Source organism: Flavobacterium sp. UGB4466, from assembly GCF_903469665.1.
Lineage (GTDB): Bacteria > Bacteroidota > Bacteroidia > Flavobacteriales > Flavobacteriaceae > Flavobacterium > Flavobacterium lipolyticum.
Genome location: NZ_CAGKLC010000022.1, coordinates 1 through 48,613, shown reverse-complemented (window position 1 = coordinate 48,613; position 48,613 = coordinate 1). Strand labels below are relative to the sequence as shown.

Genomic DNA, 48,613 nt, shown 5'->3' with positions numbered 1-48,613 from the left:
AAACATAGATTACAGCTTACCGTGTCGACACAAGTATAAAAAATAACACGAATTGCACGAATTATCACTAATTTGTTGGTGTAATTAATTTCACAAACAAGGTTAACGTATTAAAATTTGTGCAAATTCGTGTAATTTGTGTTTAGATATGGTCTACAATTCCTCCTTTTTTTGGTGTCATTTATTTTAACACATAGTAACATAGGTGTTGCATCCCTAAAAAAGGCGTTTCACTTTAAATAAAACGTCCCGATGTATCGGGATGAAAGAAATTTATTTCTTTTTTGCATCCTCTTTTAGCAATAGAAATCTATGTTTCTATGTGTTTAAAATTTGAGCATTCCAATCATCAAAACATAGATTACAGCTTACCGTGTCGACACAAGTATAAAAAATAACACGAATTGCACGAATTATCACTAATTTGTTTGTGGAATTAATTTCACAAACAAGGTTAACAGATTAAAATTTGTGCAAATTCGTGTAATTTGTGTTGAGACAGTAGGCTATAATTAACCTCCTTTTGTATGATTATTTTACTAATTTTTTGAAATTGAATTTCAGCTTGTTCAATAAACCATCTTCTATAATATCTACCCCAATTCCAAAATTACTGTCGGCTACCTCGTTATGGGCCTCCCTGAAATCTTCAAAATCTTTTTCAGGAATTTCTAAGTTAATCAGTGGTTTATAGTCGATGTAAATAGTTCCTCCGTTTTTGTTGATCTTTTTACGGCTCACATAATCAAAGTAAGCATTGTTGATCGTACTTTCCTGTATCGTAAACTTCTCGCTAACATCAATTTTTTGATCCGTTACAAGAGTGATTTCATATCGCTCATTGTCAAAATTGTGCCAGAAAGAGATGTCTTTATGCATAAAATCCCTTGCTCTGTTTTTCACAATATTGGAGTCAAAATACATCAGGAAACGATTGTTTTTCCCGTCTGAGAAATAAGGGTTTTCAATAGTAGTCTGATATTCAATTTTAAATTCATTCAGTTTTTTATCATCACTGACAATTTCGATTACGGCATCTTTAAAAATCTTTCGAAGATCAGTTCCGTTTCTGTCATTCGTATAATTTAAGGTATAAAAAAAGAAATTGTTCCAGCTGTCAATGATCTCTCTTTTATTAGTGTTTTTGAAATACCTGCGCATGCTGTTGGCACGATTTCCTTTGTATACGGTCGTTAGTTTCAGTTTACCAACATTGTTCTCGGCAACAAGCTCTGATTTTTCATCAAGTGCATAATAAGGGAAACGATGAGGAGGTTTATGTTGTAATTCCAAATTAGGTTTCACTTCCAGATAATGCAGGAAGAAAATAAAACCACGATTTTCAATCAGTCCAAATTCATCACGCAATGTGGCATCAACAAAGTAGCTTTCACCCTTGTAATTGATCTTTACAATTACGTGATTAAAAGTCAGTAACGACGGTAAGTAATGCTTGATATAAAAATCAGTACCGAAATTGACCAGAATAATCGAAGAATCAATACCAATATAATCTAAAATAACTTTTAGTAAAACCGATTTAGCCTTGCAGTCGCCTTGTTTGTTAGTAAACGTTACAGCAGGCTCCTGTGGCTTGTGGCCATTCATTTCATCGGCATTGTAAATATAATTGATATGGTTTTGAACATATTCTATAGCAAATTGCAACTGATCGTCTTTAGAACCTATTTTGTCCAGTTTTTCAACCAGTTCCGGAGCAAATTCTGCTAAAGAAGATTTTTCGAAAATAGTCTCATAAATAGGAGAGATGTAATTGGATAATTCTTTCCAGTCGGCAGCCGTGGCAAAATCTATAAACGAAGAAACCTCACGGTTTGAATCTACAAAATTGATGTAATTCTCTTCTTCTCTTACATATTTTTCCCCCTTTTGCAAATAAGCTGTCTGTGGTTCCAGTACATTTCCGTCTTCATCTCTAAAGAACGATTTTTTGTAAGCAACTGCCTTTTCGCGATCGTTGATAAAAGTGAATTTGTACTTTCCATACGCCCAGTAACTGTCAGGACCTACCCAAACATATCTGGAGAATTCTTTGCGTAGAAAATCACGCTCGGTAAATATTTTAATTCTGGAATCTTCCATAATCAAAATATCATACAACCGAAGATCCTTTATCGTAATATTAATCTTTTTGTTACTGCTTAAAACACCGCCACCACTTTGATTTTCGCTGTCCAGTATTTTAACTTTAGTATCGGGAATTTTGTCTACTAAAACACCGTCTCTTAAAACACTGATTCGGTGTATCACATAAGTTTCACTTTCTTCCAACACAACATCCACAGCAGAAGCTTTCTCCAAATTGGCAGGCTCATTTAAAGTATAGGCCACACAAGCATATTCGCTGCTTTCGTTATCATTGGTATAATAAATTTTATCTAAAAAATAACAATAGTCACGTCCCTCGTCTGCTTGTTTTTGAGAGAATTCAGATTCTTTGATATAATCTATAAGCTGGTTGTCATTAAGGTCACTTGCCCACGGTTCAGGCTTTTGAATTTTGTAAATTTCTGACTGGATATCTTGTTCCATAATAAGGCTTTTAAATGAAGTAGGTAAAATCTTCGGTTTATAACAAAAATATAGCTTTTTGTCTATATCTAAAGGGACCGAATGTATTATTAGGATAAGTTCAGTTTTCTTACAATAAATAAATTTATTATTTGATTTTGAAGAAATATCACCTTAAATAATTTAAAAAAGGTCTGAAAGAATTAAGGAAATTAGGAAAATGAATTCCAAAAGTAATAAGAGAAATTAAGGGATAAACCACCTCGTTTTTATTGCGAAGAATAAAATAAAGGAAACTTTTGTATTGAACTTAAATAGTCAAATAATTGAAGGAGAATTATTTTAAAACAGTGTTGATAAAATCCATGGCGCCAATTCCTTTGTAAGAAGCATATAACGCCTTGTCATAAGCTTCGCTTTTTGCTTTTTTATCTTTGGATTCCGTTTCAACAATCATTTCGTTAAAAATTCTTTCCTGCTCTTCACTATATTTTAAAGAAGCTTCAAGAAGATAAGTCTTAGAAACAAACCCGAAAGAAGTCCAGATTTTATTTCTTATTTTTTTATTGATGTCTTTTAACGGATTGGTAATCATATCTCCTGCATTAAAGTTCTGCGTTCCTGTTGGATTAAAAACGGTAAATAGTATGCTGATTTACAGTGTGTTTTTGTTGTGAAAATAACAAAACGTTTTTTAAATGTGTTATTATGACGCAATGTAATTATTTTTTTAATTCGATTTTCATTTTAAGTAAAAATTGTGATAGTTAACCTGGGAGTTTTTTTAAAGAATTCTTATCAAAACAGAAGCTCATTTTTGCAAAAATGTTCCGGATTTATAAAAATGCATTAAATTGCAGGTATATTAAAGAACAGCATGCTGATTTAAGAAACGTTAAATGCCAAAAAAGATAATAGAAAATAGCGAAAATTACCAGCCCGGACTTTCAATTGACTGTGTCATTTTTGGATTTCATGACAATCAGCTAAAAGTTTTACTCATTAAAACTCCATTTGATGAAAAATGGTCCTTGCCCGGAGGATTTATACCCATTGAAGAAGATATTGACACCGCAGCCGTGACCGTTTTAAAGGAACGTACCGGAATGCAGGGGATTTTTTTAAGACAGTTTGCTACTTTTGGCCGCGTCAAACGAAACGATCTGGATTTTGGGAATGCCGTACTGGATCACTATGATATTTCCAGAGAAGATGGAAAATGGTTTACTCAGCGTTTTATAACCATTGGGTATTATGCCTTAATCGATTTTTTAAAAGCAGTTCCGCAAAAAGAAAACAGTCAGGAGATTATAGAATGGATCGATCATAAAGAAGTTCCCGAACTTATCCTGGATCATAGAGAAATTCTGGATAAAGCCCTGAATACTCTTAGAATCGAGTTGAATTTAATGCCGGTGGGTTACAATCTGTTGCCCGAAAAATTTACAATTCCACAGCTGCAAAAGCTGTATGAAACGATTTTGGATCGAAAATTAGACAGACGAAACTTTCTGCGTAAAATTACCAATATCGGAATTCTGAATAAACTGGACGAAAAGAAAAGCAATGTGGCGCACAAAGCCCCAAACTTATATACTTTTGATACAGATAAATACAAAGAGGTTCTTAAAAACGGACTGAATCAGGGGTGGTAAGAGGCAAGACTTTACCAATTTTGAGCAATAGTATTTTAAAAAAAGAGTGAAATATGGTCACAATTGAAACATTCAGAACCCTTGCGCTGTCATTTCCGGACGCCACAGAAGAGCCTCATTTTGAGAAAACTTCTTTTCGAATCAACAAAAAAATATTTGCCACTTTTGAAGAAAAGAACAATACAGCCGTTTTAAAATTGAACGAAATCGATCAGTCCGTTTTTTGCGCTTCAAGTGAATTGATTTTTTATCCGGTTCCCAATAAGTGGGGTAAACAAGGCTGGACCGTTGTAGAGCTTTCAAAAGCAAGACCGGAAATGTTTGAAGACGCTTTGATTCTTTCTTATCAAAATGTAGCTTTTAAGAAAAAGTGAGAAGTGAGAATGTACTGTTAAGTTACAATAGTTCTGAACGTCAGATTTACTCTGGGTTTTGAAGTCGTTTTTGTGGGAGGTAAACGATGCAGCCAATTCGTTTGGGTAGCATCTTTCATAACCAGTAAACTTCCGTGTTCTAAAATTAAAGAAACAGTTTCTTTGGTTTCCTTGTGTTTAAAGGCAAATTTTCGTTCAGCGCCAAAGCTTACCGAGGCAATGGCACCGTTCTTTTTTAAATCTTTTTCAGCATCACTGTGCCAGGCCATTCCTTCCTCACCGGAATGATATAAATTGAGCAAACAGGAATTAAAGGTCTCTCCCGTTTTTTCTTCCATCACCGCTTTTAGTACTAGTAATTCCGGAGTCCATGCAAGCGCTTTTTTGGTGGTATTGGAATACGTGTATTCAAAACCTGAATCACCATACCAGGCCACTTTTCGTTTGGTTAAAATCAATTTACCAAAGATAACAGCCTCATCATTTTTCCATTCAATAGTATTTAAAAGAACCTCCAGATAATGATTGGAGTCTTCTCTCGAAAACAATTTTCCATAATAATTAACCGTTCCGTCTTTAGGAAGCAGATTCGTTGTTTCGTCTGTATGCGGATTAAATAAGTCCATTTTTCCAGTTTTGATATTCGGTTTTCATGCAATGTCCACAAGGTCGAAAATTGTTTTCTACGGCTTCGTCCTCGGTTGAAAAGAAAACCCTGTTTTCGCGTTTCATTCTTTTTCCGGATTTGCATTTTAGCGTTCCATAGATTTTTAGTTTTTGGTTGCCACCAAAGCAAATTTCGCCTTTTTTAATTTTATTTCGAAGATCTGAATCTTGAATTTTGTTATGTTTAAGCATATTGTTTTGTGTTTTGTTTTTTAGCCACGAATTCACGAATTATTCTTTTACATGCTTTATCTGATATTATTTGAATGAATTCGAATAAATAAACGCACAGATTTAAAAAACATAATTCGTGAATTACTTCGTCCGGTCGCTATCGCTCGGGCCGTGGCAGAAAAAAATACTCACGATAGCGCATCATGAAAAATAATTCCCAACGTATGTCGTTCGCCAGAATGAATCTCGCTTACACCATGTTTCATGTTTACGCGATAGTATCCTTTGGAACCTTTCACAGGTCTGAAATTGGTGGTAAAAACTAAAACGTCTCCTTTTTTAGGTTTCAGTACAATAGCTTTGGATTGTGCTCTTGGTGTTTGCTGTGTCAGTACAAATTCCCCGCCTGTAAAATCTTCATCGGGTTCGTTCAGGAAAAGAACAATCTGAATTGGAAAATAAACATCTCCGTACAAATCCTGATGCAGTGTATTGAAACCGCTTTTACCATATTTTAAGATTAAAACAGTTGCCTTTAATTGATGATTGGCATGGCATTGTTCCAGTAATTCCTGATGCGTATCCGGAAAAACGGTCTGAATAGTAAGTGCTTTCATCCAGGCGTTTGCGATAGGAGCGAGTTTAGGGTAAATGGAAGTACGAATGTTCTGAATCAGATCGGGTAAGGGATAAGTGAAGTATTTGTACTCCCCCAGACCAAAGCGATAGCGTTCCATGACGACCGTTTTTCGGTATAATTCGGACTTTGAATAATCGGCTTTTAGAGCTTCACATTGTTCGTTATCTAACAGATTTGAAATAATGGCGAATCCGTTTTCGTGCATAGATTCGGTGATGCTGTCCCAATGAAGGGAAGCAATTTTTGTGGATATGTTTTGCATCATGATTTTAAGTTGAGGTTGTTTTTTGCCACGGCCCGAGCGATAGCGACCGGACGAAGTAATTCACGAATTAAACTTATTCTACAGTATAGATTTTTTTTAAATGTAAAAGAATGATTCGTGAATTTGTGGCGGAAAAATAATAAGGTATTTATGGATTTATCTGTGCGCCTTCCCATCCAATAATGGCCGTTTTACGGGTATTTCCCCACATATATCCCCCGAAGGTTCCTGTGGATTGGATTACACGGTGGCAAGGAATTAAAAAAGCGACAGGGTTGCTTCCGATAGCGGTACCAACGGCACGGGAAGCATTGGGCTTCTCAATTTGCTGTGCGATTGAACCATAAGTAGAAAGTTGTCCCATTGGGATTTTTAAAAGAGTTTCCCAAACTTTCAATTGAAAATGGGTGCCTTTTAAGTGCAGTTTAATTTCGGATAATTTGCTCCAGTCATTTTGAAAAATAAACAATGCATTTTGTTGTATCAGATCCAGCTTTCTGCAGAATGTGGCGTTGGGGAATTTCTGTTTTAAATTCTCAAAACCCATTCCTTCGTTTTCGGCAAAAGCCATAAAACAAACTCCTTTAAGTGTTGAGGCTACAATGATATTTCCAAACGGACTTTCGGCGAAACTGAAGTTAATTTCTAAGTTCTTTCCTCCATTTTTATATTCGGCTGGTGTCATACCTTCGATGTTTACAAACAAGTCATGCAAACGGCTGGTTCCCGAAAGACCGGTGTCAAAAGCAGCATCAAATAAAGTAGCCTGGTGGTCTTCCTGAAGTATTTTCTTGGCATGTTCAACACTTATGTATTGCAAAAACTTCTTCGGACTTGTGCCTGCCCATTCGGTAAACAAACGTTGAAAGTGAAAAGGACTTAAATGCACTTTTTCGGCAACTTCATCAAGATTGGGCTGCGCTTTAAAATTGGCTTTGATATAATCAATCGCTTCAGCAATTCGATTATAATTAATGTTTTCCTGTGTGTTCATCTTCGTTTCATTTTATAAGGCAAATATCGACACGTTTTTGCGGGTATAAAATCCGAAACTTGCGGAAGTAACTTTTGTTGACTTTGTTTCAAGTTTCAAGTTTCACATTCTGCTCAAACCTGAAACCTGAAACCTGAAACCTGAAACTTGAAACCTGAAACCTGAAACTTGAAACCTGAAACAATTACCGTTACAATTCTTTTTCCATTTTGTAATTAATCAGCTCAACACCGGATCGAATGTTTACCTGCTCGGCTTTTACAACAAAACCGCTTTTTTCAAAAAAAGGTCTGGCTGTAATACTAATGTCGGAGGTAATGGTTTCTGGATGTTGCTTTTGGGCTTCAAGTAGCAATTCATTTAAAAGCTTATGGGCAATTCCCTGTTTTTGATAGTCTTTGTGGATATAAAAGAAATCAATATAATTGCCGTTCTTCAAAGTTCCAAAACCAACTATTTTAGTTTCAATGATGGCCAGCAAAACAAATTGTGTTTGAATAACGTCTAGCCAACGCTCGGTATTTTGTACACCCGAAATCCATACTTCAATTTGCTTTGGATCGTAATCGTTTTTACAGACCGATTGTATGGTTTCGGTATACAATTGCTGCATTTCCATTAAGTCTGAAATTGTTGCTTTTCTGAAATTCATTAAATTTTTGATTTATAGTGTAAGGAGTGTTTTTATAATGTCATTTGATAGTATCAATGATTGATTTAAAATACCTTAATGCGCGGTAGTTTTAGAAAAAACATTAATGACAATAACACCTGCCATAATCAATGTTAATCCAATTATCGCTGGTAAATCAGGGATTTGTTTGAAGAAAACAGCACCGATAATGGTGATCAGTACAATCCCAACTCCCGACCAGATGGCATAAGCAATTCCGACCGGAATGGTTCTGATGGCAAAACTTAAAAAATAAAATGCACCACAGTAACCAATTATGGTTACAATACTTGGAATCAGTTTTGTAAATTCTTCAGACTTTTTTAGGGCCGAAGTAGCTATGATTTCAAAGAGAATAGCAATGCCTAAAAAGAAAAAGTTTTTCATATCTCGTTTTTTTGTAAAGTTAACCTTTGTATTGACGTGAAAAGATGAATTTACGGAATAGTATAGAAAAACTAATTGTATTTTTAAATTACGGCAATTCAATATCAACTAGTTTAAAAGGGATCTTTTTTATGGATTTATCGCTTTCGATATTAATGACTAATTTCCAGTTAGGGTTTGGTTTTTCTTCAAAATAATAAGTAAACAAACTGTTACTGCTCATACTTCCATTTCGTTCTATTTTTTTTCCAGCTGTATCTTCGAAATATAAATCGACAAATTTAGATTTATCTCCATTTACATAGAAGTACACTTGATTATCATCAGTGTCGCCAGAGCTAAAAAGACCATCGAAGGCACCTAAAAGTCCCTGAGCCATTAGCCTTGCAGCTTCAGGAAGTTTTTTTAGTTCTTCTTCTTTTTTGTTCTTATTTTCCTGAACATATTTTGTATAAGATTCTTTTGTTAAGTAAATAATCTCTATTCCGGATTTGCCAGGTAAAAGATTGACATTCGTTTTGTTTTGATAATTGGCAATTTTTATTTCACTTCCATTGGCCTGATTTGGGTTATATAGACTCACTTCGCCGCTCAGTTCCTTGATAGTTTTAGCTTTTCTGGCAGGGATTTTAATTTCTAGTTTAATTTTAGCTGTTTGATCTATTTTACTATAATCATTACTTTTTTCATCTTCATTTAATAAATCTATACCTTGATCGTCTATTGCTTTAGTGATCTTACTAATTTTTACAAACTTGTATTTTCGTACTTCATCCCCGGATATTTTTAGTTCAATTTCACATTCGTTGCTAAATGAATTATCTGATGTAGATCTTTTTTCATTGATCTCACTAACGGATATTTTTTGAGAGAAAGAAACTGTTGTAATAAGTAGGAGCAAACTAGTAGTAAGTAATTGTATTTTCATTTTAAAATCTTATTTTTTTAGGTTTGGTTATTCGTTTTATTCTGCGGCAAATGTATTGATATATTTCAGAATTAACCTGCAAAATAAAAAGGTATTTCAGCTATTTTAGATTTGAAAATTTTAAGTTATTTCAGCTCCTCTTTCGCAACAGAAACACTTATCAGTTTGTAACCCTTTTCGGTTCGGAGAAATTCAAAATGATCCTGTTTAAAATCGGCTGTATCGCTTGAATTAATAATAATGTTCTTAACGGGATAGATCCATTCTTTAGGCTCATTACAATTATTAAAGTACTCACCATATTCGCTCGTTTCAAAAATAAAGGGATTCAACCCATCAGACGAAATAAAATAATCCGTTCCGGAAGCTTTAAGCTGTTGAAGTTTTGATTTTAAAAGAGCATAATTTTCTTCAATAAATTTTGTCTTTGATTCGCTTTTCCATCCATTTGGTTCTTTCCAGTAGGTGATTTTATCAAAGGAGCTCTTCATTAAATTTTCTTTGGATAAATCAGAAAGTAAATTGTTTTTTAACCACCACTTAAATTCCTTATCGCAATTAATAAAAGAATAATACGCACCGCCAACGCCGGCAAAATTCTCTCTTGTTTCTTCTTTATTAGGGACTTTTGATTTTTGTAAAGAATAAAAGTTAAGATCAGTATTGTCTTTGAAATCCTCAATTAAGATTTTGTTGTTATGGTCTATCAGGTATCTTTTTCCTCCACTCCAGAAAAAATGTTCACCGTCCTGTTTTTTTAGGGCACCTTTTAAGGCTACAATCATTCCATTTTGAACTTTTGATAAAGCACTATGATCAGCAGGAATTGCAATTTTGCCTTCACTATTAAATATTCCGGTTTTATCTGTTTTTCGGTCTGTAAATCTGATGTAACCTTCATTTTCACAATCAGGACCATTGTCAAAAATATAGAGACTGTCACGTCCCACTATTTTACCGGATTTGGTCAGATAATAGCTCTTCCAGCTTTCACCGGTTTCTTCGGTTACGGCAATAATTTTGTCAAATTTACGGGCAGTAGTGAATCCCATAAACTTTGGTGGTATTTTGATAGTTCCGTTTGCGTCTTTAAATCCAATATGGGTAGTGTCTTTATCCCAAAATGAAACCCAAAGGTCTTTTTTTTGTGCGAGTATAACACAATTAGTAAAAAAGTATAGGCAAAAAACAAGAAATCGTTTCATAAAGACAAATTTCCAGTAAAGATAAGAATAACATTTTCTAAAAATAGACCTTGGATAGTTGAGAGGAAAAGCAGTACTTTTCGAGAAAAAATAGATGAATAGAATTGTATTGATTTTGTTGAGCTTTAGTCTTTCAGTGTTTTCTCAAAAAAAACAACCCAGTAAAGAGGAGAAAGACATGATTTATGAAATGACTTATAACATAAATAAAGAAATTTTTAAGACTCCTGACTTTCCGTTTAAAAAAGTAAATCGAAAAATGGATGAAATTCAAAAAAAAGCAATTCAATCGATGGAGGTGATAAACTCTTCTATAGATACAATTATTTCAAGAGGAGTGTTGAAATTGGAGAAATCTGAATATGGATACGACCTGTTGTTTACTTCTCGTTTTCCTTCTTATTTTAAAGAAAATGATGAAACTACTATTGTAGACTTTCACCCCGTAACAAGTAAGCTGTTTAATTCGAAAAAAGAGTTGATTGAAATTCAGCATATTGGTGGGACTTCTTTTGGAATGGAGGTTTTGTACAAATACAAGAACGGAAAAGAGATTAATTTAAATTTTACTACGCTGCGGAAGCAGGATCAGATAAACAATGCTGTAAATTTTAAAAACAATAACGAACTTTCTGAGATTAATGGAAGTGTAGTTTACAATATTAAATTCATTACAGATTATTCCCAGGTAAAGCTTTCTAAAAAAGATATAGGAAGCACATTTAAACTGAATAATAACGAGTACAAGTTAGTGGATGTTATAAACAATGTGATTTTGATTGAGGCTGTCGATCCGAATAGTGATCAGGAAATTAATATGCGCTTGGTGAATTATGATGAGTTGGGCAATGTATTGATTACTTACGGTCAAAAGGAGATGGAAGATCTAAAGAAGAAAAATAAAAAAATCAATGATGAAAGAGCAGGTCTTAGTGATATAAGAGGTAATATAAGTAAACCTGTTTTTGAGGCTTTTAAAGCCACCCCTACGATGAGTTTTGAAGAATTTAAAAAAACATTTACGATCGATGAGGTAATAAATGAAAAAAGAAAGTACATCTTTATTCAGACTATTGCTCCAATTAAAAATGATTTCATTCTTTATGAACCTGTTTATGGTATAAACAGGTCTTTTGAGATGATTCCGAATCTGAAAGAGCCTGAGCCTAAAAAAATGAGGACAGAAGATTACAATGCCCCACAATTATCTGCAGATTGGAATGAAAAACTATTCGGAAACATTAAAGAATATACCGAGAACGTTTACTATGCAACAAAAAAGAATGGCAAGTATGTAAAAGGTAAAATGCAAAATTATACCACTTATAAAAAGAATTCTAATGGGGAGTTTGTCGAAGATAAATTATTTCCCAAAAAGTCTGATTATCCGGAGAACAAGTATAATAGCTTAAAACAAAAGATAGAATCGATAGGTTACGACGATGATGAAAAGATTACCGGAAGAACAATTTACAGCTACGGACCGGATAAAAAATTAGTAGAAGAGAAAAGTTATTTTTCGGAGAATGATACTTTAAGGAGTTTGGTGAAATATAAATACGATAAAAATCAAATTATAAAAACAAGTTTTTCTTATGATTATCAGGGAGGAGAAGCACAAATTACGGAGTCTGAGGATGTATTGGTGTACGATGAAAGAGGAAATCTTATAGAAGAACATTTGAAGAATAATAAAGAGGATTCTGTGTATTTGAATGAAATGGTAATTTATAGAAAATACAACTCCGATAATAGAAGAATTGAAGAATCAAGTTCCGATTCTTTTTTTGGGGATGGTAAAATTAAGTTGGATACAAAATTAGAGTATCTTAAAATCGATAATCAAAAAAACTGGACCGAAATGTTTTTTGAGGGCGGACTGGGTTCAGAAAAACCAGAAGCCAATTTTGTTGAGCGAATTTTTGTCTATGAATAAGAAGTAGTATTAAAAACAAAATCCGACAGGTTTTTAAAAACCTGTCGGATTTGAAAGCTATTTGAGATTATTGGTGTGTTATGGATTAAGTGATAATCCGACACTGAAAAACAATCGGACTTTGTCGATATTATTGATCCATGAAGTATCAAAGTGAATTGGACCTAAAATGGACTGATAGGAAATAGCAGCTCCTCCCGATAGCACAAGGCTGGTTTCGAAATTATGATCCCAATTTCCTTTTGGTTTAAAGGCATGGTCGATGAAATTACCAAAAGTGTCAAAACCTACAGAGGCAATATTAATGTGAGGGGTCAGATAGATTTTTCCGGTAATATTTATTTGCGAGGCGAGTTTAAGCCCCATATATTGTGTAACATTGAGTTCGTCTTCATGTAAACCCGGGAATGAAAAGCGATTACTGCCGGAACTTGGGATAATACCACCGAGAAAATATCTTGTTGCATAACCAAAATCGAAAAACGAAATTTGATTGTCTTTGAGTTGATCTTGAAAAATAAAACAAGCATCAAATCCTACGATTCCTGTAATTTTCTTTTTTATGGGCAACCTCTTTTCAACGCTTAAACCAAATTTTGTGTAATTATTTGTTGAGCCGGAAAGACGCATGACATCTGGGGAGGAAATTGAGGCGTTGATATCGCTAAGGAATGATCGCGTTATATTTGATTTTATAATGGTTCCGTTTGTAGCAAAGAAAACTTTATCCATATCATTATAGGAATAATGCATGTTGAATTCGATATTATTAGAGCTGTAGTTGTTTAGTGAAACTACGTTCGGATTGTATTCCCGTTCATATTTTGGTTTGAAGTAGGTGTAGTGATAGTTTAAACCAAAACCAAAATAGCTTTTCAGCGAATTTAAATTTCTGTTTACTTCATTGTTAAATTCAAATGTATTGTAAAGGATATTATCTGAGGCTTTGCCATTAAGATAAATTTCCTGTTTTAGAAAAGCTCCGTAAAGTTCCGTTCCCCACCACCATTCTCTGCGTCCTCCAAAATTTTTCTGAAAATTGATTCTGCCTTTTGGTTGTTCTGCTATATCGGCAGTAACCAAAAGACGGGAAGCATCGGCAAGAACGTTTCTGGCGGTGTAGTTAAAAATAACACCAACACCTCTATAAGTGTCGTAGTGTACGGAGGTGTTTAGCTGGTTTTTAGCACGCTCAGATCCAAATAATGTAACTCCGGGTTTATCACCATCTTTGATGAAATAGCTATATCCAATTTCATCAAAAAGATTCGTACCCATAGCTCTGTTGATGCCTGAAATTAAATCTTTGGAGGTATATTTTACATGGGGTTTAAGATTTGCTCTTCCCACTACCAGAGGGAGATTTTCCGGACTTATTTTTTTATAAATTATGGTGTCAAGAACAAATTCTTTGGGCATATAGGGCAATTTGTGCGTTCGTTGCTGGAATCCTTTTAACTTTTCTGCTAAAGCAATTAAAGCCGGAAGATTTTGATTTGCGGCTATTTTACCGTCTTTATAAATTTCGTTACTAGCTGCAAAGTCAGCTGTCGAGAAACGCAGGTTGGGCATGTGATCGATTAATATGGTACACAGATCGCGATTTGCCGGGTTTTTAACATTACTCGGAAACATACTCGTCTGCATTAATATCATCATAATATTGTTCAGTTTCCCCATTGGCTGCATTCCTCCACCAACATCACTGCCAATAATAATGTCGGCACCCATTTGTTTGGCCACATCTGTCGGGAAATTATTTAATACTCCTCCGTCTACTAATATGGTTTTTTCGTAAGGCACTGGTTTGAAAATAGCAGGCAAAGACATGCTGGCTCGCATGGCATAAGCTAAACTGCCTTTGCTTAAAATAACTTCCTTGCCTTCAACTAAGTCGGTAGCCATAGCTCTAAAAGGTATCGGGAGGCTATCAAAATCTCTGACATTATATACAGGAAAGGTCAATTCAGAAAGGGATTCTCTTAGGTTTTGATCATTTAAAAGTGAACCAACACTATTGAGTTTTCCATCTTTAATCCCTATTCCGACCAAGTATCTTTGGAATTCTCTTTTTTCTTCTGCACTTACAGATTGTAATGATTGACCTCCGCCAAGGAGTTTGTCCCAATAAATATTCTTGGTGATTTTTTCGATACTATCGCCGGAATATCCCATGGCATATAAACCGCCAATGATACTTCCCATACTATTTCCAACAATAAGATCAGGCACAATGTGTAGAGAATCCAGTTTTTGTAAAAGCGGAATATGTGCAATTCCCTTTGCTCCACCACCACTTAATACTAAAACGACTTTAGGTTTCTTTTCCTGCGAAAGACCAATCTGAGAGATTGTAAGTAAAAAAAATAAGATAAAGAAATAAGGTGTTTTTTTCAAAATTACGTTGTTTAAGTAGTTGAGAAACTAAGGCTTATTTTGTGGTTAAAATTAAGGGCTTATTTTTAAAAAGTAAAGTTTTAAGAAAATGTTTTGTTCAAATATAAAAAGATCTTTTGTCTTCTAAGGTTTTTAAAAACAAAACCCGACAGATTTTTAAATCTGTCGGGTTTTAATAGGCAATTGAAGGAATCTAAAATTAGAAATCTTCAATCTAAAATTATTTAGTATCTGTAGTATTCTGGTTTGAATGGACCTTGAACTTCAACACCAATATAAGCAGCCTGATCTTCGCGAAGAACTTCCAACTCAACTCCTAATTTAGCTAAGTGTAGGGCCGCTACTTTTTCATCTAAATGTTTTGGTAACATATAAACGTCATTGTTGTAAGCAGCACTGTTGTTCCATAATTCGATTTGAGCCAAAGTCTGGTTGGTGAATGAATTACTCATCACAAAACTTGGGTGACCTGTAGCACAACCTAGGTTTACTAAACGCCCTTCAGCCAAAATGATGATGTCTTTTCCGGCGATAGTATATTTGTCAACTTGTGGTTTGATTTCGATTTTAGAAGCACCGTGGTTTTTGTTCAACCAAGCCATATCGATTTCATTATCAAAGTGTCCGATGTTACAAACAACAGTTTTGTCTTTCATTTGCTCGAAGTGCTCTCCAAGAACGATATCTTTATTTCCTGTAGTAGTAATGATGATATCAGCATTAGCAATTACAGTGTTTAATTTTTTAACTTCATAACCGTCCATTGCAGCTTGTAAAGCACAAATTGGATCAATTTCGGTAACCGTTACAATAGATCCTGCACCTCTGAAAGAAGCAGCAGTTCCTTTTCCAACATCACCATATCCACAAACTACAACTCTTTTTCCAGCCAACATTAAGTCAGTTGCACGACGAACAGCATCAACAGCAGATTCTTTACAACCGTATTTGTTATCAAATTTAGATTTAGTAACAGAGTCGTTAATGTTAATTGCAGGCATTGGTAAAGTTCCGGCTTTTACTCTTTCGTAAAGTCTGTGAACACCAGTAGTCGTTTCTTCAGATAAACCTTTAATTCCAGGAACCAATTCAGGGAAACGGTCAATAACCATATTTGTTAAATCTCCACCATCATCAAGGATCATGTTCAATGGTTTTCTGTCTTCACCAAAGAATAAAGTTTGTTCAATACACCAGTCAAATGATTGCTCATCAAGACCTTTCCAGGCATAAACCTGAATTCCTGCAGCAGCAATAGCAGCAGCAGCCTGATCCTGAGTGGAGAAAATGTTACAAGAAGACCAGGTAACTTCAGCACCAAGAGCAATTAAAGTTTCGATCAAAACAGCAGTTTGAATCGTCATGTGTAAACATCCTGCAATACGAGCACCCTTTAAAGGTTGTTCGTCTTTATATTCAGCACGAAGCGCCATTAAACCTGGCATTTCAGCTTCAGCCAATTCAATTTCTTTTCTTCCCCAAGCCGCTAGAGAGATGTCTTTTACTTTGAAAGCCACAAAAGGCGTAGTTGTAGTACTCATTTATAGTATATTTGTAATTGTAAAATTTTTGCAAATTTACGGAATAGGTTTTTAATTTAGACTACTTTCTGTCAGAATTGTGAAATGTTTAATTTCTTAATCTTTAGAATATTAGTTGATTACTATGGCTGTTATATGGAGCGTAGTCGAAATAAGAAGCTAATCCTGCTGTCCACTATATCTTTTGCAGTCTCGTAAAAAAAACGAGACTGCAAAAGGATGCCGTTCCCATCAGGGCTAAAAGACGAGACATTAAATAAGAAACTTCGTTTTCAAATCAGGAAAACAACTCATAGCTAAAAACTCATAACTCATAATTAAAAAAGAATGCCTTTATTTGAAACCATACAATTCAACGAAACGACTAAAATCTTAGTTTGGCACATAACAGAATCATTTGAGGAGTTAGTGAGCAATGTAGTATTAAAAGAGAAAACACAGTTGAGGTTGAACGGGATGAAATCTGTAATGCATCAACGCGCCTTTTTGAGCGTCCGTATGCTGATCCAGGAAATGGGTTTTACAGATCAGGACTTGCACTACGACGAATTTGGGAAGCCCTATTTCAATTGCGAAAATCATATCTCCATCACGCATTCACATGATTTTGCAGCGATTATAATTAGTGATAAAACAGTAGGAATCGACATGGAGCTGCAACGCGACAAAATCCTTCGAATAGCAGACAAATTTGTAGAGACCGAAAACAGTTATCTAGACACTCAAAATACTCCCGATTATATCAGGGAATTGACAGTAATTTGGGGAGCCAAAGAAGCTATTTTTAAAATCAGAAACGAAAAAGGAATCAGTTTTAAAGATCATATTAGTGTAAATACGTTTTCGTTAGATAAAAATCAAACCGAAGCCAGTCTTCATTTTAATGATCTCGCAGTAGATTTTGACGTGTACTATAAAGAAATTAAATCGAATACTTCAGGGCAGAACTTTACTTTGGTTTATGCTTTTGATAAGTAGTTTTCAGTCTCAGTTTTCAGTTTTTTACAGTTTTGTCATTTCTCTAGAGTCTCGTAATCACAAAAAAAGCAATTTATTCAGCGCTAGCTTCTGCTATTTTTTTTCGATTTTCAAACATACTCAGAAACAAAAAAGTTCCCATTTTACGGGCGCGTCGTTTTAACGTTTCGACATTTTCGCCTTCAAAATGTTCTTCTAAAGTCTGAAACCAATGATTCAGCCAGATTCCAAACTCATTAGAGGTGATTCTTCCTTCAAAATGCGAATCGACTTCATTGTGCACGGCAAGCGGATTACCATTATATTTCCTTACGGCAAATAAGTTACTTTCCCAAAAATCGGTGAGCTTCTCTAAATGCGTATCCCAATCTTTGATCATAGAATTGAAATAAAAGGCGATTTCATTATCGGCTCTTATTTTAGCATAAAACTGATGGACTAAAAATTCGACATCTTCTCGATTCTCTATTTGTTTTTTCATAGAATAAAACTATTTAAAAGAATAAAAAACACACTTAAAAGTGCACTTGCAATAATAAGGTTAAAAACCGTTTTATGCTTCATTTGTGCCAATATAGAAGTGTTGGCAAAGACACAGGCCAAAACAATAATGGCCAATTGTATCATTTGTGGTATTGAGGTTCCGTTAGCCAGAACGTACATGGCCGCAGCACCACCTAAGCAGCTTTGACCAATTACCGCCATTGCAGCTGAACCCATATAGTTTTTATTGAAATTTTCGAATGTTGTTTGATATAGTGTCATGATATTGAGATTTTTATACTACAAAGGTACAGGCACTATAGGGATGCATTTTATGATTTAAATCATATAAACTGAACTATTTTATCGGTATACTTTTCTGTTTATGATTTTTAAAAAACCTTTTTTCTCCAGAGTTTTTATGGTTCTGATGACCGTTTCAACACGCAAACCGGTCAGATCTCCAATCTGTTGTCTTGTAAAATTGATGAGGTATCCATTTGCGTCTTTTTTAAAATTGAAATAGACAATTCCATGATCGATTAGTTTTAAAATGCGATGCTCCGGCTCCTGAGTAGACATCTCTGCCGCCATAACCGATTTATAGTACAGTCGCTGCGCCAGATTTTCGATTATTTTAAGACTGATGTCCGGATTTTCCCCTAGCAGTTTCATGAAACTATTTCTGTTAAGAAGAAGGATTTCCGAATCTTCAACAGTAATGGCATTTGCCGGATATTTTTGATTTAAAAATAAAGGAGGTTCTCCAAAAGGCTGTTCTTTGTAAAAAATACCCTGAATAAATTCACGTCCGTCATCGTTATAATTACTCATTTTTACTTCTCCGGAAACAATCTGATAATAGTGCGCGGGCAGATTGTTTTCTTCAAAAATAATTTCATTTTTAGCGAAAGACTTTCTCAAAGCACCATATTTCTGCAGCAGATCAATTGCAATCATAATTTTGTTTAACTATAACACAAATATAATTCATTCAAAATAGTTCTTCTACATCAAAAAACTTTTACTTTTACGCCCACTATGATACAAAAATTACTCAGTTTACGACAGGAAATTTTAGAGGCTAAAAGTAAAGGACAAAAATTACTGGCCATATTATTAGATCCGGATAAAATTGTTTGGGAAAATTTAGATCATTTATTGCTTAAAATAAATCAATCTCCCGCAACACATATTTTTGTAGGAGGAAGTATTGTGCAGGCAACAATTTTAGAAGATTTAATATCTAAATTAAAACAAGAAACCAATTTACCCGTTGTTATATTTCCGGGTGATCCTTCGCAGATTTCACCTCAGGCAGACGCGATTTTGTTCTTATCTTTATTATCAGGCCGAAACCCTGATTATTTAATAGAGTATCAGGTTCAGGCAGCTCCAATTTTAAAAAAGACAAATTTAGAAGTTATTTCGACAGGTTATATTCTGATTGAAAGTGGCAATGAAACTGCTGTAGCCCGTGTAAGCAAAACAAAACCACTGGAAAGGGATAATTTTGATCTGGTTTTGGCAACAGCGCAGGCAGGAGAAATGTTAGGAAGCCAATTGATTTATCTGGAGGCGGGAAGTGGTGCAAAAAAAGCAGTGCCCCTAGAAATGATACGGCTAATTGCTCAAAATGTTGAGATTCCTATAATTGTTGGTGGAGGAATTGTAGATTTGCATGGAATTCAAAAGGCATATAATGCCGGTGCTGATTTAGTAGTTATTGGAACTGCTTTTGAAAATGACAGCCATTTTTTTGAATCATAAATAAAAACCCAACCTAAACTAACCTGCTCAAGTATGATTGATTTTTTTCTGGACAGTTATAAAAACACTCCTTTATGGCATATTGCCGTGGAGTTTTTAGTTTTTATCTGTGGAATTTTGAGTGTGTGGTTTGCGAAAAAAGAAAATATCTGGGTTTATCCAACCGGTTTGATTGCTACCGTTATTTCGGTTTATCTGTTATATGTTGCGGGTTATATCGGAGATATGATCATCAACGGCTATTTTTCGATTATGAGTATATATGGATGGTATGTATGGAGCAAAGGAGGAACGGTTGAAGACAATTTGCCTATAACACGAACAAATGCCAATGAAAAAATAATTGGAATAGCATTGTTTTTTATAACTGTTTTTGTAGTTTTCGGCATCTATAAATACTTTGATTACGAAATTAGAAACGACAATTATGTCGATATGATTTCATCTGGAATATTTTTTGCAGGAATGTGGTACATGGCGAAGAAAAAGATAGAGAACTGGACGCTTTGGATCATTGGTGATATTATTGTGGTGCCCCTTTACGCTTATCGCGGTTTAGGGATGTTATCACTGCAGTATTTAATTTTTACAATTTTGGCTATTTCAGCTTATTTAGAATGGAGAAAAATCTTAGACAGCAAATAACAGCTATCATAAAAATTGCTTTATTTGGTCCTGAAAGCACAGGAAAAACTACCTTGGCAAAACAACTTGCAGAATATTATGAAACCGAATGGGTTCCTGAGTTCGCACGCGATTATTTGCAGGAAAAATGGGAAGAGAACCAGCACATTTGTGTAGCCGATGATATGATGCCTATTGCATACGGGCAAGTAGCTCTTGAAAATCAAAAGCAGGCTTTGTCAAGTAAGTATCTGTTTTGTGATACCAATTTAATGGTGACAAAGGTTTTCTCTGAAATGTATTATGGATTTTGTGATCCGCTTTTAAACGAAGCAGCATTAGAGCATGAATACGATTTATTTTTCCTGACTGATATTGATATCCCCTGGGAAAAAGATGACATTAGAGATACTCCTGAAGGTCGTGAAACCGTATTTTCAGTTTTCAAACAGACTCTTATTGATACTAAAAAACCTTTTATTACTCTTTCCGGAGATAAAGAAAGCCGTTTGACTAAAGCGATAGCGATCATAGAGCAATTAGCTGTCGCAAAACAGCACGGTATTTCATCTGAAGATTTTGTTCAGATATACGAACATGGAATTTCTTTTGAAAAGATTTTACAGCAACTGCAAAATTTTAAGAACGGAATAAACAAGTCTAATTTGATTAGTCCGGCCACAATTGACAGTGGTGTATTAAGTTTATCAGAAGCAGAATTTGAAGAAAAAGCAGCTTTTTTTGATCTTAAAAAATCAGAAATTAAGCTGAAAAAGTTTGTTCCGGCTTCGGGTGCAGCCAGCAGAATGTTTAAATTTTTAAGCGCTTTTCTGAATGAGTTTGACATTCAGAAAGAAACTATCAACGCTTATATCAACCGTAAAAACGATAAAGAGCTGTCTATTTTTATAGTGGCTATGGAGAAATTTGCATTTTTTAAAGCGGTTGATAAAAAGTTAAAAGAAATCTACCCAGAGTTTGAAATGCTGGATCGGGATCATAAAAATTATTATTTTATAAAAACATTGTTGTCTGTTGATTACTTTGATTTTGCAAATAAACCAAAGGCAGTTTTACCTTTTCATCAATACAAAAGACATATTGCAAATCCAATCGAAGAACATTTGAACGAATGTATTCGCTATGCTTCATCCAATCAGATTTCTAATTTGCATTTTACCGTTTCAGAAGCACATCAAAGTTTGTTTGAGAATCAAATAAAGGTTCTTAAAGAAAAAATAGAAAAAGATTCGGGAGTTAAAATAGACATCTCTTATTCCTATCAAAATAAAAGTACCGATTCTATTTGTGTAGACGTTAAAAATAATCCAATTCGGGATAAAAACAATAAATTAGTTTTTAGACCCGGAGGACATGGTGCGCTAATTGAGAATTTAAATGAACTTGATGCGGATGTTATTTTTGTCAAAAACATTGACAATGTAATTCAAAATCATATGGATCAGATTGCATTGTATAAAAAAGCATTAGCAGGGACTTTAATTAAGATACAGCAAAAAGTTTTTAGTTATTTAAATGCAATTGAAAAAGGAGAGATACGAGAGAAAGATCTTGAAGAAATCGTGATCTTTTTATCAAAAGAACTTAATGTTGAGTTGAATAGTGACTATAGTAAGTTTACTTTCGAAAATAAAATCAATAAGATAAAAAGCTTATTAGACAGGCCAATTCGTGTTTGCGGAATGGTGAAAAATGAAGGAGAGCCCGGAGGAGGTCCGTTTTGGGTAGTGAGCCCCAAAGGATCAGTTTCGTTGCAGATTGTAGAGGCTTCGCAAATCGATCTCACAAACAAGAAACAACAGGAAATCTTGGCTTCGGCCACTCATTTTAATCCTGTTGATTTAGTTTGCGGAATCAAAAATTATAAAAACGAAAAATTTGATTTACTGCAATTTGTAGATCAAAACACTGGTTTTATTGTCGAAAAAAGTGTGGATGGGAAATTGGTAAAGAGTTATGAGCTTCCGGGACTTTGGAACGGAGCAATGGCCAATTGGCTTACTGTTTTTGTGGCAGTACCCTTAATTACCTTTAATCCGGTGAAAACAGTAAACGATTTATTAAAAGCTGCACATCAGCCACAATAATGGATATCGAAAAAATCATATCAGAGTTGCGTTTTAAAGCCGTACGAAGCAGTGGTGCGGGCGGACAAAATGTAAACAAAGTGTCATCAAAAGTGGTGTTGACTTTTGATTTGAATGTGTCTCAGGCACTGTCTGAAGAAGAAAAGCTGCTTTTGCAAAAGAATATCGCAGCGCGTTTAACCACAGAAAATATGTTGATTTTAAATTGCGATGAAGATAGAAGTCAGCTAAAAAACAAAGATATTGTTATAAAACGCTTTTTAGAGGTAATTAAAAAAGGGCTGTATGTTCCTAAAGTTCGTAAAGCCACTAAAATTCCTAAATCGGTAATTAAAAAGCGTATCAAGGATAAAAAGAACGTTTCGGAAATCAAACAATCCAGAAAGAAACCAAATATCGATTAAGTAGAAATTCCAAATTCCTGAAAAAAAAAGATCAGTTTAAAATGGAATTTGAGATTTTGAATTTTGATATTACTATTGATTTTTGAAATTTTTAACATTACATTTGCATCGTCTCAAAGGGGTGCTCTAAATAACGAGCTGAGATCATACCCAAAGAACCTGAGCGAGTAATGTTGCTAAGGGAAAAACGACAAATTTTAGCGTGCACACTATATTTTGTCGTGAAACTTTTATTAATTTAACAAAAAGAATAATTCCCCCTTTTATTCGTAAATTTTTTACGGATGAAAACTATTTTTAAAGGTGCTGAGGTGCTAAGTTACAAAGGTTCTAAGATTCAAAAGTCGAGCAGAACCAAATCTATTTTCTTACTTCTTTTTTCTATTTTCTTTTCTCAATTTTCTTTCGCGCAAGGGCAGGACTCTACTAAAGTGAATAAACTGGATGATGTTTTAGTTTCGGCAGTTCGTGTTACTGCTAAAACTCCGGTAAGTTTTAGTAATCTTGATAAAAAGGACATTAAATTTAGAAACCTGGGACAGGATATTCCAATTCTAATGAATTATTTGCCATCGGTGGTAACTACTTCTGATGCAGGAGGAGGTATAGGATACACCGGAATCAGGGTGCGTGGTAGTGATGCTACAAGAGTAAATGTGACCATTAACGGAATTCCATATAATGATGCTGAAAGTCAGGGAACCTTTTGGGTAAATATGCCTGATTTTGCTTCTTCTGTGGAGAGTTTACAATTGCAAAGAGGTGTTGGAACTTCTACTAATGGTTCTTCTGCTTTTGGAGCGAGTTTGAATATGCTGACGGATAATTATGCTACGAAAGCAACCGGAGAAATTTCAAGCTCTTATGGAAGTTTCAATTCAAATAAAAATACCGTAAAATTCAGTACAGGTTTACTAAATGATCATTTTGAGCTCGCAGGACGTTTGTCTACCATTAAATCAGATGGATATGTAGATCGTGCAAGTTCAGATTTAAAATCGTATTTTCTTCAGGGAACTTATATTGGTAAAACAACTTTAATTAAGGCGCTGGTTTTTGGTGGAACTGAAAGAACATACCAGTCCTGGAACGGAATTGATGCTGAAAAACTAAATTCAGATCGTACTTATAATTCAGCCGGAAAATATAAAGATGAAGCCGGAAATGTTCATTTTTATGATAATGAAACCGATAATTACAAACAAAACCATTATCAATTGCATTGGAGTGAATCAATTTCTGATAAATGGAGCAGCAACTTAGCTCTTCATTACACTAAAGGGCAAGGATACTACGAAAACTTCAAATATAACGAGCCAATTAAAGGGTATGGGCCGATTCAGCCTACTAAAATGGTAGAAAATGACCTTGGAGAATTAGTTCCGGGAACTGATTTAATTCGTCAGAAATGGTTAGACAACGATTTTTACGGGACCACTTTTTCTGTAAAATATAAAGAAGAAAAATTAGACGTAATCGTAGGCGGTGGCTGGAATAAATATGAGGGAGCTCATTTTGGTAAAGTAATCTGGGCCAGAAATTCTGCTCAGGCGCTGCCGGGAGATCATTACTATGATGATTTTTCAACCAAAACAGATGGAAATATCTTCGCGAAAGCCAATTATCAGTTAACAGAAAAACTTAGTTTTTATGGCGATTTGCAATATAGAAATGTAACGTACAAAGCCAACGGAAAAGATACAGGATTGGTTGATGACAGTTTTAATTTCTTTAATCCGAAAGCAGGTTTAAATTACGCAATCAATTCAAAAAACACCCTTTACTTTTCATACGCAAGAGCCAATCGTGAGCCTAACAGAACCGATTATGAAGGTGGAAATGTAAAACCTGAAAAACTAAATGATTTTGAACTGGGCTGGAGATTCAATTCAGATAAATTTCAATTGAATTCGAATGTGTATTATATGGCCTACAAAGATCAGTTGATTTTGACTGGAAGATTGGACGATGTTGGAGCTCCAATTCGTGCTAACACTGAGAAAAGCTACCGTTTAGGTCTAGAAGTTGATGCCACCATACAACTTTCTGAAAAGTTTATCCTTAGACCGAATTTTACTTTAAGCAGTAATAAAAATATAGATTTAGCTGTTGAAGGTACACATTACGGAACAACCAATATCGCTTATTCACCATCAGTAATTGCGGGAAATATTATTGTATACAGTCCGATCCAAAATCTGCACATTTCGTTATTGCAGAAGTTTGTAGGAGAACAATACATGAACAATATTGAATTACCGGCAGCAAAATTGGCAGACTATTTTGTAAATGATTTGAATGTGTCTTATGAAATCAAACCAAAATCAGTATTCAAATCAATTTTGATTACTGGTCTGGTGAACAATTTTCTGGATAAAAAATATGTTTCAAACGGAGCAATGTGGGATGTTTATCCTTCCTATTATCCTCAGGCAGGAATTAATTTCTTAGCCGGATTGACATTGAAATTCTAAAAAAATAAGAAGTCAAACGTAAAATGTAAAAAGCCTGAAAAAATAACTTTTCAGGCTTTTGTTTTTTTAATTGTAAACGTGAATTATTGTTCCGGTAAATTCTACGCGATATTGTTTTAAGGGATAATCTTTACCTCCCAATCCGGTAAATAAACTATAAGCTGTTTTATCGCAGGAACAAACTGCATTTATGCCGTCAATTGTCATGGCGGTGCAGGAAGTTACGGGCTGATTCGGACAGGCGGCATCAAACGCATTGTAACCACTTCCGGTATTAAAAATGATAACTCCTTTTGCTCCGTAATTTGGAATAATCACGCCATTACTTACAAATTTAAGATTGGAATAAGCAGGCAGATTAGTATCAATAGACAGGTTAACTGCATAACTAGGAATGTAAGGGTTTTTGTCGCGTCTACTATTTTCACTGCAGGAGAAAAGCACAGAGACAAAGACGATTAAGCACCAGAATTTTTTCATTATTTTAATAAGAATTAGTGAAACAAAAATAAATTATTTACATTTGGATTCTATATGATTAACATATAATTATGTACTATTAAAAATAATAGTATATTTGTAATTAAGAAATCCCGTCCCGATGGGATTTTTTGTATTTATATAAACGACGAAGTTATGAGTAAAGTATCTTATTATACAGCAGAAGGATTAAAAAAATTAAAAGATGAGTTGGAGCATTTAAAAAGTGTAATGCGTCCAAAGGCATCTCAAGATATAGCAGAAGCAAGAGATAAAGGAGATTTGTCTGAAAATGCGGAGTATGATGCTGCAAAAGAAGCACAAGGTTTATTAGAAATGAGAATTGCTAAACTGGAAGAAGTGTATTCTAATGCAAGATTAATTGACGAATCACAATTAGATGTTTCGAAGGCATTGGTTCTTTCTAATGTGAAAATTAAGAATCAAAGCAATGGAATGGAAATGAAATATACACTTGTTGCTGAAAGTGAAGCAGATTTAAAAACAGGAAAAATCTCTGTAACGTCTCCTATTGGAAAAGGGTTACTGGGGAAATCTGTTGGAGAAGTAGCTGAAATTACGGTTCCAAATGGAGTTTTGAAATTTGAAATCCTTGAAATCACCAGAGACTAATTTTTCGCGTTTAATCGTTAAGTCGGTTAGACGATTCACCCAATAAACAAAGAAATAATGCCATCAATATTTACCAAAATAGTAAACGGAGAAATTCCTGCTTATAAAATTGCTGAGGATGATAATTATCTGGCTTTTTTAGATGTAAACCCAAATGCAAAAGGACATACGCTTTGTATTCCGAAACAAGAAATCGACAAGATTTTTGATATGGAAGAGGAGTTGTATTTAGGATTAATGAAGTTTTCTAAGAGAATTGCAGCAGCACTGGAAAAAACGGTTCCTTGCAAAAGAGTTGGAGTGGCAGTTGTTGGTCTTGAAGTGCCTCACGCACACGTGCACTTGATTCCGTTAAACGAAATGGATGAAATGCGTTTTCAAAATAAAGTTTCACTTTCTAAAGAAGAATTTGAGGCTTTGGCCAAGGATATTCAGGCTAATTTATAAAACACCATGTCAGACTGAGCGAAGCCAAATACGTCAGACTGAGCCAAGTCGAAACGTCAGACTGAGCGAAGTCGAAGTCTCTCGTTTCAAGCATAAAAGAATCTCGACTCCGCTCGATTTGACAGTCGAAATAAAATAGATTAAAGTGTAGTAAAAGTAAATTTTTGCTGCACTTTTTTATTTAACGAAATCAGTCGAATTTATAAAGCACTATGTCAGACTGAGCGAAGTCGAAACGTCAGACTGAGCGAAGTCGAAGTCTTTTACGGCACTTTTTTGTTTAATGAAATCTGAAAAGTAGTTCCTTTTCCAATTTCAGACTGTAAAACTTTTATTTTTCCGTTATGATATTCTTCAACGATCCTTTTGGTTAAAGAAAGTCCAAGTCCCCAGCCGCGTTTTTTAGTTGTAAAACCGGGTTCGAAAATAGTTTTAAACTGCTTTTTAGAAATTCCTGTTCCGGAGTCTTTTACATTAATTTTTACATGATGTGCATCTTCTTCAATTTGAAGGTCCAGCGTTCCTTTTCCTTTCATCGCATCAATAGCATTCTTTACTAAATTTTCAATAGTCCAGCTGTGCAGTGTAGGGTTTATCATTGCCGGTATACTTTGTTGAGGTGTCCGATAAGAGAAAGTAACCTGCTTTGAAAAACGGGATTGCAGGTATTGATAAGTATTCAAAGTTTCGGTAACAATATCTCTCTCCTCTAAAACAGGAACCGACCCAATTTTAGAAAAGCGGTCTGTGATCGTCTGTAAACGTTCAATATCTTTTTCAATTTCAAAAGTTATAGACGAATCGATTTCTTCTGTCTTTAAAATCTCTACCCAGCCAATTAAAGAGGATAAAGGCGTTCCGATTTGATGTGCCGTTTCTTTTGCCATTCCTGCCCAGAGTTTATTTTGGGTAGCCATTTTGGTACTTCTGTAAAAATTATAAATCAAAGCCCCAAATAAAAAGATAATCAGCAATAAGGCGATGGGGTAATATTTCAGTTTATTAATCAATGCCGAATTCCCATAATACAATTCCTGATGTTTTCCGGGCGCATATTCAATAACGATAGGCTCATTCTCATTTTTCAGATTTTTGAGATAAGATAAGGTGCTTTCGTTATTTTGCAGGACTTCTTCAGGAACATTCACAGAACTAATCACCTTGTCATACATGATAAGCATAACTGGAACTGAGGTATTGTTGTTGATGATTTCAAGCGGTAAATCTAAATCTGTATTTTCATCTGCATTGACCAGTGTCTTTTGTGCATTGGCCCAAAGATTCATTTTTAAGCGTTCTTCGTTTTTAAAGATTTGGAAAAAAGTATAAGTGTTCCAGAGAATCAGGGAAATGATTAAAAAGGAAATGGTAATAATGATCCAACGGGTTGTATTTCTTCTCTCGGAAAAAGACATAAATATTTTTTTGTGGTATAAATATAACGAAATATACACATTTAATATTTTGTGTAACGATAAAGATTTTTTTGTTTTAAAGTCTGAAACTATTTCTTTGGATTAAACGATTTTTCTATTTTTGTAGCTACGGAAATGAGATTCCTTTAAAAAGAAAAATATGATTAGTATTGATCCAAAAGAAATACCAACGGCCAAATTGCAAGGCTATTTACAAAGTGCTGTGGGACCTAGGCCAATTGCATTTGCTAGTACAATTAGTGCTAAGGGAATACCCAATTTGTCCCCATTTAGTTTCTTTAATGTGTTCAGTGCCAATCCGCCAATTTTGGTTTTTTCACCGGCACGACGTGTACGCGACAATACCATAAAGCATACTTTAATTAACGCTGAGGAAACCCGCGAAGTAGTTATAAATGTTGTGAATTATGATTTGGTACAACAGACATCATTAGCCAGTACCGAATATGGTGATGGTGTAAATGAATTTATAAAAGCCGGATTGACACAAGTCCCGTCCGATTTTGTAAAACCTTATCGTGTAAAAGAGTCTCCGGTACAGTTTGAATGTAAAGTCACTCAGATTATTCCGTTGGGAGATCAGGGAGGCGCGGGAAATCTGATTCTTTGTGAAGTGGTTAAGCTTCATATCAGCGAAGCTGTTTTAGATGAAAACGGAGCCATCGATCAGCATAAAATAGATTTGGTTTCAAGATTGGGCAGTAATTGGTATTCCCGATCGAATCAGGGGCTTTTTGAAGTGCCTAAACCCTTGACAACTCTTGGGGTAGGAGTAGATGTAATTCCTGATTTTATTAAAGAAAGTCCTGTTTTTGATGGGAATGATCTTGGAAAATTAGGGAACATTGAAGCCTTGCCTACCACAGAAGAAGTTAGTATATTTGTGAAAGAAAATTTTTCGGTAAAAGGAGTTTTAAGCTCGGACGATCTCGAAAAAGTACATTTGGAAGCCAAAAAATATCTCAATAAAGATGATATTTCATCGGCCTGGAAAGTACTTTTAGCAAAACAATAAGAATAGAAACAATAATTAATATAGAAAGAAGATGGAAGTTACAGGTAAAGTAAAAGTGGTGAACCCAGAGCAACAAGTTAGTGCTGCATTCAAAAAAAGAGAGTTGGTTGTTACCACAGATGAGCAGTATCCACAGCATATTTTGATCGAATTTACGCAAGATAAATGCGATTTATTAAGTAGCTACAAACAAGGTGAGGCAGTAAAAGTTTCTATCAATTTAAGAGGAAGAGAATGGGTTAATCCACAAGGAGAAACCAGATATTTCAATAGTATTCAAGGTTGGAGAATCGAAAGACTGGCACCAGAAGGTCCTGGACAAACGCCTCCAATGCCAGCTGCAGAAGCTTTTGCACCTGCAACTAATTTAAACGAAGACGAACCGGACGATTTACCGTTCTAAGATCGTTTAAACTTCAAAAATAAATTCCAAATTCCAATTCATAAAAGGTGTAATTGGGATTTGGAATTTGTTTTTGTATGAAAATTTAGTGCAGTAGTTTGTCAACTCTGAAAAAGGAAAGGTTGAAACACAATCCTGAAATTTGGAACTTTATAATTGATTTTTTTTAAATGTATTACGTATTTAACGAGTTGTTCTTTCCACCCGTTTCAGAAGCCGATGAAGAAGGAATTCTTGCTATTGGCGGAGACTTAGATCCGGAAAGACTGAAATTGGCTTATCAAAGCGGGATTTTTCCGTGGTTTAATGAAGGAGAGCCTATTCTTTGGTGGTCACCGGATCCCAGAATGGTTTTGTTTTTAGAGGAATTGATTGTGTCAAAAAGCATGCGTAATGTTCTGAATAGAAAACAATTCACGGTTACTTTTAATGAAAGTTTTAGAGAGGTGATTTCGAATTGTCAAAAAATAAAACGGGAAGGACAAGACGGAACCTGGATTTCAAACGAAATGATTGATGCCTATTGTGAACTTAACAAGCAGGGAATCGCAAAATCTGTCGAGGTTTGGCAGGATGACGTTCTCGTGGGAGGTTTGTATGGGATCGATTTGGGTCATGTTTTTTGTGGTGAAAGTATGTTTTCGAAAGTCTCGAATGCATCAAAAGTAGCTTTCATAGCTTTGGTAAATTATTTAAAAGAAGGGAACTACCAACTCTTGGATTGTCAGGTTTACAATTCCCATTTAGAAAGTCTAGGCTGTCGTGAGATTGATCGCGAGGAGTTTATAGCTATCTTAAAAAAGGAATGAAAGAATCTACTTCAACTTGTGTAAAGGATTTTATGAGGACGAGATGGTTGGTTAGAAATTAAGTTTGGTAAAATTCCAGTGTATCGTATTAAAAAGTACCAGTTCATTGTTTAAAGTGGGTAATTCCAAAATTATTTTGAGCGTTTCATGCGCCATCATCGTGCCAATAATTCCGGGTAATGTTCCTAAAACACCATTGAGATTGCAATTCGGAACATCCTTCGGATCCGGCATTTCAGGAAATAAATCGCGTAAATCTTTACTGCCCTTATGGTTAAAAACGGCAATTTGTCCTTCAAACTTTAAGATACTACCATAGACCAAAGTTTTTTGCAGTGCCACACAGGTATCGTTAACCAAATAACGTGTGGTAAAATTATCCGAACCATCAACCACTATATCGTATTGTTCAATAACCTGTCGGGCATTTTCCGGAGTTAATTTTTCGACTATGGCTTCGACTTTTATTAATGGATTGAGTTTCAAAACCACTTCTTTTGCAACAACAGCTTTAAGTTGACCAATTTCTTTCTCGGTATATAAAATTTGCCGGTGAAGATTATGGATCTCGATAGTGTCAAAGTCCATAATACCAATAAAACCAACTCCCGCTGTAGCAATATATTGTAAAATGGGACAGCCTAAACCGCCGGCACCAATTACTAAAACTTTGGCCTTTTTAAGTTTCTCCTGACCTTCGTCACCAATTTCGGGAAGAATGGTTTGCCTGTTGTAGCGTAAAAATTCCTGTATAATGCTCATTGTAATTTAAGTCTTAAAGTTAGAAAGTCAAAAGTTAAAAGTCAAAAGTTAAAAGTCAAAAGTTAGAATTGAAGTAAAAGAATTTACTTTAAGACTTTAGACTTTCCTCTTTATGACTATATATTTTGTCCCAGTCTTTCCAGACAGGTTCATAGCCTGAATTCGTTATAATTTGTGCAATTTCTTTGGCAGAACGTTCGTCGCTGATTTCGAATTGCTCGAGAGATTGCGGATCAACAACATAACCACCGGGATTGGTTTTAGAGCCCGCACTCATACTGGTCACACCGATAGGGATAATATGGTTTCTGAATTTCTCATTCTCACGTGTCGAGATTGAAATTTCCAAATCCTCATTCCACAAACGATAGGCACAAATGAGTTGTGTCAGATCTTTATCGTCCATAATAAAATTTGGTTCAATAATGCCTTCTGCCGGGCGGAGTCTTGGAAAGGAAACCGAATATTTAGTCTGCCAGTATTTTTTTTGAAGATAATCCAGATGTAACGCATTAAAAAAGCTGTCGGTTCGCCAGTCTTCCAGCCCCAGTAAAACCCCCAATCCCATTTTATGAATTCCGGCTGTACCAATACGGTCAGGTGTTTCGAGTCTATAATCAAAATTTGATTTTTTGCCTTTCGTATGGTATTTTTTATATACTTCCTGATGGTAGGTCTCCTGATATACCAAAACCGAATAAACACCAGCCTGATGCAAACGTTCATAATCTTCGGTTGAAAGCGGTTGGACTTCCACAGAAATAATAGAGAATTCTTTACGTATTAAGGCAATTGCATTTAGGAAGTAATTAATGTTTACGGTATAATTAGCCTCACCAGTCACCAATAAAACATGGTCAAAACCAATCTCTTTTAAAGCTTCTACTTCAATTTTTATCTCAGCATCAGAGAGGGTTTTTCGTTTGATTTTATTGTCTAAACTAAATCCGCAATAGGTGCAAATGTTTTGGCATTCGTTGCTGAGATATAAAGGAGCATACATTTGTATGGTTTTGCCAAAACGTTTTTTGGTAATTTCATGGCATTTTTGTGCCATCTGCTCCAGATAGTTTTGTGCAGCAGGAGAAATCAGAGCTAAAAAATCATCGAGATTTCGTTTGGTTTTAAACAAAGAGTGTTCTACATCTTTTGATGTGGTTTGATATATTTTAGATTGAATAGTATTCCAATCATAATTCTCAAAAACCGATTTGAATGTTTTCATAGTTTTTAACCGCAAAGTGCGCGGAGTTTTACGCAAGGTTTGCAAAGCTTTGCGTTCTTAGCGCTTTTCTTTGCGAACTTTGCGGTTAAATGGTTTAGTCTACTCATATAAAAAAGAGGTCAAAGGACTTGAAGCCATGGCATAATTTTGTTGAGGAGCAATTTTAGCTTCAAAGGCTTTCCGGCCCGCGATTACCGCTTCTTTAAAGGCTTCGGCCATTAATGTCGGATTTCCGGCAACTGCTATTGCGGTATTAACCAAAACAGCATCTGCACCCATTTCCATTGCTTTTGCAGCATCAGACGGAGATCCGATTCCGGCATCGACGATTACGGGAACATTACTTTGTTCGATAATAATCTCTAAAAAATCAATCGTTTTTAAACCCTTATTACTTCCAATCGGGGAGCCTAAGGGCATAACAGCGGTTGTTCCGGCACTCTCCAAATGTTTGCATAAAACGGGATCGGCATGGATGTACGGTAGGATAAAAAAACCAAGTTTAGCGAGTTCTTCTGTCGCTTTTAAAGTTTCTATCGGATCGGGCATCAGATATTTCGGATCCGGATGAATTTCAAGTTTCAGCCAGTTTGTTTCTAGTGCTTCTCTCGCTAATTGTGCAGCGAAAACGGCCTCTTTAGCGTTTCGTGCTCCCGATGTATTGGGTAATAAATGAATGTTTGGATGATTTAAGTGTGTTAAAATAGCATCCGTTTCGGTTTCGAGATCGATACGTTTCAGTGCTACAGTGACCAACTCACTTTCTGATGCCAAAATAGCATTCTCCATTTCCAGATTCGAACCAAATTTTCCTGTTCCTAAAAATAGACGGGAGGTTAAGGTTTTATCTCCTATGTTAAACAATGACGTTTGCATATAACTTTTCGTTTAATTGTTGAATGAGTTTTTCTTTTTGATTACTTTCTGTAAGCATTCCGGAGATCGCAATTCCATGAATCCCTGTTTCCATTAAAGGAGCGACATCGTTCAGAGTGATTCCTCCAATGGCATAAACAGGAATCTCCAGTTTATTGCGTTTTAGATTCTGAATAATTTTAAAATAACCTGACAATCCCAGAATTGGACTTAGTTTTTCTTTGGTTGTTGTAAAACGAAAGGGCCCCAAACCAATATAATCGCAGCCGTTTTTGATGTGATTTTCAATGTCTTCATAAGTGTTGGCTGTTGCTCCTATGATTTTAGTATTTCCGAGTATTGCCCTTGCTTCATCAATTTTCATGTCTGATAGTCCGAGATGAACTCCGTCTGCGGCGATTTGCTGAGTGAGATACAGATTGTCGTTTACAATAAAATTAGCGAGATACTCTTCACATAAAAATTTTACTGCTTCCGCCAGAGTAAAAGTGTCTTTTTCAGTTTGATTTTTAAAACGGAGCTGTACCCAATCGCAGCCGGCATCTAAAGCCTCATGGATATTATACAGCTGTTCTTCTATTGTTCTTCCCTGCGAGATATATTGTAATTTATGATACATAATGATGTCCGATTAAGGTTGGAGTGGAATTCAGGTATTTTTCTATGTAGGTTTTCGCATTCCTGCAAGATCCTTCCAGAGATTGATTCCGTGTAAGATTTGCAGCTATTGCAGCCGATAATACACAGCCTGAACCATGTTTTGCGAAGCATTTTTTATCAGAAGGCAGAAGATCGATGATTTCGTCTTTCAGAAACAAACGATCAGTTCCGGTTGCCGAAGGATGATGTCCGCCTTTTAATAGAATGTTTGTTGGAATTTTATTCTGAAACTCAAGTTGATTAAGAATAAAACCCGGAAACAGTATTTCAATTTCGTTGTAATTAGGCGTAATTAAATCAATTTTTGACAACGTAGGATTCAATTCTAAACGATCTTCAATACTCATAAATTCAAATTGTGTTGACGATTTTAAAACCGGGTCCCAAACGATTAAAGTGCCAGGGGATATTCTTTTTATGGTTGAAAGAATGTGGTTCAGATAATTCAAAGACGGAATAATTCCAATTTTGACCGCACTAATTTTATAACGATCAAAAAAGGTTTCAATAGAACGAATCACAAAACTCAAATCAGTCCATTGAATTTCAATAAATTGATCTTCCGTTTGAATGGTATTGGAGGTTAAAATGCCAAATCCAGTAACATGATGCTGTTCAAATGTTTTGACATCTGCCAAAACACCGGCACCTCCCGAGGGATCAAAACCTGCTATCGAAAGTGCGATTGGACGATTTGCTGACATAATTTGAATTGTTTTATAGGGTTTTCATTTTTCCAAATACTTCCTAAAAGAGCGACATCATCAAAGCCATTTTCGAGCGTTTTTTGGATGTTTTTAGTATCAATTCCTCCTAAAGCGATAACTTTAGTCCTGTGATTTGTTCTTGAGTTTAAAGCTTCAAACAGGTTTGTCTTTGGATGATAATCTTCTTTGGAAATACTTTTAAATACAGGACTTAAGAAAGCATAGTTGAATGCAGATGATAAGGAATTGAAATCTTCAATTGAATGCGTTGCTGTCGAAAATGATTTTCCTTCTGAAGAAATTAAAGTGTTGTCTTTTCTTTCCTTTTCCGAAAAATGAATTCTGTTAATTCCAAAATCTTCTGCCAGAATAGGATGGTTGTGCAGAACCAATTTGTTTCTGTTCTCTAATTTTATTTGATGAATAAATGTTGCCATTTCAATTTCGGAAAAATCAGGTTTCCTGATATGAAGCAAAGCCAATCCTTCTTCAAATAAAGAATCCAGAATGCTGATTTCATTTGATATAGCGGAAGGATTGGTAATTACGATCATAGAGGAGTGATTAGTGATTAGTGATTAGTGATTAGTGATTAGTGATTAGTGATTAGTGATTAGTGATTAGTGATTAGTGATTAGTTGTTTTTCGATTTTATTCGGTAGAGTAAGGCTAAGGACTAGTAACTAATCACTAAAGACCAATATGTGTGCTTATATGTAAATCTCTTTCCCCTGTTCAATAAACTCTTCTGATTTCTCCTGCATGCCTTTTTCGGCCGCGGCTACATCACGAATTTCCTGAGAGATCTTCATAGAGCAGAATTTAGGACCACACATTGAACAAAAATGAGCGACTTTTGCACCATCGGCAGGAAGGGTTTCATCGTGAAACTCTCTGGCCGTATCAGGGTCAAGGGCTAAATTGAACTGGTCTTCCCAACGGAATTCAAAACGGGCCTTACTTAAAGCATTGTCGCGGTATTGTGCTCCCGGATGACCTTTGGCAAGATCGGCAGCATGTGCTGAAATTTTATAGGTGATTACACCATCTTTCACATCTTTTTTGTTAGGTAAACCAAGGTGTTCCTTTGGAGTAACATAACACAACATCGCGCAGCCGTACCAGCCAATCATTGCGGCTCCAATGGCAGAGGTAATGTGGTCGTAACCCGGTGCAATGTCTGTCGTTAGTGGGCCTAAAGTATAAAAAGGTGCTTCATGACAATGTTCCAGTTGTTTGTCCATATTTTCTTTAATCATGTGCATCGGAACGTGACCGGGACCTTCAATGAAAACCTGAACATCGTGTTTCCAGGCAATTTTAGTTAATTCTCCCAGGGTCTCCAGTTCTGCAAATTGAGCGGCATCGTTAGCATCTGCAATAGAACCCGGGCGTAAACCATCCCCAAGAGAAAAAGCCACGTCATATTGTTTCATGATTTCGCAGATTTCCTCAAAATGAGTGTACAAAAAGTTTTCTTTATGGTGAAACAAGCACCATTTGGCCATGATAGATCCGCCACGCGAAACAATTCCGGTAACGCGATCGGCAGTCAAATGAATATAACGTAACAGTACTCCGGCATGAATCGTAAAATAAGAAACACCTTGCTCAGCCTGTTCAATTAAAGTGTCGCGAAAAACTTCCCAGGTTAAATCTTCGGCAATTCCTTTTACTTTTTCTAAAGCCTGATAAATCGGAACGGTACCGATTGGAACAGGAGAGTTACGGATAATCCACTCTCGGGTTTCGTGAATGTTTTTACCTGTTGATAAGTCCATAATCGTATCTGCACCCCAACGGCAAGCCCAGACTGCTTTCTCTACTTCTTCTTCAATACTCGAAGTCACGGCGCTATTGCCAATGTTAGCGTTTATCTTAACCAGAAAGTTGCGACCAACGATCATAGGCTCACTTTCAGGATGATTAATGTTGTTGGGGATAATGGCTCTTCCGCAGGCTACTTCGCTGCGAACAAATTCGGGAGTGATTTTACTTTTAGGGGTGTTAGCTCCAAAACTATGACCGCCGTGCTGACATTGCATCGCTTTGGTTTGTTCGTTTAAAAGCTCTATTCGTTGGTTCTCACGAATAGCAATATATTCCATCTCAGGAGTGATAATGCCTTGTTTGGCGTAATATAATTGTGAAACATTAGCGCCCTTTTTAGCTCTTTTAGGCTGATGTAAATACTCAAATCGAAGATGATTTAAGCTCTCATCGCGTAATCGGCTTTGTCCGTAATCTGAAGTGATTTCATTCAGAATTTCGACATCATTTCGGTCTAAAATCCATTGTTCTCTTAGTCTTGGAAGACCTTTTCTAATATCGATTTCAATATTAGGATCGGTATAGGGACCTGAGGTATCATAAACCGTTACGGGAGGATTTTTTTCAATTCCGCCATTTGAAAGTTTGGTGTCACTTAGATGAATCTCGCGCATGGCCACTTTGATGGGGTGTATTTCTCCGTTGATGTAAACTTTTTTAGAATTAGGAAACGGGGTTCTGGAAATTTGTTCTTCTGTAGTCATAGCTTGTAGTTGTATTTTGTGAGATGTGAAATGTAAAATGTAAGAGGTGAAAATGTAATTGTCGATTGTAGAGGGGCACAGCAGTGCGTCTACTTCTTACTTGACAATTGGAATTTGGGTTTTGGGATTTGAAAAATTGAAATTTCATCCTCCTTGTGTAGCAGAAATAATTAGAATTTCGTCAGTTTCGGATACAAGTTGTTCGTTCCAGTTGGATTTTGGAACAACAGTATTGTTGATAGCAACGGCGATTCCGTTTTGTTTGTTGGGAATTTCGAGATCGAGCAATGACTGAATGCTTAACGATTCAGCATCGAATTTTTTGATTTGTTGGTTGATTTTTAGTTCCATTCCTTTAAGTTTAGTATGTAGTTATACTTTAGGAATGGCTACAATCGCGCATAGAAATGCGCGCAGAAGTCATCTTACTTTTCCCTACGCTAGTGTGAGCTAGATCAGGTTCAGAGGGTAAAATCTCAGCCTGCAAAATTGCAGACACCCCTAAAGTGTGAAGCAAATATAATGTTTTTTTTAAAGTTTTCAGTTTTCAGTCGCAGTTTTCAGTCTTTCACTTAAAAACATCAGGTTTTATAAACTGAAAACTGCGACTGCGACTGAGATCGTGACTAAAACTATTTCCCCTTTCGGACAAAGCAGTCTTCAACATGATCGTTAACCATTCCTGTAGCCTGCATATGAGCGTAAATCACGGTTGATCCGACAAACTTGAAGCCTCTTTTTTTTAAATCTTTACTAATTTCGTCCGAAATTGGAGTAGTAGCAGGGACGTCTTTTAATGTTCTTGGGTTGTTGTCGATCGGTTTTCCGTTGACAAATTTCCAAATATAGTCAGAGAAAGTGCCAAATTCTTCCTGTACTTTCAGGAATGCCTGTGCGTTTGAAACAGTAGCACGAATTTTAAGTTTGTTGCGAACAATTCCCGTATCCTGTAGCAAAGACTCTATTTTTTCTTCCGGATATTGGGCTATTTTTTTATAATCGAAATGATCAAAAGCGGTTCTGAAATTCTCTCTTTTATTGAGGATGGTAATCCAGCTTAGACCAGCCTGAAAGGTTTCCAGAATTAAAAATTCGAATATAGACGGATCATCATAAATAGGAACACCCCATTCTTCATCATGATATTTTTTATATAAATCACTGGAAGAACACCAGCCGCAGCGTACTAGATTTTTACTCTCCATTGTTTAAGTGTTTGGATTTTTCGTGTTCAGGATCTTTGTCTAAATATTTCTTAATCAGGTGATGTCCTGCATAAATAGCCGGTGTCAGTAAAACCGCTACGGATAGTTTGAAAATGTAACCTGTTAATCCTGATGAAATAAAAGTATCGAAATCAATTTTTCCGGGTAACCAAAAGGCAATTCCAAGTACGATAAAAGAATCAAACAATTGTGAGATTACAGTTGATCCTGTGGTTCTGAGCCATATTTTTCGCTCTCCGGTACGTCTTTTGAAAAACCAAAAGATCCAGACATCAATCAGCTGAGAAGCCATAAAGGCAATTAAACTACCTACGATGATCCACATACTTTGTCCAAAAACCGCCTTAAATTGTTCGTCATTAACAGGGCTGATTCCTTTGGCGGCGGGTATCACAATAGCCATAAATAAGATCAGAAACGCATAAGCAATTAAACAGGCTGTTATAAAGGACAGTTTTTTGACTCCTTTTTCACCAAAATATTCATTGATTAAATCGGTTGTTAGAAAGACAATCGGCCAGGGTAAAATACCAATGCTCATTACAAATGGTCCAATCTGGATTAATTTTCCTCCAATAAGTTCGGCTACAACAGCATTGGTTATAAAGATGCCAGCCAGAATTACAAAAACAATTTCTCTACGGGTTTTAAACATGTGGTTCGGTTAATGATGTTTCAAATTTAAACTATTTCTCTATAACTTTTTAGCGGAATATTTAAATTAAAGGGTAGTTTTTAGAGGATTCCAAAGTTAAAATTTCCAAATGAATACTGATTTTTAGTTACATTTGGAATGATAACCTAATTTTAAAACAAATCAACGATAATGAAAAAATTAATGACAATTTTTCTCATGGGAACAACCTTATTTGCGGCTAACGCACAGACCATCCCGGACAATCCGCTGGTTCAAAAATGGACAGGTCCCTACGGCGGTGTCCCTGCTTTTAATGAGTATAAAGTTTCGCAGTTTAAACCGGCAATTGAATTTGCGATTCAGGAAAAACTAAACCAAATAGAGGCTATTGCTAACAATCCAAAAGCGCCAACTTTTGATAATACGATTGCTGCTATGGAGCGTTCAGGGGAAACAATGGACAGGATTTCTACTGTTTACGGAATTTACAGATCTAATTTAAGCAGTCCGGAATTTAGTGCTATTGACAGAGAAATGTCTCCTAAGTTCTCTGAGTTTAGTGATAAAATCAATCAGAATAAAAAGCTTTTTACAAGAGTTGAAACGCTCTATAATTCTAAAGAGAGTAAAAAACTAACCAAGGAACAACAGCGTCTGATCTGGTTGTATTATACAAATTTTGTTCGTCAGGGAGCAAAGTTAAATGAAGCGGATAAAGAGAAAGTGGCCGCGATAAATAAAGAGCTGGCGTCACTTTTTACCCGTTTTAGTCAGAACTTATTGGCGGAAGAACAAAATCAATATGTGGAATTGAAAACAGAAAGTGATTTTGACGGACTGCCTGAAGAGGTTAAGAAAGCAGCTATTGCTGAAGCTAAAGACAGAAAACTGAATGTTATGGGGTGTATTGCTAATACACGTTCATCAATTGAGCCATTCCTGACTTTCTCGACACGCAGAGATTTAAGGGAAAAAGCATTTGATATTTTTGTAAAACGTGGTGATAATGGAAATGCGAATGATAACAATTCGACATTGGTTTCTATTTTAGAATTACGAACGAAAAAAGCTAAATTATTAGGTTTCCCTACTTTTGCCCATTGGAGTTTATCGAACAAAATGGCAAAGGATCCTCAGAAAACTTTAGATTTAATGCTTTCTGTATGGGAACCTGCAGTTGAAAAAGTGCGTGAAGATGTAGCAGAAATGCAAAAGATTGTAGATGCAGAAGGAGGTAAATTCAAAATTCAGCCATGGGATTACCGTTATTATGCTGAAAAAGTTAGAAAAGCGAAGTACGATTTAGATCAGAATGAAGTTAAACCGTATTTACAGTTGGAAAAATTAAGAGAAGGAATGTTTTGGGTAGCGGGCGAATTGTTTAATTTGAATTTTAAGCAAATCACAAATGTGCCGGTTTATCATCCTGACGTTCGTGTTTGGGAAGTAAGTAATAAATTGACAGGTAAAACAGTTGGTTTATGGTATTTTGACCCTTATGCGCATGCAGGCAAACGTTCAGGAGCCTGGATGAACGCCTATCGCAATCAGGAGCGAATGGATGGAGAGGTGTTGACGATTGTGTCTAACAACTGTAACTTTGTAAAAGGAGCTCCAAACGAGCCTATTTTAATCTCCTGGGAAGATGCTTCAACTTTGTTTCATGAGTTTGGACACGCGCTTCACGGATTGTGTTCAAATGTAACTTATCCAAGTTTAGCAGGAACTTCTGTAGCTCGTGATTATGTTGAGTTCCCTTCTCAATTATTAGAGCATTGGTTAGCGACTCCGGAAGTACTAAACAAGTTTGCATTACATTACAAAACGGGTGAGCCATTACCGAAAGCTTTGGTTGACAGAATTGAAAGAGCAGCTAATTTTGGGGAAGGTTTTTCAACTGTAGAAACTATTTCGAGCTCTTTGATTGATATGAAGCTTCATTTGGCTACCACTACTATTGATCCTCATAAATTTGAAAAAGAGACTTTAGATGCACTTCATATGCCGTCAGAAATTGTAATGCGTCATAGAATTCCGCAATTTGGACATATCTTTTCAGGAGATGGTTATTCAGCAGGATATTACAGTTATTTATGGGCAGACGTGATCAATGCTGATGCCTGGGAAGCTTTTACAGAAGGAAAAGGGGCTTATGATAAAGCAGTAGCAAAACGTCTTTACGAAAGTGTTTTTAGTGTTGGAAACACGATTGATCAGGAGAAAGCCTATGAAAACTTTAGAGGAAGAGCTCCGAAATCAGATGCTTTGATGAGAGCCAGAAATTTTCCGATCAAGAAGTAAATAGTTAGATTTGGAATGTGAAATGTAAAAGGTGCGATGGAATTAGAGGAAAACTTGAGGTTTACGAAATAATCGAGTTGCTCTGAAGATGAAATAGATTCAGGGCACTATTCTAACTTTCTCACCTTTTACATCTCACATCTCACAAATAAACATTTCGCATAAAAAAAAGCCCGAATAAATTAATATTCGGGCTTTTTAAATATTGAAATAATATATTAACCTAAAGTAACTCTTTTGAAACCTGTGATCTCAACGTTGAATCCTTTAACGTAATCACCAACTTTTTTACTGTCATCTTTGATGAAGTTTTGATCTAGTAATGCTTTTTCTTGATCTAAAGTAGTGTTGTCAGAAATGAAACGTTGAACTTTTCCAGGGATAATTTTGTCCCAAATTTGCTCTGGTTTACCTTCAGCTTTTAATTCAGCTTTAGCATCTTCTTCAGCTTGTTTTAAAACTTCTTCAGTTAATTGAGAGAAAGAGATGTATTTAGGAACATTTTTTAAAGTTTTTCCTAAACGTTTTGCTTCTTCATTATCTTTTTCGATTACAGCAATACGAGCAGCAAGTTCAGATTCAACGAAAGCAGGATCAAAATCTTTGTAAGATAATGTATCAGCTCCCATAGAAGCAACTTGCATAGAAACATCTTTAGTTAAAACGTCAGCGTTAGGAATTGCAGTAGAAATTGCAGTTAATGCAGCAATTTTGTTAACGTGAACATAAGATCCAACGAAAGCACCTTCTAAAATTTCAAAACCACCGATTTCGATTTTCTCACCGATAACACCAGTTTGCTCGATTAATTTTTCAGCAACAGTAATTCCATTGAAATCTGAAGCTAAAAATTCTTCTTTAGAAGAGAAGTTGATCGCTTTTTCAACTAAATCTTTAGCTAAAGTTACGAAAGCTTCATTTTTACCTACGAAGTCAGTTTCACAGTTTAAAGTGATGATAGCTCCTTTAGTGTTGTCTGCATTAATAAAAGAAACAGCAGCTCCTTCAGAAGACTCACGGTCAGAACGGTTAGCAGCAACTTTTTGTCCTTTTTCTCTAAGGATTTGTATAGCTTTATCGAAATCTCCTTCAGCTTCAACTAAAGCTTTTTTACAGTCCATCATTCCGGCACCTGTAGATTGTCTTAATTTATTTACGTCTGCAGCAGTAATTGTTGCCATAATATTTTGAATTTTAATGTTAAAAGTAAAAATTCCATCTTCTAAATCCCAAACTCCAATTTTATTAAATTATCAACATAACGTTTTTAATTTTGTATTTGGAATTTGGAATTTAAAAATTGGAATTTAAAATTTGATTTATTCTTCAGTTGCAGGAGCAGCCTCAGCCTCAGCAGCAGGAGCAGCTTCTTCAGCTACTTCAACTTCTTTTTCAGAACCTCTGTCAGAAAGACCTTCGATTACTGCAGTAGTCACTAAAGATAAAATTTTGTCAATTGATTTAGAAGCATCATCATTTGCTGGAATTACGTAATCAACCTCTCTTGGGTCAGAATTCGTATCAACCATTGCGAAAACTGGAATGTTTAATTTTTGTGCTTCTTTTATTGCGATATGTTCAGCTTTGATATCTACTACGAACAATGCTGCAGGTAGTCTAGACATATCAGCGATTGAACCTAAGTTTTTCTCTAATTTAGCACGTAAACGATCAACTTGCAAACGCTCTTTTTTAGATAACGTCATGAAAGTACCATCTTTCTTCATTTTATCGATAGAAGACATTTTTTTAACTGCCTTTCTGATAGTTACGAAGTTCGTTAGCATTCCACCTGGCCATCTTTCAGTGATGTAAGGCATGTTTGCAGCTTTTGCTTTATCAGCAACGATGTCTTTTGCTTGTTTTTTGGTAGCTACGAATAAGATTTTTCTACCTGATGCAGCGATTTTTTTCAAAGCTTCATTAGCTTCTTCAATTTTAGCTGCAGTTTTATATAGATTGATAATGTGAATACCATTACGCTCCATATAAATGTAAGGAGCCATGTTTGGATCCCATTTTCTAGTCATGTGTCCGAAGTGAACACCTGCTTCTAGTAATTCTTTTACTTCTATTTTGTTTGCCATTTTTGTACTAGTTTACGTTCTGTTGATTAGCAATGTGTCTTTTTGGATTTTAGATTTTAGATTTTAGATTTTTAGATTTTTCAATCTTTCAACCTTTTTAATCTTTCAATCTTTATAATCGCTTAACCCATTTAGATGCTAAACTATTTCCTACCTCGATAGGAGAGCAACAACAACTGTGTTTTTTAATTTCAATAAATAATTGATAGTGTCCTGTACCAAATGTACAAGACAGGTAATATTAACGTTTAGAGAATTGGAATCTCTTACGAGCTTTCTTCTGACCGAATTTCTTACGTTCAACCATTCTTGGATCTCTTGTTAATAAACCTTCTGGTTTCAAGATAGCTCTGTTTTCGATGTTCACTTCACACATTACACGTGCTAATGCCATTCTTACAGCTTCTGCCTGACCAGTTGAACCACCTCCGTAAACGTTTACTTTTACATCAAAGTTACTAGCATTTTCCGTCATAGATAATGGTTGTAAAACTTTGTATTGTAAAGTTGCAGTTGGAAAGTAAGTTGCGAATTCTTTTTTGTTTACAGTGATTTTTCCTGTTCCTTCAGAAACATATACACGTGCAACAGCGGTTTTTCTTCTACCGATTTTGTGAATAACTCCCATTACTTAAGATCGTTTAGGTTAACAGTTCTAGGTTTTTGAGCTCCGTGAGTATGCTCAGCACCTACAACAACATTTAGATTTCTAAAAAGTTCAGCTCCTAATTTGTTTTTAGGTAACATTCCTTTTACAGCTTTTTCTACTAATAATGCAGGATTTTTAGATTGCAATACTTTAGCAGTTAAAGTTCTTTGTCCTCCTGGGTAACCTGTATGACGCATGTAAATTTTGTCATTCATTTTTGTACCTGTAAGGTTAATTTTTTCTGAGTTGATAACAATTACGTTATCTCCACAGTCAACGTGCGGTGTGTAACTTGGTTTGTACTTACCTCTTAAGATCATTGCAACCTTTGAAGCAAGACGTCCTAAGTTATGACCTTCAGCGTCAACAACAATCCACTCTTTAGTTACAGTGGCTTTGTTAGCTGAAACCGTTTTGTAGCTTAATGCGTCCATAATATTATTTTAATTAAACATTCCATCCCCAATAAAGGGGATGCAAAAGTACAATTAATTATTTTAAAACCAAATACCTGAAAAGAATATTTTATCTGCTGAAAATCAGCGCATCAGTTTTCAATTTTAAACTATAAAAAAAAACCACCTTCACAAGTAGTGTAAAGATGGTTCAATATTTAGAATTATTTGTACTAAACAATAAATATATTTGCAATATCAACGACCTGTTGTGTGGTAAGTGGTTCATCATAAGCTTCTGATCCTGCAGAAGCTCCAAAAGCAGCTGCGGTATTGAATCCTGCCTGTACAGTAACGCCTTCGCCATCATAGACCGCTTGTGTTGCGGCGGGCATTCCTGCACCTCTCTCACTGTTAGAAATCCATCCTTTTAATCCTCTTAAGCGTCGTACTTCAGAAGCATGACGGGCTTCTACAGAGTGAATTTGTAATGCGGCAGTCAATAAATCAGGTGTAGTGATTAAATTTGCTGCCTGACCTTTGTAGGCTCTAACGCCCGTGTCTTCAAAGGCTTGTGCTAATGCTAAAAAGGTTGGGTAGTCATGAAACGGGTCAAAAGCTCCTCCAACGGTAAAGTCAAAAGTAGGTTTAGCCACAAAGTTTGCACTTGCTGGTCCGCCCAGTCCCGCAATCAAAAACTTAACGTGGTCAGATTCATGCGCAGCTATTTGTTCAAAAACTTTTCGATCTCTTCCTCCATTTTCTGATGCCGGAATTACTCCGGAATCTAATGCCATAGCATAAAATTCGTTTTCCAGATATTCTAAAGTTAAGGCAAATTGCAAGGCTCCAATAGGAGTTGCAGGAGTTGCGGTAATGTCTTTTGCTAATGCTTTATTGGCCATTGCGGATAATCCGAAAGGGATTGATGCATAAGCCAGTGTTTTTCCAATACTTCCAAACTGATTAAAACTGTCTCTTCTTGAACCAGTGCTTCTCATCAAGCTATCATCAGTAAACGTTTCTATAAATTTTAAAATATTCATAATTTCTAAGTTTTAGCTTGTTAAGATTAAGGTAAATATTTGGCTGTGAATTTTGTGGTAATGAAGCCTCCTGCAATTGGTAGAATTTTTGAAGGATCCTGAGCAACATCCAAACCGGTGCTTGCGTTTACAATATCATCTCCGGCAAAATCCTTAGAGTTAGGATTGATTAAGCTTCTGATGGCTGAGGCATGTCTGGCTTCTACCGAAACAATTTTTCCGGCTAAAAGTAAATAATCAGCACTTTTGATTAGTTTTCCTGCTCCGTTATAAGCAGCAACTCCGGTATCTTCAAGAGCTTTTGCTGTGGCAAGAACCTCAGTACGGCTGTTGAAATTTAAAGAACCATAATTAAAAGCCAAGGAGGGAAGCAGTTGCGAACTTGGGTCAGGAAGCGCTCCGGTTAAAGCAGCCTTGAAAAAATCCCTGTGAATTACTTCATGATGATACAAATCTGTTAATACCTGGCGTTCGATAGGATTAAAAGTGACATTAAAGCTTGTTGAGTTTACGACTTTAGTATAAAAATCGGCTTCCAGCTGTTCCAGAGCATACGCATAGGTCAGTACTCCAAAATCACCGGACCCTAAATCAAAAACTCCGTTTCTGATTCCGGGCAATGTAGTGTCTTCCATATCATCGTCATTGTCATTATCGCTACACCCGGCCATAAGAAGGCCTGCGCCAACTAATGTAAGGCCGCTGAGCTTTAGAAAGCTCCTTCTGTTGTTCAATGAAGGGTCAACTTCATGAATTTTAACTTCGTTTTTCATAATCAAGGATTTTAAAAGGTTAAAAGCATGTATTCAGGTATTAACGAAATTTTAAGGCTTACGGTTTTGAAAAAGAAGTTAATTTTAAAAAACACTCTGAAATTTTAAATAGGATAACGTGTTTTTTGTTTTATTTTAGGTAATTCTACTATATTTGTATTAATTACATAAAATTTATTTTTAAATGAAAGCTAAAGCAACTCTAAAGCAAATTGCGAAGGAACTCGGTGTTTCTGTATCTACTGTTTCTAAGGCATTAAATGATAGCCCGGAGATCAGTGAGCAAACAAAGGTGAAGATTAAGGAGTATGCCAAACTCAAAAATTATAAACCGAATGTTATTGGTTTGAATTTAAAGAATCGTAAAACTAAAACAATAGGTGTAATTATACCTAATATACTAAACTCCTTTTTTGCAAAGGTTTTTAGTGGTATTGAAAAAGTAGCCGATAAAAAAGGATATAATGTAATTACTTGTATTTCGAACGAATCTCTGGAAAAAGAAGTTCATACGCTTGAAATGTTAAGCAACGGAACGATTGACGGATTTATATTGTCAGTATCTGAAGAAGCGCAAAAATTAGAAGATTATGGTCATTTTTCGGCGATCATTGCTGATGGAACACCTATTGTGATGTTTGACAGAATAGCTGATGGAGTAGAATGTGACAAAGTAATAGTCGACGATTTTGATTCTGCTTTAAATTCAACACAGCATTTAATTGATTTGGGATGTAAAAATATTGCTCTGATTTCATCCGTAGACAATTTAAGTGTTGGGAAATTAAGAGCCGACGGTTACTTAAAAGCATTAGCAGACAATAATATTCCGGTAAACGAGAATATAATTCTTCGTACCGATTCTGAAGAAGATATGAAGAGTAAAATTGATGGCATTTTTGAACATAAAATAGATGCAATTTTTGCTTTGGATGAAAATGATTCAGTGGCCGCATTACGGGTAAGTCTGAAAAAAGGATATAAGGTTCCTGAAGATATTTCAATTATAGGTTTTGCCGATGGAATTTTAGCTTCAAGACGTTTGTCGCCAAGTTTAACAACAGTAAGTCAGCACGGAATTGAGATTGGAGAGGTCGCTGCCAAAAGACTAATTCAAAGATTAGAAGAGCCGGAAGGAGAAACATCAGACTATGAAACAATCGTTATCAAAACAAAACTGAAAGAACGAGAGTCTACAAGAAAAGCTTAATAAACAAAAAACCATCAGCCGCAACTGATGGTTTTTTTATTTTGATTTGAAAAAAAATTAATTTATGCAGATGTATCCTGTGTAATAATTACTGTAATTCGGGGCAATGTAAAACTTTAAAGGACAAATCATCATAGATTTTTGAAAAGTTTTCCTGGATGATCAGGCAGGTGCCGCCTGTTCGGCAGATCTTAAACGGAAAGACAGTCTTTTATATGAGAAATACAGATGTGCTTTGGGGTGTAAAAAGCAGTGTGTAACGAGTATTGTTGTGAGGGCAACCGCGCACAAAGCCCAATGACAGACGCATTGCCTTATGAGTAAGGTTCGACTTGCAGAAAGTACTTCAGATCGTAATTTGTACCGGTTAACAGAAAAGGAATGTCGGGCATGCAGGTGAGTTCTAGTTAGGGAATCTGCTGACTTATAGTGTGACTTTTATGCCCAAAGTAAGGTAAGTAATGAAAAATAGTTTGCAATACCCGATGTGTGAACTGACTCTGCGGATGAGTTTGTAGTAGAGGTATAGAGGAAAGAAAGAAGTTATGACATAGAAAAAAAACGAAGCAGTTGAAGGGGAGCGCTTAATCCAAAACAGCAGCTAAAATGTATTTGTATCAAAGCATCGATGATTTTGTTCGTCCCAATTTCCGATCTCTGTTTTCGTGCAGTATATCAGTGAACCGGTAAAGGTTGTAACAGATAAAAAGTTAGGATGAATTCCTTTGGAGGTAAATATATATCAAACAAATCTCCTCTTCCAGAAGAAAGAGCTTCAGGGAGTCGCATATCCTCATTCATTATATCATGAAAAGAACGATTCCTGCTATAAGTAAAAAGCAATCAGAAAGTTATGCCAAAAAGAAACATTGAACTATAAGTAAAATAAAATTGGTATTATTTTGATGGATTTTCTTGCAAGATAAGCCACTCCCAACACAAGAACACGATTTTTTAGGATAACATTCAATAGATGCAAGATATTTACTTGCGTATTTGTTTTAATTAACATTAAAATTCTTATAAATTGATTTGAAATTTCATAAAGTTATTTATATTTGCCAATAATGAAAGTTTTTTACTACATAAAAAAT

The 48,613-nt window shown here is 35.5% G+C and carries 49 protein-coding genes and 1 riboswitch; of the genes, 16 read left to right on the top strand and 33 right to left on the bottom strand.

Going from position 1 to position 48,613, the window contains the following annotated elements; translation table 11 throughout:
• Positions 1-531 precede the first annotated feature (531 nt).
• Together JO950_RS08425 and JO950_RS08420 are read right to left on the bottom strand one after the other, a co-directional pair.
• A complete protein-coding gene (locus JO950_RS08425) occupies positions 532-2,553 on the bottom strand; it encodes a DUF3857 domain-containing protein (RefSeq protein WP_202702239.1) in 2,022 nt (673 codons plus the stop codon).
• Between the two features lie 316 nt (positions 2,554-2,869).
• The gene (locus JO950_RS08420; protein ID WP_202702238.1) at positions 2,870-3,127 is read right to left on the bottom strand and encodes a hypothetical protein; all 258 of its coding nucleotides are present in this window, start codon (positions 3,125-3,127) and stop codon (positions 2,870-2,872) included.
• A gap of 304 nt (positions 3,128-3,431) precedes the next feature.
• Here JO950_RS08420 and JO950_RS08415 point away from each other — a divergent pair, with 304 nt between their 5' ends.
• Both JO950_RS08415 and JO950_RS08410 read left to right on the top strand, forming a co-directional pair.
• Positions 3,432-4,187: an NUDIX domain-containing protein gene (locus JO950_RS08415; RefSeq protein ID WP_202702237.1), complete on the top strand. Its 756-nt coding sequence runs from the start codon at positions 3,432-3,434 to the stop codon at positions 4,185-4,187.
• Between the two features lie 53 nt (positions 4,188-4,240).
• Positions 4,241-4,561: an MmcQ/YjbR family DNA-binding protein gene (locus JO950_RS08410; RefSeq protein WP_202702236.1), complete on the top strand. Its 321-nt coding sequence runs from the start codon at positions 4,241-4,243 to the stop codon at positions 4,559-4,561.
• Between the two features lie 17 nt (positions 4,562-4,578).
• On the opposite strand, the gene JO950_RS08405 is transcribed toward JO950_RS08410, so the two are convergent.
• From JO950_RS08405 to JO950_RS08370, 8 genes are all read right to left on the bottom strand, one after another.
• Positions 4,579-5,187: an alpha-ketoglutarate-dependent dioxygenase AlkB gene (locus JO950_RS08405; RefSeq protein ID WP_202702235.1), complete on the bottom strand. Its 609-nt coding sequence runs from the start codon at positions 5,185-5,187 to the stop codon at positions 4,579-4,581.
• Positions 5,174-5,419: an Ada metal-binding domain-containing protein gene (locus tag JO950_RS08400; RefSeq protein ID WP_202702234.1), complete on the bottom strand. Its 246-nt coding sequence runs from the start codon at positions 5,417-5,419 to the stop codon at positions 5,174-5,176. Before JO950_RS08400 ends, JO950_RS08405 begins: the two co-directional genes overlap by 14 nt.
• 170 nt (positions 5,420-5,589) lie before the next feature.
• Positions 5,590-6,303 carry a 2OG-Fe(II) oxygenase gene (locus tag JO950_RS08395; RefSeq protein ID WP_202702250.1) on the bottom strand — a complete coding sequence of 238 codons (714 nt, stop codon included), beginning with the start codon at positions 6,301-6,303 and terminating at the stop codon, positions 5,590-5,592.
• A gap of 151 nt (positions 6,304-6,454) precedes the next feature.
• Complete coding sequence (locus JO950_RS08390) at positions 6,455-7,300, bottom strand: methylated-DNA--[protein]-cysteine S-methyltransferase (RefSeq protein ID WP_202702233.1); 846 nt, start codon at positions 7,298-7,300, stop codon at positions 6,455-6,457.
• A 190-nt stretch (positions 7,301-7,490) separates the two neighbouring features.
• Complete coding sequence (locus tag JO950_RS08385; protein WP_202702232.1) at positions 7,491-7,952, bottom strand: GNAT family N-acetyltransferase; 462 nt, start codon at positions 7,950-7,952, stop codon at positions 7,491-7,493.
• 75 nt (positions 7,953-8,027) lie between these two features.
• Positions 8,028-8,360, bottom strand: a complete 333-nt coding sequence (locus JO950_RS08380; RefSeq protein ID WP_202702231.1) for a multidrug efflux SMR transporter — start codon at positions 8,358-8,360, stop codon at positions 8,028-8,030.
• Between the two features lie 88 nt (positions 8,361-8,448).
• A complete protein-coding gene (locus JO950_RS08375) occupies positions 8,449-9,288 on the bottom strand; it encodes a hypothetical protein (protein ID WP_202702230.1) in 840 nt (279 codons plus the stop codon).
• A gap of 125 nt (positions 9,289-9,413) precedes the next feature.
• Positions 9,414-10,493, bottom strand: coding sequence for a hypothetical protein (locus tag JO950_RS08370; protein ID WP_202702229.1), 1,080 nt, complete (start codon positions 10,491-10,493; stop codon positions 9,414-9,416).
• Positions 10,494-10,587: 94 nt separating this feature from the next.
• Here JO950_RS08370 and JO950_RS08365 point away from each other — a divergent pair, with 94 nt between their 5' ends.
• On the top strand, positions 10,588-12,429 hold the full coding sequence (locus JO950_RS08365) for a hypothetical protein (RefSeq protein ID WP_202702228.1): 1,842 nt from the start codon (positions 10,588-10,590) through the stop codon (positions 12,427-12,429).
• A gap of 78 nt (positions 12,430-12,507) precedes the next feature.
• Here the strand turns inward: JO950_RS08365 and JO950_RS08360 are convergent, their stop codons facing one another.
• Together JO950_RS08360 and ahcY are read right to left on the bottom strand one after the other, a co-directional pair.
• The gene (locus tag JO950_RS08360) at positions 12,508-14,826 is read right to left on the bottom strand and encodes a patatin-like phospholipase family protein (RefSeq protein WP_237732320.1); all 2,319 of its coding nucleotides are present in this window, start codon (positions 14,824-14,826) and stop codon (positions 12,508-12,510) included.
• 224 nt (positions 14,827-15,050) lie between these two features.
• Entirely contained in the window at positions 15,051-16,367 is a 1,317-nt protein-coding gene (gene ahcY, locus JO950_RS08355) for an adenosylhomocysteinase (RefSeq protein ID WP_017497980.1), read from the bottom strand.
• 327 nt (positions 16,368-16,694) lie between these two features.
• On the opposite strand from ahcY, the gene JO950_RS08350 reads away from it, so the two are divergent.
• Positions 16,695-17,345: a 4'-phosphopantetheinyl transferase superfamily protein gene (locus JO950_RS08350; protein WP_202702227.1), complete on the top strand. Its 651-nt coding sequence runs from the start codon at positions 16,695-16,697 to the stop codon at positions 17,343-17,345.
• Between the two features lie 73 nt (positions 17,346-17,418).
• On the opposite strand, the gene JO950_RS08345 is transcribed toward JO950_RS08350, so the two are convergent.
• From JO950_RS08345 to JO950_RS08335, 3 genes are all read right to left on the bottom strand, one after another.
• Positions 17,419-17,826, bottom strand: coding sequence for a group III truncated hemoglobin (locus JO950_RS08345; protein ID WP_202702226.1), 408 nt, complete (start codon positions 17,824-17,826; stop codon positions 17,419-17,421).
• Positions 17,823-18,110, bottom strand: coding sequence for a hypothetical protein (locus tag JO950_RS08340; RefSeq protein ID WP_017497977.1), 288 nt, complete (start codon positions 18,108-18,110; stop codon positions 17,823-17,825). The genes JO950_RS08345 and JO950_RS08340 overlap by 4 nt, the downstream gene beginning before the upstream one ends.
• A gap of 81 nt (positions 18,111-18,191) precedes the next feature.
• Positions 18,192-18,788, bottom strand: a complete 597-nt coding sequence (locus tag JO950_RS08335; protein WP_202702225.1) for a Crp/Fnr family transcriptional regulator — start codon at positions 18,786-18,788, stop codon at positions 18,192-18,194.
• An 81-nt stretch (positions 18,789-18,869) separates the two neighbouring features.
• On the opposite strand from JO950_RS08335, the gene JO950_RS08330 reads away from it, so the two are divergent.
• The 5 genes from JO950_RS08330 to JO950_RS08310 all read left to right on the top strand — a co-directional run bounded on the left by JO950_RS08330 (position 18,870) and on the right by JO950_RS08310 (position 25,208).
• Complete coding sequence (locus tag JO950_RS08330) at positions 18,870-19,598, top strand: geranylgeranylglyceryl/heptaprenylglyceryl phosphate synthase (protein ID WP_202702224.1); 729 nt, start codon at positions 18,870-18,872, stop codon at positions 19,596-19,598.
• Between the two features lie 33 nt (positions 19,599-19,631).
• Positions 19,632-20,243, top strand: a complete 612-nt coding sequence (gene pnuC, locus JO950_RS08325; RefSeq protein WP_202702223.1) for a nicotinamide riboside transporter PnuC — start codon at positions 19,632-19,634, stop codon at positions 20,241-20,243.
• The gene (locus tag JO950_RS08320; protein WP_202702222.1) at positions 20,216-22,330 is read left to right on the top strand and encodes a DUF4301 family protein; all 2,115 of its coding nucleotides are present in this window, start codon (positions 20,216-20,218) and stop codon (positions 22,328-22,330) included. Before pnuC ends, JO950_RS08320 begins: the two co-directional genes overlap by 28 nt.
• Positions 22,330-22,734, top strand: coding sequence for an alternative ribosome rescue aminoacyl-tRNA hydrolase ArfB (gene arfB / locus JO950_RS08315; RefSeq protein ID WP_202702221.1), 405 nt, complete (start codon positions 22,330-22,332; stop codon positions 22,732-22,734). Before JO950_RS08320 ends, arfB begins: the two co-directional genes overlap by 1 nt.
• A gap of 284 nt (positions 22,735-23,018) precedes the next feature.
• The gene (locus JO950_RS08310; RefSeq protein WP_202702220.1) at positions 23,019-25,208 is read left to right on the top strand and encodes a TonB-dependent receptor; all 2,190 of its coding nucleotides are present in this window, start codon (positions 23,019-23,021) and stop codon (positions 25,206-25,208) included.
• A gap of 66 nt (positions 25,209-25,274) precedes the next feature.
• On the opposite strand, the gene JO950_RS08305 is transcribed toward JO950_RS08310, so the two are convergent.
• On the bottom strand, positions 25,275-25,688 hold the full coding sequence (locus tag JO950_RS08305) for a hypothetical protein (RefSeq protein WP_202702219.1): 414 nt from the start codon (positions 25,686-25,688) through the stop codon (positions 25,275-25,277).
• 156 nt (positions 25,689-25,844) lie between these two features.
• Here JO950_RS08305 and greA point away from each other — a divergent pair, with 156 nt between their 5' ends.
• Positions 25,845-26,321: a transcription elongation factor GreA gene (gene greA / locus JO950_RS08300; protein WP_017497969.1), complete on the top strand. Its 477-nt coding sequence runs from the start codon at positions 25,845-25,847 to the stop codon at positions 26,319-26,321.
• A 57-nt stretch (positions 26,322-26,378) separates the two neighbouring features.
• Positions 26,379-26,768: an HIT family protein gene (locus JO950_RS08295; protein WP_202702218.1), complete on the top strand. Its 390-nt coding sequence runs from the start codon at positions 26,379-26,381 to the stop codon at positions 26,766-26,768.
• Positions 26,769-27,031: 263 nt separating this feature from the next.
• Here JO950_RS08295 and JO950_RS08290 read toward each other — a convergent pair whose 3' ends face one another.
• Positions 27,032-28,183, bottom strand: a complete 1,152-nt coding sequence (locus JO950_RS08290; protein WP_202702217.1) for a PAS domain-containing sensor histidine kinase — start codon at positions 28,181-28,183, stop codon at positions 27,032-27,034.
• 160 nt (positions 28,184-28,343) lie between these two features.
• On the opposite strand from JO950_RS08290, the gene JO950_RS08285 reads away from it, so the two are divergent.
• From JO950_RS08285 to aat, 3 genes are all read left to right on the top strand, one after another.
• Positions 28,344-29,219 carry a flavin reductase family protein gene (locus JO950_RS08285; RefSeq protein ID WP_017497966.1) on the top strand — a complete coding sequence of 292 codons (876 nt, stop codon included), beginning with the start codon at positions 28,344-28,346 and terminating at the stop codon, positions 29,217-29,219.
• Between the two features lie 31 nt (positions 29,220-29,250).
• The gene (locus tag JO950_RS08280; RefSeq protein WP_017497965.1) at positions 29,251-29,622 is read left to right on the top strand and encodes a DUF3127 domain-containing protein; all 372 of its coding nucleotides are present in this window, start codon (positions 29,251-29,253) and stop codon (positions 29,620-29,622) included.
• Between the two features lie 170 nt (positions 29,623-29,792).
• Positions 29,793-30,431: a leucyl/phenylalanyl-tRNA--protein transferase gene (gene aat / locus JO950_RS08275; RefSeq protein WP_202702216.1), complete on the top strand. Its 639-nt coding sequence runs from the start codon at positions 29,793-29,795 to the stop codon at positions 30,429-30,431.
• 51 nt (positions 30,432-30,482) lie between these two features.
• Here the strand turns inward: aat and JO950_RS08270 are convergent, their stop codons facing one another.
• From JO950_RS08270 to JO950_RS08225, 10 genes are all read right to left on the bottom strand, one after another.
• Positions 30,483-31,193 (bottom strand): HesA/MoeB/ThiF family protein, encoded by a 711-nt coding sequence (locus JO950_RS08270; RefSeq protein WP_202702215.1) that lies wholly within the window; start codon positions 31,191-31,193, stop codon positions 30,483-30,485.
• 88 nt (positions 31,194-31,281) lie between these two features.
• Positions 31,282-32,418 (bottom strand): 2-iminoacetate synthase ThiH, encoded by a 1,137-nt coding sequence (thiH, locus tag JO950_RS08265; protein ID WP_202702214.1) that lies wholly within the window; start codon positions 32,416-32,418, stop codon positions 31,282-31,284.
• 99 nt (positions 32,419-32,517) lie between these two features.
• Positions 32,518-33,294: a thiazole synthase gene (locus JO950_RS08260; protein WP_305038650.1), complete on the bottom strand. Its 777-nt coding sequence runs from the start codon at positions 33,292-33,294 to the stop codon at positions 32,518-32,520.
• Complete coding sequence (locus tag JO950_RS08255; RefSeq protein ID WP_202702213.1) at positions 33,275-33,913, bottom strand: thiamine phosphate synthase; 639 nt, start codon at positions 33,911-33,913, stop codon at positions 33,275-33,277. The genes JO950_RS08260 and JO950_RS08255 overlap by 20 nt, the downstream gene beginning before the upstream one ends.
• Complete coding sequence (locus tag JO950_RS08250) at positions 33,903-34,658, bottom strand: hydroxymethylpyrimidine/phosphomethylpyrimidine kinase (RefSeq protein WP_202702212.1); 756 nt, start codon at positions 34,656-34,658, stop codon at positions 33,903-33,905. The genes JO950_RS08255 and JO950_RS08250 overlap by 11 nt, the downstream gene beginning before the upstream one ends.
• Positions 34,625-35,215, bottom strand: a complete 591-nt coding sequence (locus JO950_RS08245; protein WP_202702211.1) for a thiamine phosphate synthase — start codon at positions 35,213-35,215, stop codon at positions 34,625-34,627. Before JO950_RS08245 ends, JO950_RS08250 begins: the two co-directional genes overlap by 34 nt.
• 156 nt (positions 35,216-35,371) lie before the next feature.
• Positions 35,372-37,195 carry a phosphomethylpyrimidine synthase ThiC gene (gene thiC, locus JO950_RS08240; protein ID WP_202702210.1) on the bottom strand — a complete coding sequence of 608 codons (1,824 nt, stop codon included), beginning with the start codon at positions 37,193-37,195 and terminating at the stop codon, positions 35,372-35,374.
• A 144-nt stretch (positions 37,196-37,339) separates the two neighbouring features.
• A complete protein-coding gene (gene thiS / locus JO950_RS08235; protein ID WP_202702209.1) occupies positions 37,340-37,546 on the bottom strand; it encodes a sulfur carrier protein ThiS in 207 nt (68 codons plus the stop codon).
• Between the two features lie 64 nt (positions 37,547-37,610).
• Positions 37,611-37,708: riboswitch (TPP riboswitch) on the bottom strand.
• A 119-nt stretch (positions 37,709-37,827) separates the two neighbouring features.
• Complete coding sequence (locus JO950_RS08230) at positions 37,828-38,400, bottom strand: DNA-3-methyladenine glycosylase I (protein ID WP_202702208.1); 573 nt, start codon at positions 38,398-38,400, stop codon at positions 37,828-37,830.
• Complete coding sequence (locus tag JO950_RS08225) at positions 38,390-39,076, bottom strand: queuosine precursor transporter (protein WP_202702207.1); 687 nt, start codon at positions 39,074-39,076, stop codon at positions 38,390-38,392. The genes JO950_RS08230 and JO950_RS08225 overlap by 11 nt, the downstream gene beginning before the upstream one ends.
• Positions 39,077-39,259: 183 nt before the next feature.
• On the opposite strand from JO950_RS08225, the gene JO950_RS08220 reads away from it, so the two are divergent.
• Positions 39,260-41,359 (top strand): M3 family metallopeptidase, encoded by a 2,100-nt coding sequence (locus JO950_RS08220; protein WP_237732319.1) that lies wholly within the window; start codon positions 39,260-39,262, stop codon positions 41,357-41,359.
• Between the two features lie 218 nt (positions 41,360-41,577).
• On the opposite strand, the gene tsf is transcribed toward JO950_RS08220, so the two are convergent.
• From tsf to JO950_RS08190, 6 genes are all read right to left on the bottom strand, one after another.
• A complete protein-coding gene (gene tsf / locus JO950_RS08215) occupies positions 41,578-42,540 on the bottom strand; it encodes a translation elongation factor Ts (RefSeq protein WP_202702205.1) in 963 nt (320 codons plus the stop codon).
• A gap of 138 nt (positions 42,541-42,678) precedes the next feature.
• Positions 42,679-43,446, bottom strand: coding sequence for a 30S ribosomal protein S2 (gene rpsB / locus JO950_RS08210; protein ID WP_017497948.1), 768 nt, complete (start codon positions 43,444-43,446; stop codon positions 42,679-42,681).
• Positions 43,447-43,687: 241 nt separating this feature from the next.
• Positions 43,688-44,074 carry a 30S ribosomal protein S9 gene (gene rpsI / locus JO950_RS08205; protein WP_017497947.1) on the bottom strand — a complete coding sequence of 129 codons (387 nt, stop codon included), beginning with the start codon at positions 44,072-44,074 and terminating at the stop codon, positions 43,688-43,690.
• Positions 44,074-44,529, bottom strand: coding sequence for a 50S ribosomal protein L13 (rplM, locus tag JO950_RS08200; protein ID WP_017497946.1), 456 nt, complete (start codon positions 44,527-44,529; stop codon positions 44,074-44,076). Before rplM ends, rpsI begins: the two co-directional genes overlap by 1 nt.
• A gap of 194 nt (positions 44,530-44,723) precedes the next feature.
• On the bottom strand, positions 44,724-45,536 hold the full coding sequence (locus JO950_RS08195; RefSeq protein ID WP_202702204.1) for a ferritin-like domain-containing protein: 813 nt from the start codon (positions 45,534-45,536) through the stop codon (positions 44,724-44,726).
• A gap of 26 nt (positions 45,537-45,562) precedes the next feature.
• Positions 45,563-46,309, bottom strand: a complete 747-nt coding sequence (locus JO950_RS08190; protein WP_017497944.1) for a ferritin-like domain-containing protein — start codon at positions 46,307-46,309, stop codon at positions 45,563-45,565.
• A gap of 184 nt (positions 46,310-46,493) precedes the next feature.
• On the opposite strand from JO950_RS08190, the gene JO950_RS08185 reads away from it, so the two are divergent.
• Positions 46,494-47,519, top strand: a complete 1,026-nt coding sequence (locus JO950_RS08185; protein ID WP_202702203.1) for a LacI family DNA-binding transcriptional regulator — start codon at positions 46,494-46,496, stop codon at positions 47,517-47,519.
• Positions 47,520-48,613 lie beyond the last annotated feature (1,094 nt).

What these genes read in the sequence shown, in the direction of transcription:
- JO950_RS08370 (WP_202702229.1), bottom strand. Translation starts at nt 10,493, where the DNA reads ATGAAACGATTTCTTGTTTTTTGCCTATACTTTTTTACTAATTGTGTT.
- JO950_RS08340 (WP_017497977.1), bottom strand. Translation starts at nt 18,110, where the DNA reads ATGACACTATATCAAACAACATTCGAAAATTTCAATAAAAACTATATG.
- JO950_RS08305 (WP_202702219.1), bottom strand. Translation starts at nt 25,688, where the DNA reads ATGAAAAAATTCTGGTGCTTAATCGTCTTTGTCTCTGTGCTTTTCTCC.
- rplM (WP_017497946.1), bottom strand. Translation starts at nt 44,529, where the DNA reads ATGGACGCATTAAGCTACAAAACGGTTTCAGCTAACAAAGCCACTGTA.
- JO950_RS08400 (WP_202702234.1), bottom strand. Translation starts at nt 5,419, where the DNA reads ATGCTTAAACATAACAAAATTCAAGATTCAGATCTTCGAAATAAAATT.
- thiS (WP_202702209.1), bottom strand. Translation starts at nt 37,546, where the DNA reads ATGGAACTAAAAATCAACCAACAAATCAAAAAATTCGATGCTGAATCG.
- JO950_RS08330 (WP_202702224.1), top strand. Translation starts at nt 18,870, where the DNA reads ATGATACAAAAATTACTCAGTTTACGACAGGAAATTTTAGAGGCTAAA.
- JO950_RS08335 (WP_202702225.1), bottom strand. Translation starts at nt 18,788, where the DNA reads ATGATTGCAATTGATCTGCTGCAGAAATATGGTGCTTTGAGAAAGTCT.
- JO950_RS08230 (WP_202702208.1), bottom strand. Translation starts at nt 38,400, where the DNA reads ATGGAGAGTAAAAATCTAGTACGCTGCGGCTGGTGTTCTTCCAGTGAT.
- JO950_RS08225 (WP_202702207.1), bottom strand. Translation starts at nt 39,076, where the DNA reads ATGTTTAAAACCCGTAGAGAAATTGTTTTTGTAATTCTGGCTGGCATC.
- JO950_RS08295 (WP_202702218.1), top strand. Translation starts at nt 26,379, where the DNA reads ATGCCATCAATATTTACCAAAATAGTAAACGGAGAAATTCCTGCTTAT.
- thiC (WP_202702210.1), bottom strand. Translation starts at nt 37,195, where the DNA reads ATGACTACAGAAGAACAAATTTCCAGAACCCCGTTTCCTAATTCTAAA.
- JO950_RS08260 (WP_305038650.1), bottom strand. Translation starts at nt 33,294, where the DNA reads ATGCAAACGTCATTGTTTAACATAGGAGATAAAACCTTAACCTCCCGT.
- rpsB (WP_017497948.1), bottom strand. Translation starts at nt 43,446, where the DNA reads ATGGCAAACAAAATAGAAGTAAAAGAATTACTAGAAGCAGGTGTTCAC.
- JO950_RS08290 (WP_202702217.1), bottom strand. Translation starts at nt 28,183, where the DNA reads ATGTCTTTTTCCGAGAGAAGAAATACAACCCGTTGGATCATTATTACC.
- JO950_RS08380 (WP_202702231.1), bottom strand. Translation starts at nt 8,360, where the DNA reads ATGAAAAACTTTTTCTTTTTAGGCATTGCTATTCTCTTTGAAATCATA.
- JO950_RS08190 (WP_017497944.1), bottom strand. Translation starts at nt 46,309, where the DNA reads ATGAAAAACGAAGTTAAAATTCATGAAGTTGACCCTTCATTGAACAAC.
- JO950_RS08245 (WP_202702211.1), bottom strand. Translation starts at nt 35,215, where the DNA reads ATGATCGTAATTACCAATCCTTCCGCTATATCAAATGAAATCAGCATT.
- ahcY (WP_017497980.1), bottom strand. Translation starts at nt 16,367, where the DNA reads ATGAGTACTACAACTACGCCTTTTGTGGCTTTCAAAGTAAAAGACATC.
- greA (WP_017497969.1), top strand. Translation starts at nt 25,845, where the DNA reads ATGAGTAAAGTATCTTATTATACAGCAGAAGGATTAAAAAAATTAAAA.
- JO950_RS08255 (WP_202702213.1), bottom strand. Translation starts at nt 33,913, where the DNA reads ATGTATCATAAATTACAATATATCTCGCAGGGAAGAACAATAGAAGAA.
- JO950_RS08195 (WP_202702204.1), bottom strand. Translation starts at nt 45,536, where the DNA reads ATGAATATTTTAAAATTTATAGAAACGTTTACTGATGATAGCTTGATG.
- JO950_RS08270 (WP_202702215.1), bottom strand. Translation starts at nt 31,193, where the DNA reads ATGAGCATTATACAGGAATTTTTACGCTACAACAGGCAAACCATTCTT.
- JO950_RS08420 (WP_202702238.1), bottom strand. Translation starts at nt 3,127, where the DNA reads ATGATTACCAATCCGTTAAAAGACATCAATAAAAAAATAAGAAATAAA.
- thiH (WP_202702214.1), bottom strand. Translation starts at nt 32,418, where the DNA reads ATGAAAACATTCAAATCGGTTTTTGAGAATTATGATTGGAATACTATT.
- JO950_RS08405 (WP_202702235.1), bottom strand. Translation starts at nt 5,187, where the DNA reads ATGGACTTATTTAATCCGCATACAGACGAAACAACGAATCTGCTTCCT.
- JO950_RS08375 (WP_202702230.1), bottom strand. Translation starts at nt 9,288, where the DNA reads ATGAAAATACAATTACTTACTACTAGTTTGCTCCTACTTATTACAACA.
- arfB (WP_202702221.1), top strand. Translation starts at nt 22,330, where the DNA reads ATGGATATCGAAAAAATCATATCAGAGTTGCGTTTTAAAGCCGTACGA.
- JO950_RS08410 (WP_202702236.1), top strand. Translation starts at nt 4,241, where the DNA reads ATGGTCACAATTGAAACATTCAGAACCCTTGCGCTGTCATTTCCGGAC.
- JO950_RS08310 (WP_202702220.1), top strand. Translation starts at nt 23,019, where the DNA reads ATGAAAACTATTTTTAAAGGTGCTGAGGTGCTAAGTTACAAAGGTTCT.
- JO950_RS08390 (WP_202702233.1), bottom strand. Translation starts at nt 7,300, where the DNA reads ATGAACACACAGGAAAACATTAATTATAATCGAATTGCTGAAGCGATT.
- JO950_RS08345 (WP_202702226.1), bottom strand. Translation starts at nt 17,826, where the DNA reads ATGAAAAAACAAATAGAGAATCGAGAAGATGTCGAATTTTTAGTCCAT.
- JO950_RS08395 (WP_202702250.1), bottom strand. Translation starts at nt 6,303, where the DNA reads ATGCAAAACATATCCACAAAAATTGCTTCCCTTCATTGGGACAGCATC.
- JO950_RS08280 (WP_017497965.1), top strand. Translation starts at nt 29,251, where the DNA reads ATGGAAGTTACAGGTAAAGTAAAAGTGGTGAACCCAGAGCAACAAGTT.
- JO950_RS08415 (WP_202702237.1), top strand. Translation starts at nt 3,432, where the DNA reads ATGCCAAAAAAGATAATAGAAAATAGCGAAAATTACCAGCCCGGACTT.
- JO950_RS08385 (WP_202702232.1), bottom strand. Translation starts at nt 7,952, where the DNA reads ATGAATTTCAGAAAAGCAACAATTTCAGACTTAATGGAAATGCAGCAA.
- aat (WP_202702216.1), top strand. Translation starts at nt 29,793, where the DNA reads ATGTATTACGTATTTAACGAGTTGTTCTTTCCACCCGTTTCAGAAGCC.
- JO950_RS08425 (WP_202702239.1), bottom strand. Translation starts at nt 2,553, where the DNA reads ATGGAACAAGATATCCAGTCAGAAATTTACAAAATTCAAAAGCCTGAA.
- JO950_RS08250 (WP_202702212.1), bottom strand. Translation starts at nt 34,658, where the DNA reads ATGTCAGCAAATCGTCCAATCGCACTTTCGATAGCAGGTTTTGATCCC.
- pnuC (WP_202702223.1), top strand. Translation starts at nt 19,632, where the DNA reads ATGATTGATTTTTTTCTGGACAGTTATAAAAACACTCCTTTATGGCAT.
- JO950_RS08285 (WP_017497966.1), top strand. Translation starts at nt 28,344, where the DNA reads ATGATTAGTATTGATCCAAAAGAAATACCAACGGCCAAATTGCAAGGC.
- tsf (WP_202702205.1), bottom strand. Translation starts at nt 42,540, where the DNA reads ATGGCAACAATTACTGCTGCAGACGTAAATAAATTAAGACAATCTACA.
- JO950_RS08350 (WP_202702227.1), top strand. Translation starts at nt 16,695, where the DNA reads ATGCCTTTATTTGAAACCATACAATTCAACGAAACGACTAAAATCTTA.
- JO950_RS08220 (WP_237732319.1), top strand. Translation starts at nt 39,260, where the DNA reads ATGACAATTTTTCTCATGGGAACAACCTTATTTGCGGCTAACGCACAG.
- JO950_RS08365 (WP_202702228.1), top strand. Translation starts at nt 10,588, where the DNA reads ATGAATAGAATTGTATTGATTTTGTTGAGCTTTAGTCTTTCAGTGTTT.
- JO950_RS08320 (WP_202702222.1), top strand. Translation starts at nt 20,216, where the DNA reads ATGGAGAAAAATCTTAGACAGCAAATAACAGCTATCATAAAAATTGCT.
- JO950_RS08185 (WP_202702203.1), top strand. Translation starts at nt 46,494, where the DNA reads ATGAAAGCTAAAGCAACTCTAAAGCAAATTGCGAAGGAACTCGGTGTT.
- rpsI (WP_017497947.1), bottom strand. Translation starts at nt 44,074, where the DNA reads ATGGGAGTTATTCACAAAATCGGTAGAAGAAAAACCGCTGTTGCACGT.